Genomic DNA, 57,671 nt, shown 5'->3' on the forward strand with positions numbered 1-57,671 from the left:
CTGATTGATAAGTCACTACAAAATTATTGTCTTTAAATTGGATACTCTTGTTATCAAAAGAACCTTTTCCAAAAATTAATAAATATTTGGGCGATAAACTTGAATTCCCTCCTGCTCTATCATAAAACATTTTTACAAAATCTCTTATCGCGGTTGCATCTTTTTTACCTGAAGAAAATTCGTTATAAATCTGATCTGGAGTAACTATTTGATAAGAAATTCCTTGTGTTGATTTACGAAAATCGGCTAGTCTTTTAGCTTCATTTATAAAATTGTTTGGGCTAATAACTAATAAATCGGCAGAAGCCAAACCATGTAAATTTTGGTTACTAACTTTGCCAATAAGCTTTGGTTCTTTAAAAGATGAGGGATTAAAAGCTACAAATTCTTTTAGGAAATCGGTTTTTGTAATAAAATTAACTGTGTTAGATTGAGATAAATAAGAAGATTGATTTGGATTTTGAGCATCGGTAATATCCCAGATTCTTAAATTAGTACCGCTATTATTAATATTGAACTGACTGATATTTCCGTTTCCAACACTTTTTAAATCCCTAAATCTTAAAAACCCATTATTGATAGCTAAAGTTCTCCTATAATTAATTTCTAGATAGTCTAACCAAGCATTACTTGCAGCATTTGGTTTATTATAAGTAATACCAATTTTAATATTGTTTCCAGTAACGCTATTTAAGGATGCTGTTTGAGTAACTAAGTTTGCGAAATCCGTTTCAAAAGTTAAAGGCAAAGCCGATGATGATAAATTGTATAAATTTTGCCCATTTAAAGTGATAGCTGCTGATGTACTTATATTTGAACGTATAGCCATATTGGCTTTTACAAATGTTGGCGAATTATTAACCAATCCAATTAAATCAAAATCAAAAGATTGGTTTGGCGTAAACTCAAAATTTTCTCCGTACCAGTTTCTTCCGGATTTTATGGTAGAAGTAATTAGCGAATAAGTGTCTTTTTCATAAAGTTGATGATCATTAAAACTATTGCTTAAATAATTCGGAACATCTGTTAAATTATTAATATTGATTCTTTTTCCTGCACCTAAATCAACATTTATATAATAGTAAGAACTATCAGTATAAACATTATTTTGATGTTCGAAATATTGATTTGCATTGTTCGCTTTCCATGTTGTATTTCCTGGAGCATAAAACAAAACGTAATCACTATTGTCAAATTTATTATCGACTTCGCCAAAAACCTCAATAGCATTTTCTTGTAAGTCATCAATTCTATTTAAAGCATTTGGCTGAGGCAACATAGCTCCTCCATTACCATAAACTCTTATGTTTTTTGGATTTATGGTATTAACATCGATACCAAGGCTTTTTAAAAAATCAGAGCTAATTCTATAAATTCCTTCGTCTTTTACCCCTATTTTATACCAGTTTCCTGAAGCTAAAACCGAATTGGCTTTATAATTTCTTAATACTTTTGGGGTAATTGCATTTTCTTTAACAGGATTTATTTCTAATTGGTAGGTGTTAATTTTCTTCAATCCATCATTCGTTTTAATAATTGGTAAAAAGCTAATTAATACAAATAATTGGTTATTTTCTTTGACCGTATAATATTCTAATTGAATATTTTCTTTAATTTTTTCATTGATATTTGATGAAACCGGGAAAATTGCCGCTGAAAGTGAATTAATTTTTATGTTAACGTTATTATTTTTTGAAGCGACAGGAACTTTTAAATAAACTGTTGGGAGGTTACCGAATTTTTCAGGATTATAGCGTGGAAAATCAATTTGAGCGATATGGATAGGTAAATTTTGTTTTAAAACCGTATCAGAAACCCAATCAATATTTTTTATTTCTATACTATTTTGTGCAAAAAGTGGTTTACAAAAACATATATAAATTAAAGAAGTGATAAATACCTTATATACAATGCTTTTCAAAATAAAATAAATATTTATATTTAACGTAACTATTGAACGATAAAAATCGTTTTAATAACTAAATATTAAAGATATTGATAAAAGCACAATTTATATTAATCAGTTTGATTAATCATAATTAAATTATTTTTAGCTTTGAAAACACAATAAAACGCATGAGAAAATTAATTTTACCAGCACTAACGCTATTATTTGCATTTTCTGTCTTATTATCATCTTGCGGTGGTAAAGCAGGAAAAAATGCTGCTTCTGGCAAAACCAATGTTGCTTATAATGCAAAAAGACCTGGTTCTTTACAAGTCCCTAAAAAAGTAAAGCCAACCCCAGGTCCTGGATTGGTTCATATTGAAGGAGGTACTTTTGTAATGGGCGGTTCAAGTATAGATGATATCGGTTTTGATTATGCCGCACCAAAAAGAAGAGTTACTGTTGCAACTTTTTATATGGATGAAACGGAAGTTGCCAATGTTGATTGGTTAGAATATTTAAATTGGATAAATGAAGTGCCACAAGATCCAAGATGGTACTACGAAGCTTTGCCAGACACTTTAGTATGGAGAAGCCCTTTAGCTTATAACGAACCTTACGTAAATAATTATTTAAGACATCCTGCTTATCAGGATTATCCTGTTGTTGGTGTTACTTGGGAACAAGCTGTTGCTTATAGTGACTGGAGAACAAATGTTGTTAACGAGAACATTTTGAGAAACAAAGGCATTATGAGTGATTGGAAAACTTACACAACTGCCAAATCTGGCGGAACAGGTAAAGGTGCTCCAAAACAAGGAACCGGCGTTGAAACAAGTACAGAACCTTTTTCTTTAGATTTATATTTGAACGGACAATACCAAGATAAAGGTAAAGGTGCTGAAAAAGTGAACAACGGAACTGCTGCTCCTGGTGGCGCAAAAGGCAAAGCGGGTACAGAAAAAAGATTTGCAAAAATTGAAGATGGTGTTTTTACTCCAGGTAGATATCGTTTGCCAACGGAAGCCGAATGGGAATATGCTGCAATGGCTTTAATTGGAACTGGCGGAAATAATATTATAAATAATAGTAAAGTATATCCTTGGTACGGTTTAGGAATAAGATCTCCAAAGAAAAGTACTCGTGGTTTAATTTACGCCAATTTTAAAAGAGGTGCTGGAGATAATATGGGTGTAGCTGGATACTTAAATGATGGCGCCGATATTACTGCTTCAGTTAAAGCTTATATGCCAAATGATTTTGGATTATATAATATGGCTGGCAATGTTAGTGAATGGGTTTTAGATACTTACAGACAATTATCTTTTGATAAAGTAGAAGATTTTAGTCCTTTTAGAGGTAATGATTTCGAAAATAATGAATACGATACTAGCGGTAAAATTCTTACTTTAGGTAAAAGCAATGTTCCAAAGAAAGTAAACGCTACATCTGGTAAAAAGGATTCTTATGAAAAACAAGCTAATAAATATGGCAATGTTAAAGAATTAAGTCCTAGTACGCCTGATGAAATTGATACCACAAAAATGCCTATGTTAAAACCAACCTTTGAAGCAGATCAAAGGGGAGCTTTAGATAAACAGAACCTAGATTTATATGGTAAAATAACATTAGTTAACGATAGATCTAAAGTTTATAAAGGAGGTTCCTGGAATGATAGGGCTTATTGGTTAAATCCTGGTACAAGAAGATATCAAGACGAAGGTCAATCTTCTTCTGAAATTGGTTTTAGATGTGCAATGAGTAGCGTTGGTGATCCTCAAATTAATAAGAAAAGTACTCCACAATTTAAACAACCAAAATCTAGGGTTGGATTCAAGAAATAATAATAATAATATTCTAAAATAAAAAAACCCAGATTGGAAATTTCAATCTGGGTTTTTTTAGGATTTATTATTTTGAATTAATAATTATCATAAATATTCTTTAAAATTCTTTCTACCTCACCTTTTATTTCTTTAGAAGGGCTTACAAAACCATTATTCATAAAAGAGAAAATATACTTTTTACCAGACTTACCAATTAAATATCCGCTTAAGTTGTAATTGTTAGATAAACTACCAGATTTAGCATAAACGTAGGGTAAATCGCTATCTAAAAACATGTTTTTGAGTGTTCCTCTTTTTCCACCAGCAGGTAATAAATTAAATAAACGCTCGTCATTATTTAATTTATCTTTTATCTTTTGCAGCACCAAAACCATATCATTTGGAGTAAAAAGATTCAACCTTGATAACCCTGAACCATCTACCCATTGAATCCTTTCAGGCATATCATTAAATAAAGTTTTAGACGCTCTAGCAATAATACTATCAGTATTCATAACCATTTTATTTGCTGCTGCACAATTCAACAATAATTCTTCTGCCATAAAATTATCACTTTGCTGTAATAGCTGTTTGTATAAACTATCGGACAATGTATTATAAGTAATCAAGGCACTTTTTGGAACTTTTCTCCAATTTAAAGTAGTTACAGGTTTGATAACAGAACCGGTTGCTAATAATGTGTCAGATAATAAATTTTCTATTAAATTTTTATTTAAAACCAAAGGCAAATTTTGCTCATAATTAGGGCTTACAGATAATGGTATAATCCAATTGTTATTATTTAGGTTTCTTTTAACTGTTTTAACTTTGTTAGAAGTAGTCAATTCATTTAGATACAAACCAGGTAAATCAGGAGAATATTTTAATTCACCTAAATTATTAGCATTTATATTTATACTATTCCCATAGATTGGCATATCGTTAATTTCAGTTTGATAATAATCATTAAAATCATCCCAACTCCATCCTTTACCATATTTTTCTCCTTGATAACGCCCATTTACTAAATAAATATTTTTTCCAGAATTTCTAATAAAGTCGAAGGATTTTTGAGTTTTAAATTTTGGATGTAAAAAAGAAGCATCGGCCATTGGCCATAAAATCAAAGAATCATTTCTAAGAATATATTCAAATGATGGGATAGAATCTCCCAACATGTTTAAAGCGGTAAAAAATGTAAAAAGTTTAGTATTTGATGCCGCGGTAAAATAAAGATTTGCATTTTTCTGATACATCATTTTATCAGAATCTGCTTCTTTTATGGCAAAACCAATATGGTGATTATTATTTATAGGAGAATTTTCAATGAGAGATGCGATATTTTGATAGGGCTTTATCACAGTTTTTTGAACTGTACATGCTGAAAAAAGAAAAAAAGAAAATGCCAATAGAAAAAAACCTTTCATAAATGTATAATTAAACTTGCAAATTAGTAAATTGTATCAAGCTATTTAGTTTAAATAATTTTAAACTTTTTAAAAAAAATATAGCTATAAACCAGCATGTTAAGCAACTTTCTAAAAATAATTATAGGATTGCTATTAGGCATCTGCACATTAATTGAGCCAGTTTTTTCTCAAAATACTTTTGAATTTATAGGGAAAAGAACTAGACAGCAAATTAGTTTTAAAGCTGTAAGAGGTTTGGTGATATTGCCTATGTATATTAATAATAAAGGACCCTATAATTTTATTTTAGATACTGGTGTAGGTATTACAGTTATTACTGATCCTTTATTAAAAGATTCTTTAAACTTAAAATACCTAAGAAAAATAGACTTAAGTGGATTAGGTGATCAGATAGAATTGACGGCTTATACAACTCCGTTTTTAAATTTTAGAATTGCATCTACAGAGGCCAAAAGTTGTGCTGCAGCTATATTAGACAAAGATATTTTGAATTTATCTAGTTACGCAGGTATGAAAATTCATGGATTAATTGGTTATGATTTTTTTAAAAGCTTTAAAATAAGGATAAATTACAGTACTCAATTATTAAAAATATACCAAAATACATTACCTAGATTAATAGCTAAAGGGAATAAAATTGATATACAGATTGAAGGGAATAAACCTTATGTCAATGTTTTAGTCAACGTTCCAAATCATCAAAAACTACCTTTAAAAATGTTAATTGATACCGGTAGTGGCAATCCTATTTCTTTAGAAACTTATCAAAAAAGTGCCTTCCCACTTCCTGATAATTTTGTGATTTCAAATCTTGGTGTAGGGTTAAGTGGTAACATTAGGGGTTTTAAGGGCAGGATTGATCAACTTAAAATTGGTAAATTTTATATGGATAGCATAATCGCGGCTTTTCCATACTATGAAGATATAGGAGCTAAAATAACCAGCGTAGAAAGAAATGGAAGTATTGGCAATACTTTATTAAAAAAATTTGATGTTCTTTTTGATTATTCAAATAGTTGTATGTACTTAAAAGAAACTACTTCATTAAAAGAGGCATTTGAATATGATATGAGTGGAATGGAAATAGCTGCTAGTGGAAAAAATTTTGATGAATTTTTTGTTACAAGAATAGAGCGTGGTTCGCCAGCAGATGAATTGGGAGTACAAATTGGCGATCAATTATTACGATTAAATTTTAGTACTGTTGATAAACTAACATTAGATGAAATTATACAATTATTATGCTCTAGAAACGGACGAACATTTTATTTAGAGATGGCAAGAAAAGAAGAAATTTATGCTGGAATTTTAACCCTAAAAAGAAGGCTATAAATCACTTGTCAAAGAAGTTAAAAATATTTTATTTTCGATTTTAGAATAGCAAACAAATTTTAGCTTTGCATTTCAAAATTATTAGCTAACTTTATACGTTATACCAATACAGTTTTTAGTCTAAATTGCCTTAAATGAGTTCAAAAATCCAATCTATAATCACAGGAACGGGAAAATATATCCCAAATAAATTGATTAAAAATTCAGATTTTATCAATCATTCTTTTTATGAAAGAGATGGCTCATTAGTAAAAAGAAACATGACTGATGTTATTCAAAAATTTCAAGCGATAACAGACATCGAAGAAAGAAGATATGCTGAAGACAACCAAAGCACATCTGAAATGGCTTATTTAGCTGCAAAAGATGCTATTGAAAGCTCCGGAGAAGACAAGGAACAATTAGATTATATTATTGTAGCGCATAATTTTGGTGATATAAAACAAGGTAGTAATCGTACTGATATGGTGCCTACTTTAGCAAGTAGGGTAAAATATAAATTAGGCATTGTAAATCCAGATTGTGTTGCTTATGATTTACCTTTTGGCTGCCCAGGATGGCTACAAGGCATGATTCAAGCAGATTATTTTATAAAATCAGGCGATGCAAAAAAGGTTTTAATAATTGGATCTGAAACCCTATCAAGAGTTATAGACCCTCACGATAAAGATAGTATGATCTACGCAGATGGAGCCGGCGCTACTATTTTAACGGCAAGTGAGATAGGTGAAGCAGGAATTATAAGTCATAAATCTCAAAGCCATACTCTAGATCAAGCTTGGTTTTTAAAAATGGAAGGTTCTAGTAATCTTGATTATGATAAAAAAGATGAACTTTATCTAAAAATGGATGGTAGAAAAGTGTATGAATATGGTTTAACTCATGTTCCGCTGGTAATGAAAACCACAGTTGAAAAAGCAGGAATTTCTCCTGATAAAATCAAGAAAGTATTGGTACATCAAGCTAATGGAAAAATGGATGATGCTATTTTGAAGCGTTTTTTTAAACTTTATGATATTGATACTCCGCCAGAAAATATAATGCCAATGACGATTGCAAAATTAGGAAATTCTTCTGTTGCTACCATCCCAACACTGTTAGATATGATATTAAAAGGCGAGATGGAGAATCATTCATTGAACAAAGGTGATATTGCCATTTTTGCCTCTGTTGGTGCAGGAATGAACATTAATTCTATGGTTTATCAGTTCTAAAGGCATAACATTTTGCAAATTCATTTCAAAAATTGAATTTATATATCTTTTTTTTTAATTACGCAAGAGCGTTAACGATTGAAGCGACATCCTTTTTTGCAATTTCAGCAAAAAAGATATAGCGCAAAGCGTGTCAAAACGCCCCAAAAATCTTTTTATTTAATAAATTTCTATCTGCATCTTTTAAAAACTTCTTACTCAAATTAATCCTTTTTAAATTTTCATTGTCATAAAAACATAAACCCGGTTTGACATGAAAGCTTTATTGAAATTTTTCTACATCCCATTAATCGCATTATCAGGATTAATCTTCTTTTCTTCTTTTTTATCTTCGAATAGTGATGCTCTAACATCTGCTTATAAAAAAGCTAGATTAACGGATAGAGAAGCTGCCCTTCATTTATTAAATAGATTTACCTATGGAGTAAGATCTCAAGATATTGACAATGCTTTAAAAATGGGTCTTAATAATTGGTTAAATGATCAGTTAAAAGGAAATTTAAACGATGATGATTTACAAAATAGATTAAAAAGTTACGATGCAATTAATCTATCTAATGCCGAAGTTGAAGAAACCTATCCAAAAGGAGCTAAAATTTTAAGAATGGCCATAAAGGATGGGTTTATAGATAAGGATTCTGTAAACAAAGGTGATAAAAAAGAATATAGGGAAAAGTTACAGGCATACATGCAACAAAAAGGGCTTAAACCTCAGCAAGAGCTTTACCGTCAGTTTATATCTCAAAAAATTTTAAGAGCAACATATAGTAATAATCAATTGAGAGAAGTTTTAACTGATTTTTGGTTTAATCATTTTAATGTATCACTCACCAAACCAGATTGCGCAATGTATATTCCTGCTTATGAACGTGATGTAATACGTCCAAATGTGTTTGGGAAGTTTGATAATTTATTAATTTCTACAACAAAATCTCCAGCTATGCTTTACTATTTGGATAATTTTAGCAGCCAAGCAAATGAGTCTGAACAGCAACAAAACATGATGGGAATGATGGAAAAGCGAGTTGGTAACGATAAAAATAAGCTTGCTGCATTAGAAAAATTAAAAAAATCAAAGAAAGCACAAGGCTTAAATGAAAATTACGCTCGTGAGGTTATGGAGTTACATACCTTAGGCGTAGATGGTGGCTATACCCAAACTGACGTAACACAAGCTGCAAGAGTTTTAACTGGTTGGACAATTAATCCTACGGATAATGATGGTTATGGTGGTGCATTTCAAAAAATTATTGATAAAGTAGGCAAAGATAAATTAGAAGAAAAAGGTTTTGTATTTGACGGAGATTTTTTATTTGCTGAAAATAGACACGATACTGGAGATAAAATAGTTTTAGGAAAAAAATTCTCAAATAACGGTTATAAAGAAGGTGTTGATTTATTAGAAATGTTGGCTCATAATCCTTCTACTGCAAAATTTATAACCACAAAAATTGCAGTGAGATTTGTAGGTGATAATCCATCAAAAACAATAATTGATAAAATGACAAAGACATTTTTATCTAAAGATGGAGACATTAAACAAATTTTATTGACGATGGTAGAAGCACCCGAGTTCTGGAGTAAAGATGCTTTAAGAGAAAAAACAAAATCGCCTTTTGAATTAGCTATCAGCTCTGTGAGAAGTTTAGATGCAGATTTAGTTCAACCCTATCAATTATATGGTTGGATAAATAAAATGGGCCAAAAAATGTATTATTATCAAGCTCCTACCGGCTTCCCAGATAGAGCGCAATATTGGATAAATACTGGAGCCTTATTAAATAGAATGAACTTTGGTTTAGCATTGGCATCACAAAAAATACAAGGTGTTAAAATCAACTTGGCAAGTTTAAATAATAATCACGAACCAGAAAGTAGTGAAGCGGCTCTTAAAACTTATGGTAAAATTATTATGCCAGACAGAAACCTAGATGAAACTGTGAAAAGATTGACTCCGTTATTAACAGATCCGGATTTGGTTAAAAAAATAGACAATGCAGCAAGTAAAAATACAGCTCCAACATCAATTAGTGAAAGTAATGAAGACATGATGATGTCTAATACGGAAACTGCTGTAAAGCCAAAAGGAAATAAAAAATACGGTAATACTGCAAACCAGAAATCTTTTGGAGACAATTCTATGCTAGCACAAGTGGTTGGGGTAATTATTGGCTCACCAGAATTTCAAAAAAGATAATTTTAATCTTCAATATATAAATATCATGACATCAAGAAGAGGGTTTTTAAAATCAGGAGGCTTAGCCTTATTTGGTATTGGATTGGGAGGTTTACCAAGCTTTGTTGCAAAAGCTGCAGCAAGCGTAAAAGCACCAGGATTATTCAAAAAAAGAAAAACATTAATTTGTATTTTTCAACGAGGAGCGATGGATGGTTTGATGGCGGTTACACCTTTTACAGATAATTATCTCAAAACTGCTCGTCCAACTTTATTTATGTCTGCAGCAAAAACAGGAAATGCAAAATCATTAATAGATTTAGATGGGAAATTTGGTTTACATCCATCAATGAAAGCTTTTGAATCTGTTTTTAAAGAAGGTAGATTAGGAATAGTGCATGGAATAGGATCTCCAAATAATACCCGTTCTCACTTTGATGCGCAAGATTATATGGAATCTGGAACTCCATTTAACAAAGGTACTTCTAGTGGTTGGTTAAACCGAGCAGTAGGTTTACTGGGTCATGATGGAGCTACTCCATTCCAGGCTGTTAGTTTAACCTCTTCTCTCCCTCGTTCATTTTATGGAGATAATCCTTCTGTGGCTATTAGTAATTTACAGGATTTTAATATTCAGATGAAAGGAAATCCAAATGGAGCAAATATGGCCTCTAAAAGTTTTGAAGACCTTTATGATCAAACTACATCAAGTTTATTAAAGGATACAGGCAAAGAGAGCTTTGATGCAATGAAAATGTTAAATAAAACAGATACTAAGAACTATAAACCAGGAAATGGCGCAAATTATCCAAACTCTTCCCTTGGAAATTCTTTAAAGCAAATTGCTCAGTTAATTAAAATGGATGTTGGTTTGGAAGTGGCTTTCGCCGAGTCTGGTGGTTGGGATACACACTTTAACCAAGGAACGGATAATGGTATCTTTGCGAGAAATGTGAATGATTTGAGCGAAAGTATGATGGCTTTTTGGACCGATATGGGAACTTTACAAGATGATGTTACCATTATGACTATGACAGAATTTGGACGAACTGTTAAACAAAACGGTACAGGTGGTACAGATCATGGACGTGGCTCTTGTAATTTTATTTTAGGTAATGATGTGGCAGGAGGAAAAGTGCATGGGAAGATGAATACATTAGCTATTGAAAATTTAGAAGATGGAAGGGATTTAGCTGTTACTACTGATTTTAGAACTGTATTTAGCGAAGTTGCTGATAGGCATCTTGGAATAAATAAAGACACCATATTGTTCCCTGATTGGAAAGGTAGCCATATAGGAATGATGAAAGGATAATATAAACCTTATAACTATTTAAAACCCTTTATCCAATGATAAAGGGTTCTTTTATTTTATCCTCCCCCAATTGCTAATTTCATTAATAACTCTTCATTGTTGATGAGTATATTTCTCTTTGTAACTGTAACGGCTTTTTCTTCTATTAATTCATTTAAAATGCGGAATAAGGTTTCATAGGTTGCACCAACATATGAAGAAACGTCCTGTTTAGATAATTCTAATTTTAAGCTGCCATCGGTTGATAAACCAAATTGGGTTTTGAAATTTAACAAAGCTTGCGCTAATCTTCCCTTTACACTCATGTGGGCAATATTTCTCATTTTAGCTTCAGAGTCTTGAAGCTCGTCTGCAAAAAACATCAACAGTTTATAAGTAAAATCTAGATTGACTTTTAAAGTACTTTGGAAAAAATCCATATCAATAAAGCAAACCACACTGTTTTCTAATGCAGTTGCAGAAATAGGATAATTTTTATTAAAACTACTTAAGCCTCTATGTCCAACTATAGAGCCGGCAGTAGCAAATCTCAATATTAATTCCTTATCTGAAGTCCATTTTTTATGAACTTTTAAAATTCCCTGATAAACAAAATAGATTCCTTCTACTGGCTGCCCTTCTTTAAAAATTATTTCCCCTTTTTTTACTTCATAAACCTTTTTATTAGCATCAATTGCTGGTTTCCATTCTGATAAACAGTTATTTGTTAGAAAACAATTAGCATTTTCATACTTTTTCTTACTAATCTTCATTAAAATTGATTTTATATTATAAAATGATAATATATAATCAAGCAATTTAAGGTGTTTAATTGAAAAAAGTAAATAATTATTAAATTTTAGACTTATTTAATCATAATTAATTATTTATATAACACTAAAACGATAATAATAACAATTTATTAAAGATTAGGAGATTTTTAATAATATAAAATTAAAAATAAAGTGAGTTATATTATTTTCCTATAATAACACATCACTATTCCAATGAAAAAGAATGTTATTAATAATATTATTATTTAAAAAGGAAGTAATAAGTATAAAATATAAATTAATTTTCTGTTAGCAGTCTAGCAAAATCTTCGGCTATTTTTTTTCTTGAAATTGATTCTATAAATTCCTGAGGTTGATTTATAAATAAGTTTTCCCCGTTTTTAAATTTTTCCCAAAGTAGTTCTAACGTATCAATAATTTGAGATTCACTTTCGCATACATAACCAGCTTTATACTTTAAAATACTTTCAGCAATATCTCCATTGTCTGAAATTGGCAATAATATAGGTCTTCTAAACATTAAGTATTCTGCTTGTTTAGAACTTATAACGTCATTTCTATTTCCGTATTTAAATTGAAGGAATATTGATGCATTATTCAAATAATTTAAAACTTGATTGTTATTTAACCTAGGAGTAATTTCAGTAATTTCTTCCAGTTTAAAATTTTTAATCATTTTAATTAAATTTGAATTTTGAGAAGATCCAATAAATTTTAAAGAGATTTGGGATAAATCTTTATTTTTTATAAACTTATTAAGAGCATGGAAAAAAATATTCTCTCTTAACTGATCATTATAAATAGTACCGACATATACAATATTGAAAGCATTTTTGGGTGTTTCATTTATCACATGGTGATTAGTATAATTACTCCCATTTGGTAAAACCAAAATTTTATTATGGAATTTAACTGGAAAAAAGTTTTTTAATGATTCTGAAACTGTTGTAATAAATTGCGCTTGTTTTATGTAACGAATCTCTTTAATTCTTCCAAAAAAATATTTTGATTTTTGTACCCATTCTTTCCCGTCTATAGCTGTATATCCATAAGTCCAAGGATCTCTATAGTCCAAAATAATATCAAATCTTAAATTTTTAGCAATTTGAGAGGCTGTACTAAAAAAACTAAAGTGGCTCCCTGATGAGAATATAAATCCTGTATTGCTTCTTTTTTGGATAGATATATTTCCTGGATAAAAAATATCGGTTTTATAAACTAATAAATGTAAGAGTTGTAATAATCTCCACTTTTTTTTTTCTCCACTTTTTAAAAATCGAAACCCTAATTTTTGTATAAAATTTAATTTAGGTTTAATATTCTCACAAAATTTATTAGAAAAGGGAGCATTACTATTATTAATTTCTAAACCTGAGAAAAAGCTTCTTTCAAGGTTATAATCAATTATTATTATTCTTAAGATAAATTGTTTATTCTCTTCAAAAGCCGCTATAAAACTTTTAAATCTTTCAGCTGATGTTGTATTAACATCTAAATATGGAAGAATGAATATGATTTCTTTTTTATCATTATTGGAAACCATGGCATTAAAAATCGGTGTATAAATTTCTAAAGGTACTTCTTATTCCTAGAGAAATAATGCCCGTATTGTTGTTAAAAACTGTATTTTTTTCTGAGCGTATTACTCCGCCTATCTCTAATCTTAAGTTATAATTGGGGTTAATTAAATATCCTATTTTACCTTCCAAAAAAGTTAGTGTTGTTCCAATTCCTTGTGCAGTGTAATTACCATAATTACTATTTCTGGTATTATAAGATTTAAAAATATCCTTTCCATAGTTATCATTAGTTCCGTCTAAACCATATTTAGCCAAGTTTAATTTACCCATTAGATCAATCCTTTTATAAGCATAATTACAGATGGTTACAAACTCCTTAAAATTTGCTCCGTATAAATGCGCTAATGGCTGGTTATAGTGCCCGTAATTCAACAATGAGTTTCTTTGAGAATAAGTATATGGACGGGCGGTATTATACTCCAATAGGTAATTTAAACTCTTTATTTTAAAAGCATCAAACCCTTTAATCCCTATTTGATAAGCAAATTTATTAGCCCAATATCCATTGCCAGCAAAAACTTCTTTAATAGTAAACTCATCAATTGCAACTTGACCATAAACAGCTAAGTTTTTAAATAATTCATACTTTACGCTAAAACCTATCAATGCGTTATCAGGAGACCCATTTTGTCCCTCTACTGGCCTTAAAAATATTAGAGGATTAACGTAGCTTAAATCAAAACCTCTCTTACCTGTACTATCAGCATCTTGCCAAATCACAGAGTCGAAGAAACCCAAGCTTAAACGGTTGGTGACATTCCAATCTAAATAATGAAAAACTCCCCACTTTTTTCGGTAGCCATTATCATAGGAGAATTGTGGAGATTTTAAATCTTGAAATTGAGCCCACATGCTCATGTATTTCACATTTCCTAAAGTTCCTGTTAATTTAAAAAAAGGATAATTAGCTGCAACATCTGATAATAAGACAGAACGATATCCATCACCAATAAAATTTTTATCCTGACCTAATGTTATGTTTACATATTTAATAGGAGTATATGAGAGAATTGCTGTTGCATAAGCCCAATCTTTTATATCTCTTCCAGGGCCAAATTTATCATTAACCTGGCTGGGAATAATCCCATTAGCGTTTACAAAGTTTTGGATATATTGAGGAAACTTAGCCTGATTTTCATAACCACTGGTATAAAAAGAAAACTTTGAACCTATAGTTCCGCCAAATTGGTAACCCCTGGTATTTGTCCAGATATTTGAACTTCTAGCTCTATCATAACCAATTTGAAAGTCGGGTAAAAAATCAGCGTAAAAAGTATAATCTTCTTTTTTAATTTCTAATAAGTGTTCATTAAATAGCTTTCTATGAACCCAACTTCTTTTTAATGTATCGGTGCCATAATTGTAAAACGAATCTACTGCAGATTTTAATAATGAATCATCCTGATAGTAAGACTTAAATGAACTATGAAAACGGGAATTTACATCATAAACTTGTCTATTTAGTTTCTGATAAAAATCAAAAGAAAAAGGTTGATAGTTATTAGGGGTTTGTGCTTTAGAAGCATAGCCTAAAATTAATATTAGACTTAATAGTAAATACTTCTTCATTAAACTGCTGCTATTTCTGCTTCTAAATTATCCAATTCTTCGTAGATGGAATTATTACTCTTATACTCGGGTACAATTTTCTTCATTAATTTAACCACTTCTTTGTCTTTATAATAACAAGCAGTATCAATCAAAGTATCTACTTTTTTAACCACCTCCTCAAAATTATAAACCATTACTTTAGCCACCATAATTTTATGATGATGAGTGGGCAGGTTGTTTTCTTGATTATTCAATAACTCTTCATATAATTTTTCACCAGGTCGGAGTCCAGTAAATTCTATCTTAATATCCTGATTTGGAATCAAGCCGGAAAGCTTAATCATTTTTTTAGCTAATTCAACAATTTTAACTGACTGACCCATGTCAAAGATAAAAATTTCGCCACCTTTACCCATAGATCCTGCTTCTAAAACCAAACGACAAGCCTCTGGAATGGTCATGAAATATCTTGTGATATCTGGATGAGTTACGGTAATAGGACCTCCTTTTTGAATTTGTTCTTTAAAACGAGGAATAACAGAACCATTAGAACCTAAAACATTTCCAAAACGAGTAGTTATAAACTTTGTATGTATAATGGATCCATTTTTGGCATTCACATTTTGTGCGTCTATATAGTTAGAAAAGGATTGGACATATATTTCCGCAATTCTCTTAGATGCTCCCATCACATTGGTTGGGTTTACTGCCTTATCTGTAGAAACCATCACAAACTTATTCACTTTGTATTTCACAGATAAATCAGAAATAATCTTTGTTCCTCCGACGTTTGTACAAATAGCTTCAGATGGATTATTTTCCATCATTGGCACATGTTTGTAAGCTGCAGCATGATACACAAAATGAGGCTTAAAAGTCTCAAACATAAATTGCATCCTTTGTTTATTTCTTACATCACCAATAAAAGCAATAAAATTATTAGAAAGGTTATTGTCTTGAAGTTCTAGCTGCAATTCATGTAAGGCGGTCTCGGCCATATCATTTAAAACAATCATTTGAGGTTCAAATTTCATCAATTGCCTTACAATTTCGCTCCCTATAGAACCGGCGGCTCCGGTTACCAATACCCTTTTACCCCTAACTTGCTCTTTAATTATATTCTCTTCAATCTCTATTGTTGCTCTTTCTAAAAGGTCCTCAATTTTAATATTCTTTATTTGTGCTGCTTTGAAAGTACCATTAACCCAAGTTCTTAACGGTGGAACATTTAAAACCTTCACTTGGTTATCTAAACACAAATCAACAGCTTTGTTTTTTCTGTCTCTAGATATTCTATGAGAGGATAAAATTAAATCATCAATGTTTTCCAACTCTATTATCTTCTGCAAATCATCGGTATGATAAATCTTTACGCTATCTACTACTTTTCCCTTTTTTCTTGGGTCATCATCCACAAAGGCAATTACACTCATGTTCACGCTTGGATTAGAGTCTAGCTGTCTTTTTGTAGCCACTCCTGTTTCCCCTGCTCCATAAATGATTACTCTTCTTTTATCCAATCTCATGTTCTTGATGTACATAAAAAAGTATTTTACCAATACACGGTAAGTAATCAATAATACAAAACTGGATAAACCTGTGATTACTACTACCACATTAGGAATGATTGGCGGCCTATTAAAAGAAAGTAAAAACAAATTGCATAACACGAAGAAAGCGTTACTTACAGAAATACTAAAAAGGATACGGAATGAATCCTGTGCACTTGTATATCTTACAATACCTGCATAGGTTTTGACATTAAAGAATACTACGCAATTTATACCTAAGAAGATGAGCGTGTTTCTACTTAATTCATTAATATCTATTTGAGAGGCCTCAAAGTTAAATCTTAAAAAATAAGAGAACCATAACGCTAATGCACAAAAAATTAAATCTATGCAGAAAATTAACCAGCGAGGTACAATGTTTATTCTTTTAAACATAGGTTTTTGTTTAATCTACCTCCAAATATACCATTTGTTTTATTTTTAATACAAAATGAAATTTTTTGTGATTTTAATATTTCACAAATAACTTTTCTTTGCCCTCTAATTTTAACCTTGTGGAAGCATAAAGAATTACTAAAGCTATAAAAATTAAGGCTATAAATAAATAATTATTTACATAAATAAGTATGATATTTAAGATCATTTGGGTGATAGCATATAATATAGATATTGTAATGTGAGACCATTTTTTATCGTTAGCTAAATATTGATAAAAATGAGATCGATGGGCATCAAATATATTCTCTTTTCTGATTATCCTGCAGAAAATTGTGGCGACGGCATCTAAGCCATATACCCCTAATAATAGTACCCATTTAAAATCATTTGTGACTAAAATTAATGTCCCAATAAAAAAGCTGATGATTAAAGCCATGGCAATACTTCCTACATCACCAGCGAAAGCTTTTGCTTTTTTACGGAGATTAAAATATCCAAATACTATTAATGAGGCTATTATTAAATAAAAAATGTTCTCATTTATTAATGGGATTGCCAAATATTTTTGAATGTAAAGACAGCTAATAAGGGCTACAAAGGAATATAAAAAAGTAATTCCGTTAATCCCATCCATAAAGTTATAAGCGTTGATGATGCCGATGATGATAATAATTGAAGCAAGAATTAAGAAGCAAGATGCAAGATTAAAGAGCAAAGAAAAAGGAATGTTTTGGTTGGTGAAGATTTGAGCGAGTAAAATCATAACTGATAATAAATGAACCCCAATCCTCAATTTGTTATTTAGGGTTAAAATATCATCTAAAAAACTGACGGTTGCAATGGAAAATACGCCTAATGCCAAATAAATTTGGGTAGGCTCATAAATTAGAATGCCAATAATTAATGCAATTGGAAAGATAACTCCTCCTCCTCTTAATGTTATCTGAGTGTGAGAACTCCTCAGGTTTGGTTTATCAATGATATTGAAGTGGTTTGCTATTTTGAAATAGGTGATTTCTAATATAAAAAAAACAATAAGCGCAAGGATAAAAATTAGCATGGCTGCAAAGATAGAAATTGTTGGGTGGTTTTTGAGTGATAGGTTGTAGGGTTTTAGGTGGTAGGTTTTAAGTAGTAGGTGTAGGTTTTTATGTAGTAGGTTTTAGGTGGTAGGTTTTGGGGTTTTAAGTAGTAGGTTGTAGGTTTTAAGTAGTAGGTTGTAGGTTATAAGTAGGGGTGAAGGAAGCTTTCCCTACGTTCATCTTACGTTGCTCTACTAGTTAAGGGTGGTTTTTTAAATAATCTTTAATAGCCTGATGATAAACTAATTTACCTTTTGGGGTGTGGGCCGCTACTTCCATTTTCTTAATTGGATCCGCAATGATAGCTTTGGCATATTCTACCGCTTTTGCAAAACGACTTTTCTCTGCCAATTGTTTCTCGCTAGGCACCACCTTACTCATATCTGGATAACGAGCAGTAAAAGTGGTATTGCCTCGAGTTTTGAAAACAATTTGTTTGTCGATGTTTCCGCTTAAACCTTGGGTAATGATGTTGTCTTTTACTATTGCCATCCGTAACTAAAATTTGAAGAAACAAGGTAAGAAATATTTAGATTTTTATGAATTGGAAGAATGAATCTATTAATTTTTATTATTGGGTTTTTTACCGAACAAAATATTATTTGATTTAATTATATTTGATTATGGAAACAGCATCAAAACCTCAGCAAATACATATTGGCAAAAAAATTAGTCGAATCCGTGAAATTAGGGGGATGAAGCAAGATCATTTGGCCATGGAATTGGGTGTTAGCCAACAAGCCATTTCTAAGATAGAGCAAAGTGAAGAAGTTGATGCAGCTATGCTAGATAAAATTGCTGATGTTTTAGGGGTGAATGCGGAAGCTATTAAAAGTTTTAGTGAAGAAGTTTTGATTTTTCATATCCAAAATATGCATGATCAGTCAACTGCTTATTCTTATAATTATCAATGTAGTTATAATCCCTTAGATAAAGTGGTTGAGCTTTATGAGCGATTGTTGGAAAGTGAAAGAGAGAAAGTTGCTTTAATGAAGGATAAAAATAATAATTAACTTGATTGTTTAAAGCCGTTAATGGTTTTGATTAATCCTTCCTTTATCCAATATCAATACTTTACATTAGCTAATGAATTCTCAACATTTGCTAATTATAAATATTTAAAGGTTTATTTTAAAGCTATCTAAAACATTTTGAGGCTGCCAGCCAAACGCTGTCCTCGCTTTAGTATCATCAAAAGTTAAGTCTGCTGTTATTTTAGAAAGTTTATAAGAATTGAATGGAGATCTTTCACCTAATAAATCTCCTATTTTAGCCAAAATTTCTGCTAGCCATTTTGGGATATTTAAAGGTTTTCGATTATTACATTGTTTAGCTAAAACATTACTTAGTTCTTTAAAACTAGGATGATAACCATCAGTTAAATTATATATACCACCCACTTTTGAAGATGGCAAAATAAAACTCGCTACATCTTCAGCCAACAACATACTCTTTCTGGCGTTGCCCCCAGCAATGTTCATATAATATCCTTTTTTAATTCCTTTAATCATAGCACCTAAATTTCCGGGAGGATTTTCGCCAACTAATAATGGGAGTCTCAAAATTGTACAAATAACATTATTTTTATCACACCAATCCTGAACTAATTTTTCTGCCTGTATTTTGCTTAAGCCGTAAGGGTCTTTTGCGTTAAGGAGGTTGTTTTCTTTTATTCCTATTCCCTTACTTAATCCGTATACCGACACTGAGCTTATAAAAACGAAAGACTTAGGTAGAAAAGGGATCTGTTCTAAACCTTTTAATAAGTTTTTTGTACCTATTACATTAACATCAAAAAAATTTTGTATTTCATCTTCTGTTTTTGGGACGGAGTGGGCTTTACCAGCTGCATGTATTACTAAATCAGATATTGGCAAATTTGGAACTTGAGTAGATAAATCAATACTAATATCAGCATTATTTCTCGATAAACATAAAATTTCTTCCTGCTGTAGTGCTTCTAAAATCTGTTTTGCTAAGAAGCCGGAACTGCCGGTTAAAAGAATCTTCATTTTATAAATTGAATTAGGCGCTTGTATAATCTATTAAACATTAATAGTTTAGGAGCTTTTAAATTATTATCCTTCCAAGCTAACAAAATCTCCTTATTGCCATCAATAATATTCATAATGGATTTATTAGTAGCTCCTCCTAAACGCATCCTTACCATTAACCTTTTCAAATATTTAGATTCGATATTAGATTTCTTAAAAATCCTAAGCATAAATTCATAATCGGCTGCTAGTTTATACTTTAAATTAAATAATCCGGATATTTGGTAAACCTCGGCTCTTAAAAACAAAGAAGGGTGGGGCGGAACATTTCCGTCTTCAAAATATTCATTATAAAATCCTAATGATTCCCATTTTCTAACAACCTTATTCGTATCATCACTATTTACATATACCAAATCCCCATAAACAATATTTACAGAAGGGTTATTAATAAAACAGTTCATAACATCGCTTATTACTTTATTATCATTGTAAATATCATCTGAGTTCAAGACACCAATAATATCTCCTGTTGCCAAGGATATACCTTTATTCATAGCATCATAAATGCCTTTATCAGGCTCAGAGACGATTTTTGAAATACGTGATCCATACCTCTCAATTATTTTTAGTGTATTATCGCTTGAGCCTCCATCAATAATGATATATTCAATATCATTATACTTTTGCGATAAAACAGATTTAATCGCAGTTTCTAAAGTTTTCTGATTATTGTAAACAACGGTAATGATTGATATTTTCATATACTTTAAACATTATCTTTGTACACTTGCAAAGTTTGTTTTGCTGTATTATGCCACGAAAATTTTGCTCTATTCGCAAATCCCTTTTCTATAAGTCTGTTAGATAAATCATTGTCATTTAAAACCATCTCAAATTTTGACGCCATTTCTTTAACATTATTTGGGTCAAAATATAATGCGCTGTCACCTCCGACTTCGGGCAATGAAGCTGCATTACTTGAAACTACTGCTACTCCTGCAGATTGAGCATCTAATAAAGGAATTCCAAAGCCTTCGTAAAATGAAGGGAATACAAATAATTTTGCATTTTTCAATAGAGGAAAAATATGCTCATCAGGCACAAAACCGGTAAACTTAACTTTATCTTCCAATTTTAAATTGATAATTTTCTCTTGTAATTCGCTATTATTATGCTGGTGGCCGACAAGAATTAAATTATACTGGGAATATTTAGCATTAAATATTGAGAATGCAGAAATTAAGCCTAAAATATTTTTGTGAGAACTAGGACTACCAAATGATATAATATATTCATTTTCAATTTCATAAATACCTTCCAAATCTAATTCTAAGCTATTATCAACATAAGAAACATCACTAGATCCCGATAAAAGAGTAACTATTATTTTATTTTTTTCTACATGAAGCTCATTGGCGATTTCCTCTTTAGAAAAATTAGATATTGTAATAATAGATTTAGAAAAAATAGACATCAATTTAACCATAGTGCCTAATAAAACCCTTTTAAAAGCACTCATACTTTCTGTATGACGCTTATAGTTTAAATCTAGTATTGAAACGATATGTTTTGCAGGGCAAAAAACAGGGCCGACGTAACCTAAAGAATGCAGTACGTCTAAATTTTGATTTAAGAGATAAAAAGGGAATAACAGCTGTTCCCAAAAATATCTAACATAAACGTAATTATTATGAAATGGCAATATTTTTTTTTTGAAATTTTCACCTATTTTAATAGGCAAGTTCTCACAATCTTTATTTAAATATATTATATAATTATTATAATTATCAAGTAATGCAAGTTCATTTACTAAGTTTATTCCATATGTAATTGAGCCTCCTGATAGCTTACGGTTCATATAAAGGAGATTGAGACCTATATTAAGTTTTTTTTTCATCTTCTGTTTTTTCATCTTCCAGCATTAACCTTATAATATTTTCAATATGCACTTTTGCGTTCCAACCCAAAATTTCTTTTGCTTTTTGAGGATTGGCAAGACCAACGGATATATCTGTTGGTCTAAGTAATAATTCATCCACCTCAACATGATCTTTCCAATTTAACCCTAGTAATTCAAAAGTTATTCTTATGAAATCTTGTAAACTTGTAGTTTTACCTGTTGCTATTACAAAATCTTGGGCTATTTCGTTTTGTAGCATTAACCACATCGCTTCAACATATTCTGGTGCCCATCCCCAATCTCGTCTAATATTTATATTGCCAAGCCGCAGTTTTATATTTTCACCTTTAAAAATCCTATAAGCAGTTGAAATAATCTTCTTAGTAACAAATCTTTCTTTTCTTAGTGGAGATTCATGATTAAATAAAATTCCTGTACAGGCGAATAAATTGTAGGCCTCTCTATAATTCGAAACCTGCCAAAAAGCAGTAGCCTTTGCAACGCCATAAGGACTTCTTGGTCTAAATGGAGTTTCTTCATCTACTGCATGGTCGGCATTTCCAAAACACTCGCTAGAACCCGCATTATAAAATTTAATTGGACGACCAGAAAATCGAATTGCTTCTAAAATATTTAAAGTACCTATAGTAATGCTCTCCATTGTTTCTACTGGTTGCTCAAATGAAAGCGCAACCGAACTTTGGCCAGCTAAATTATATATTTCGTCTGGTTCAACTTTATTGATAGTCTGTAAGACACTTCTAAAATCATTTAAGGTAATTGAAACAAGATTTATATTATCTAATATATTAAGTTTAGCCAAGTTTTGGAAAGAAACATTTTGGGCGTCTCTAGAACCTCCAAAAACTATATATCCTTTATTAAGTAGTAGCTTAGATAAGTAAGCTCCATCTTGACCAGAAACTCCACATATCAGTGCTTTTTTCTCTTTCATTTTTTATAAATATAGAATTTACTATGATTATATATTTAAGCTCTCAATACTTTGAAGAATTGTTTGCTTTATATTGTTACAAATCTCTAATTATTATTCACGATTTAAGTTTTAGTTTATTAATAAAAATTAAAATAGACATACAAATAATAAAGAAAATTAAATTTAGAGGAAAGCTAAGAGAAAATAAAAAAGCAGGAGCTAAAAAAAATAAAAATAATAATAATATAATTTGGTTTTTTGTTACTTTGTTAAAGCTATAATGTTTCAAAAGTTGACATAAAAAAAAATAGGAAGCGAATTTTAATGGGTTAAGAAAATTAAGTAAGAAAACACCTATAATACCAAAATCACCAAAATAATTTACTTGACCTCCAAATGCAGGTGTATGTGAAAGTTCTGCTGCTCCTGGCCAAAAATATTCGTTAATATATGTTACGCCATAAACAAATGGTTTATTAGGATAAAAGCCTCTTGGAACTAAATTCCAAAAATCCGTTATAAAAATCTTGCCATTATATAATGGAATTTCATTATTGAAATAAGCTTTATAATACATTGCACCATTTGGAAAATGATCAAAATAAGAAAAAAGCTCACTAAAACTTGCATCTTGCAAATTTCCAAAAAAATTAATAAGTACGAAAATTATTAAAATAGGTGTCCCTGTCCATACAAGTTGCTTAGTATATTTGTATTTTCTTAATATTAAAATTAAAAATAAAAAAATAAAAAAATCAAGAACAATTCCTTTTGAGCCTAGTAGAAAAGCAGAAATAGAAAATAAAGGAAATATTAAAAACAACTTAAATATTTTTTTATAGAAAAGGCAGCAAAGAGTCCAAGAAATGGAAAGGCAACTTATAGAGAAGACCCATAAAAACCCTACACCTTCTCTGTAATATTGGTATCCTTGCCGAGGATTTTTAATCCAATTGACAATCCCAAAAGAATGAGAGCTAAGCAAAATAAAAAATATTAGAAAAAATAAATAAAAAGCAAATGCTACCCTAAGCATTTTTACTGGATTTATAGGTGAGTTGAGTAAAGAACTAGCTAATGTATATTTTTTAGCAATTCTTGCTGCAAATAATAACAAAATAAGTTCTGCGAAAAGACCTAAATTTTGCATTAATATAGCAAAATTATAGAATTTATCAAGAATTCCTTCATCCAGTAAAATCCATGGACCTATTATAAATTTACTTATTTCAATTGGTAATTGTACAAGGAATAAAAGAACAAAAGGATTAAATATATTTTTATTTTCTAACATACCTGATAAGATTTTTAACCTAAAAATATTTATCAAAAAATATGTTATTATATTAAATATAAAAGCAAATATCATTGTTATTGTTTTGCTTAAAGCTTAAAGCCATCTTGTATGGATAACTTCAGTTTGTTTTTTTGAGTTTTATTATAATTAAAAAATTTAATTACCCTTGTTATTAAAGTAAATGAAATCGCTATTAAAAATAGTAAACCCCTATAGTTCTTTCTTATAAAATAAATTCTGTTTCTGTTTGAATAATAAACGGAAAAGGGAGACTCATTCCCTCCAGTAGAAGAGCTTACTTTATGAGATATACAAAGATTAGGCAAATATTTTATTCTATATCCATGCCTGAGTGATCTGTACAAAAAATCTGCGTCATCATAATAAACAAAATATTTTTCGTCCATAATGCCAATTTTTTCAAAAACTTTATTATTTATTAGCATGAAACATGTTGGGGCATATTCACAATAATACTCTTTATTGAAAATTTCTGAATCTATTTCTCCGTCACCTCTATGATTTATTATAGCTTTATATCTTACGAAACTTCCTCCTGCCATCCATATTTTATTGGTATCATAGTATAAAATTTTAGGTATAATAAAATTCTCTTTATCTTCCTCCGCTCTAGTAACCAAGTTAGTTAATAAATCTTTATTATTAAATTCTATATCATTATTCAATAATAATGTATAGGTAGTTTTTGATTTTAAAGATAATGATATACCTTGATTATTCCCTGTTGCTACCCCAACATTAGTATCATTTTTTACATGGGTGTAGTTAACGATTTGATATTTCTCTAATAATTCATATATTATTAATTCAGAAGACTTTGATGGAGTATTGTCAATAATATAGAGATGATAATCCTTGAAAGATTGAGACCCTAAACTTTTAAAGAAACCATTTAATACTGGCTCGCTATTAAATAAAACCGTTACTAATCCTATTTTTGCCATATAGTTTACTTCAAAAGACCTTTATTCTTCATTTCGGAAATGGATTGATCAAATTTACTTTTTTGTATTTCTTGGGTAGTAACCCAGTCTGTAAATTTTTTAATACCCCTCTTAAAATTATATTCTGGTAAAAAAGCTAATGTCTCTTTAATTTTATTGAGATCGGCATAATTATGCCTTATGTCTCCAATTCTATAATTACCAGATATGGTAATAGGTGCATTTGATTTAAAATTATCTTTTAAAGTTTCAGCAACCGTAATTACATCTATTGCTTCTCCAGATCCTACATTAAATACTTTCCCATTAGCTTGTTCCTTTTCTAAGCCTAAAATAGTTGCTCTAACCACATCATCAATAAATACAAAATCCCGACTTTCTTTTCCATCTTCAAAAATAGTAATCCCTTTATCATTTTTAATTAGGGTTGAAAATATAGACAAAATTCCAGTGTAAGGATTGCTTAGAGATTGTCCTGGGCCATATACATTCTGGTATCTGAATGCTACAGAAGCAATGCCAATTGTAGGACAAACAGTCATCACCATTTGTTCCTGGTTTTGTTTGCTTATGCCATAAACTGACGACGGATGAATTTTGGAATCTTCATCTGTAGCTACCAAATCCAGCTTATCTTCACCATCATGTTTCACTTCGAAATCTCCTTTACACATATAAGCTTCAGTTCGGTGTTTTGGATAAACAAAACCAAATTTTTCTGATTTATATTTTCCTTCCCCATAAATTGATCTAGAGGAAGCAATAATCACCTTTTTTATCCTATTTACCGAATTTGCTAAAATGTCTAAGAAAAGTGCGGTGCCTCCTATATTCACATTTATATATTTTTCTATCTCATACATTGATTGTCCGGTACCAGTTTCAGCAGCTAAATGAATTACCGCATCCTGTCCCTCCAAAGCCTTTACCCAATCTTCTTTAGATGTAACATTTCCTTTTATAAACCTCACTTTATCTTTTATAGATAAATACAAAAATGATTTTTCTTCAGCATTCTCACCGTGAATTTGAGGAGAAAGGTTGTCTAAAACCGTAATATTATATCCCTTTTCAATTAACTTAAGAGTAAGATTAGTTCCAATAAACCCTGCTCCACCTGTTATAAGTATATTTTTCATATCTGTTTGTTTAATAACTTTTTTATCATTGAGAGAAATTTTATAGGAATTTTACTGATTAAATAAGCTACTGGAAATATAGGCATTGCTGTAAAAGGAATATAAAGATCGTATTGTTTTAATAATTGTGAATTAAACCATCCTTTTTCTCTATAATTTACCAGATTTAATACTGAAAATATTTTATGTTTTTTACCATGCATTTTAATGCATTGTAATTTTGATTTTAGAGTTATTTCCAAAGGTAGTGAAAGTATAAATTCAGTCCAGTTTCTCGCAAATACCTTTAAAAATTCATTGTGCCAAGAATCTTTTTTTTGTGTTGTACGGGCGACGCTATTTTTACTATACCAGAAAACCTTTGTATCATTTGCTTTAAAATTGTCAAAACTAATCCCCATTTGTAAAAAATTAGTGTTGTAAAACTTTTTAAAATTTGCTTTAGAAATAATTGTTTTGTTATAAATATATGCTGACATTTGAGGTAAATACCAACCTAAATCTTTTATTATTTCATCTGCATCATCATATTCTCTAGTATCTATTTGATTAATCATGTTAAAAGAATTAACTAAAACTAGATCATAGTTATTATTATCTAAAATTGATAATAATGGTTCTAATTCACTCTCGATAAGACGATAAGAATCACCTAATAGCCAAGTAAATTTTGATTTTGATGCTTTTAAAGAAATCGCAAAATTTTCATCTGCCCCTAAATTTATCTCATTCTTTAAATAAGTTATAAAATTATATTCAGTTTGTAGGTTATTGACAACTTGTTCTGTATTATCTATAGATGAATTATCTGTGACAATAATTTGAAAATTATATTTGCCAATTTTAGAAATTAAATCTAATATGCCTTCCTCTAGAATTTCAGATCTATTATACGTAGGTATGCAAAAAGTTAATAAGTTGCTTTTCAAAATAAATACTCTATAAATTAAAATTCATTTAATATTTGATCTCTAATTTTGTCATTTTGAATTTCTATTGTCTTTCTTGTTAAATTATTTTGGTTTTCATATATCTTAATTTGTTTAACCCATTCGTAGCAAGTCACCATTAAAACAGCATAAAGACCAGTACGCCCCATCTTATATCCTTTATCAAAAAAATAGTTTTTAATAATTCTTTTTATAAAGAGAGCCAAAACCTTAAATAATGAAAAATTAGAATTATAAACATTCTGAATTTCCATATCAGTATACCTATTTATCGTATTTACATAAGACGATACAGTATAGTTACTAAAATGATGAATAAAATATTTTTGAGGCATTTTATAAATTCTATTTTCGGAAACAGTAGGTTTCCCCATGCCATGAATTCTATTGTTCGAGAAGTCTAATGCATGTTTTTTAAATGCTTTGAAGTTGTATGAGTGAAATAAATTACCAGCAAATAAACCATCATTATAGTTTTTTCTATCCATATTTATTATATCATATTTATTGGATGATATAACCTTAAGAAGTTCTTCTAGTGTACTTCTTTCCAGCATTTCATCTGCAAAGCCCCAATATATCCATTCGGTATTAATTATATCATAGAGTTCGTCAACTAGTTCTTGGTTTTCTACAAATACGTAATTTTTTTTTTCTTAAAAAAATTTCACAATCGTATTTATGTGCTATTTCATGAGTTTTATCCGTACTATTATTATCTGCCAAAAGAACTTTCCCATAATTCTTTAAATTTTTAATTACTCTTTCAATTCTATCTTCTTCGTTATATGTGAAAATTACGAAAGTTATCATATACGTTCTTTTAAGATGTTTTTATGGACAATAAAACCTAAGTAAAATGTAATTATTATCTGAGTTAGGATTATTGGTATTCCTATAGTATAAACATTTACTTTTTTAAGTAGATATAAAATTATGAAGGAAGTGAAAAAAATAAAAAGTCCTGTGATTGACGCTTTCATTGAAGATTTTGTTAATTTTTTAATTGTTAAATATATAGTGAGACCTCCAATAAGAAAATTTCCAGCCTCAGATAAAATTCCAAATACAATAATATAGGAATATTTAATAAATTCTGCTTTAGTCAAAATTTCAATAATTAGGTCAGATAAAAGATATCCAACACATATTACTAACAATATTGTTGCTAATGCATATTGTAAATAGGTTTTGATATATTTACCCTGTGATTTGTATAAGTTAGGCACAAATAATTGGGAATAAACAGTTGATAGAGCACTCATTCCACTCGTACCTACATTAGCTACTGTACCATATATACCAACAACTTCTACTAAACCCAAGGGAACCAAAATCATTCGATATCCCTGTAATTGAATCCAGTTTACGACGGCTCCAATAGAAATAGGATATGAAAATTTTATTACATCTCTAGCTTCAAAAATATGAATTTCAGAACTCTCATATTCATCAAATCGTTTAATTAAAATACATAATATTGACAATGTAATTAAGGAAGATAATAAAACGGCAATTAATATGATAATTGCTGAAGGATGCCAGAAATATTGTAGAGTATAAAAAATTATTGATTTCAATATAGTTTCTAATAATAATGTATAAATAGCTATTCTTCTCCTTTCTAAATTATTAGAAATTCCTCTTAATAGATTTACTACATATGTACTAAGTGCCAATATTGTAATTATAGGCAAGACATAAACGTAAGCAGGCATAATAAACAAACATAATATAACTCCAAATATTAAAATCAGCAATATTAATTTTATTACCCAAACATTAATTTTAAAAAAAGATTTTAAAGAATAGTTACTTGATTTTAAATCATACAGTTGAGATTGCTGAAAATAATCTAACGGAACTAATAAAAAAGCATTTAAAGAATACGATAGGGTAAACAAAAAGTAATATATACCAAGTTCGTATACTGAAGTATAATTTGAGTAAATTTTTAAAAACACCAATTGCAAAATGACAACAAGTATTCTCATGCCACTTACTTCAAAAAATTCAAATCTTTTCAATCAATATTTTTTAACTAACCTTGTAAATATTCCCTAATAACTTTAGCTATATAATCATAATGAGTTTCATTAAGCCCTGGCCAAACACCTAACCAAAAGGATTGATTCATAATGATGTCTGTATTTTTCAAGTCCCCCACAACACGATGCTTAACATTTGCATAAGCAGGCTGTCTTAATAAATTACCTGAAAACAGCAATCTAGTCCCTATTTTTTTCTCTTCTAAATGCTGAACTAACATATGACGATCTGCAGCATCTCCTTCTCTTAGGGTTAAGAGAAAACCAAACCAAGAAGGTTCTGAATTTGGAGTTATTTCAGGAAGTATAAAAATGTCTTCAAATTCCTTCATTCTTTCATAAAGTGCATTAAAATTTTCACGTCGCTTTTGAATAAATTGATCTAACTTTTTCAGTTGAGAAACACCAAAAGCTGCCTGCATATCAGTCACTTTTAAATTAAAACCGATATGTGAATAAGTATATTTATGATCATAACCATAAGGCAACGAGCCCAATTGTTGACCAAAACGGCATCCACATGTATTATCTTTTCCTGGCTCACAATAACAATCTCTACCCCAATCTCTAAAGCTTTCAGCTATTTTAGCTAATTCTGGATTATTCACTATTACAGCACCACCCTCTCCCATAGTCATATGGTGAGCTGGGTAAAACGAAAATGTAGACAGGTCTCCAAACGTACCTGTTTTTTGTTCATTATAAGTAGCCCCTAAAGAATCACAATCATCTTCTACCACCCAAAGATTATATTTTTTCGCCACTCTCATTACCTCATCCAAATCAAAAGGGTTGCCCAAAGAGTGTGCAATCATAATTGCTTTTGTTTTTGATGACACGGCTAATTCAATTTGATCTGCCTGCACATTATGGGTTGCAATATCAACATCTACAAATACTGGTATTGCGCCAAATTGCACAATTGGATTTACTGTTGTAGGAAAACCAGCCGCTACTGTGATTACTTCATCCCCAGGCTTAATCGCTCGATCACCTAGTTTAGGAGAAGTTAAAGTATAAAATGCGACTAAGTTTGCAGAAGAACCTGAGTTAACCAACAAAGCTTTATTTGCACCAAAGTATTTAGCAAATTCATATTCAAATTTGTTTGCAAATCTACCTGTTGTAAGCCAGCCATCTAATGCCGCTTCTACCCCAAAAAGAATATCTTCTTCATCTAAAACTTTACCAGTTACAGGAATATAATTCTCTCCAGGAATAATAGTTTGAGTTGTTTTTCTTTTAGCAATCTCTTTTAAACTGCTTAATAGGGCAGTATCATTTATATTTTGTAACATAATTTAATTTTCATTATTAGTTTTCAATTGATTCCAAACTGTTGTTCTTTTAATTGATTCTTCAAGGGTATGAGCCTCCTCAAGACTTAAAGAGTCTGTTATTTTTTTTGTATTAGGCACCAAATTGGAGATGTTTTTATAAATCGATTTAGAAGATTTATTGATAATTTCTATACTAGGATTAACAAGTAGTTGGATTTTTTTAGCCAAATCATTTAAAGAAGTAGGCTCCTTACTCCCAAGGTTATATGCTTCTCCTATTTGCCCTATCAGTAAAGTTTTCAGAAGCCATTGTGCCATGTCACTACCATACAGATAACTCCTAATAGTCAACCCGTTTCCCAGGATTTTTATTGGACCGCCAAGGATAGCATCCCTTATAAAATTATTTATTGCCCATGGTTTCTCCAAATCATGATATGGACCAACAAAAGCAAAAGGTCTAATAATTATAATAGGAAGCTTAAATTGATTTTTATAAGCAAAGCACAATGTCTCAGAGATTCTTTTAGATTCTCCGTATATATTACTAGTGTTTACTTTACCTAAAAAAGTTTCTTCTATATTCAAATCTGAATCATTTTCACCATAAACCTGATGAGAGCTGATATGTATAATTTTTTTTAATTCAGGAAGTCTGGATGCCGCATTAAGAAGAGATTGAGTACCTTTATAAAATGTCTCTAAAGTTAATAAAGGTTGAGAAACATGAATCCGATTATCTGGTGTTCCGGCAGCATGAATAATGTAATTAATATTTTTCGGCAAATCATGTAGGTTTCTTATGTCTTGTCTAACTAGACTTAGATAAGGCTTATTCGCCAAATGGGGCATTTCAACTTGAAACTTTTCAATATCTCTTGCTAACAAAATAAGGTGAATATTACTTTGTGTAATATCATTGATATAGTTAATCATTTCTGCTATCCACCTACCCATGAATCCAGTCCCTCCAGTTATGAGAATAGTTTTGTCCTTAAATTCAGAAAATGTATAGGGGTCTTTGCAGGATTTTTTGCAATCTTCAAAGACTAATGTGTTTCTTGCTATAGCCATTATTTCTTTTTTCTTACTAAGTCCATAACTACTTCAATGATAATATCTTCTTGCCCGCCCACAACTTTTCTGTTTCCTAATTCTCTGTAAACATCTCTTTGATCAACTTGGTATTCTTTTGAAATACGGGTAACATGTTTAGAGAAACCAGAAAAAACCCCCGCGAGTCCGCTTACAATACTCTCAGATTTTATTACTGGAATAACGGGCATAATCTCTCTTTCAGCAATATCTGATGCATCAAGCATTTTATAAAAATCTATCCCTGTAAAATATCCCATACGCTCTAATACAGCAATTAAAACTTCTAACTGAGTGTTTCCTGCACCAGCACCAAAACCTCTTGCAGTACCATCTAAAATTTTTGCTCCCGATTGTATTGCAGTAATGGAATTTGCGACAGCCATACCAAGATTATTATGAGCATGGAAGCCAACAGGAACCTTTAACCCGTTAACCAGAGCGGTTATTTTTTCCTCAACATCTGATGGCAAATAGGCTCCAGCGGAATCCATTATAATAATTCCCTCTGCTCCATATAATTCCATTTTTTGAGCCTCCTCTACTAAGACACTAGCAGGTGCCATGTGGCTCATCATCAATACACCGTAAGCCTCTTTTCCTCTTTCCCTAACGAATCCTAAATGCCGCTGCGTTATATCAGCTTCGGTACAATGCGATGCTACCCTTACCACATCTACTCCAATATCCAAAGCTCTAATTAAATCACGTTTAATAGTGGCAAAACCAGGAATTACATGAATCCCAAGCTTACTTTTTGATAAATGCTTTCTAGCTGTTTCCAACATAGTAACATCATCTTCTAAAGCCAATCCAACTTGCATTGAAGAGGCCCCTAAGCCATTTCCATGACCAACCTCTACTATTGGCACTCCGGCTTCATCAGCGGCAGTAGCGTAAATAGCTATCTGATTAGCAGTCAATTGATGTGCAACAGCATGATTACCATCTCTTAATGTAGGATCACTTATTAATATATGTTTAATCATTTTTGTGCTTAGTTAACATTATTTTTGACTTTAGAATATTGTTCAGCGACTGCTATAGCAGCACAATTGATAATGTCTAAATTTCCTGCATATTTAGGTAAATAGTCTCCCAAACCTTGTGCTTTTACCATTATTACAATCCGTCCATTTTCATAAATTGGCGGTACCAGCAAACTATATCCTGGGACATATTTACCTATAGATTTAACCATGAGCTCAACCTCCGCTAATAAGGTTTCCATATCTGGTTCATCAACCTGGGCAAATATAGTGGTTTGCATGTCTATACATGGATCTGCAGGATTTAGGTTAAGAATTGCTTTTGTTTTCTTTGCTTTTGAGAAAATACTCAAGCCTAATTCTGTTGTATCAATATACTCATCTAAGTTCAATCTAGTGGCAGGGCCAGCGCTTCTAGAAGCAATGCTTGATACCACTTCAATATATTCCACGTTTTTTTGAGTTTTTCCTATCACATAGGCCATTGGAATGGAAGCTTGGCCTCCACAGGTTATCATATTCACGTTCTTTTGTTTCACTGCTTCATCTAAATTAACCGCAGGTATGCATAAACCTCCAAGTTTTGCTGGAGTCATGTCAATAACTATTTTTCCTAATTTTTCTAAAATTCCCCAATGATGCTTTGCATCCTTTGCAGAAGTTGCGTCAAAGACTAAATCTATCTCATCTGAATTCTTTTCTATTGCAACTATACTTTCATCTGAAACTTTAACGCCTAAGGCAATTGCTTGGGCCATTCCAGGGGAAGAAAGATTTCTACCAACAAATAAGACACAGTTTAAAAAATCTGAACGCTGAATTTTTATTAAAAGATCAGTTCCAATATTTCCACTACCTAAAATTGCTACTTTTAATTTTTCCATGGGTTTAATTTATGTTGACATTAGCCTCAGATAACTGCTTAGCGGTTAACTCTGGAGTCATTTCATGTAATCTGTTAGATTTGAAACTTCCATTTGGCAATCTAACCGAAGTAACTGCCGGAATCATAATTACATTTTCGGGAATAATTATTTCTATCATTAAAGGCCCTTTTTTATTAATCATTTTATTAAAAACATCGCTTAAATAACCATATCTGCTCTCTTTAATAAAGGATATAGCATACGCATCTGCTAATTTCTGCCAATTAGGAAATGTAACTCCTGTTTCTTCACTAGAAGCAGCTATATGACCTTCTAAAAATGAAGCTTGGCTATTTCGGATTGATGCATACCCTTTATTATTAATTACTATAATCTTACAATTTAATTGGTAATGAGCAATAGTTTGTAATTCTTGTACATTTAGTTGCATTGAACCGTCTCCAGTTACACAAATAATATTTTTATCAGATGCAGCAAAAGCAGCACCTATAGAAGCCGGTAATGCATAACCCATTGCGCCCAATGCTCCGGAAATAATTACACGTTGATTTTCTTTGGATAAAAATGCCTGCCCAGTTATATAATATAAAGATCCTGCATCAGTGATTAATATTTCATCTCCAATTAGTGATTTACTCAATAAATTCATTAAATGATAGGTATTAATATCGTCATTATCTCTTATATGTGGTTCATTTATAATCGGAAACATTTGCTTCCAATTTTTTAGTTTTGAAACCCATTCTGGAGAGATTACAGAATTTATATTTTCAAACATATAATCTAATACAGTGCTTACATCTGCCTTAATTTGAATTTGACTTATACTTTCATTTTTCTTAAGTATCGAAGAATCCAAGTCAATTACAATCTTCGTGGCATTCGGAGCGAATTCATCTTGTTCATAACCAGTTGTTGTAATATGGAGACTGGTGCCGATAGTAATGATTAAATCAGCACTTTGAACCGCAAAATTACCTGCCCTGTCCCCTCTTAATCCAACTCTACCTATATAAAGTTCGTGATTATATGGCATTAAATCATTTGCTAACTGTGTGGTTACCACAGGAATATTAAGCTTTTGAACTAATTCTCTAAACTCTTTTACTTTATTAGCCACTCTAACACCATGTCCACCAATAATCAGCGGTCTCTTATGATTTTCAAGTTCTTTTGTTAAAATATCTAACTTTAGAAGTTCTTGTTCAAAATGAGGTATAATAAAATGTTCTAATTTTTCTTCATCTACTAAAGCTCCTTGAATATCTAATGGAACATCTAATAACACTGGGCCAGGTCGCCCTGATGAAGCTAAGTAAAATGCCTTTTCAAGATGATATAAAACATCGTTAGGCTCATCTAAAAAAACAGCGTATTTCGTTATAGGCTTTACTATTTCTACAATGTTGACTTCGAAGTTACCTAGCATTCTCAATTCTTTTATTCCTGAGCCCATTACAGTAAGCGAAGTACGGCTTTGACCCGTTAAATACATTACTGGAGTAGAATCTAACCATGCCCCGGCTATACCAGTTATTGTATTTGTAGCTCCAGGCCCGCTAGTTGCATAACAAACACCTATTTCATTTTTAACTCTTGCATAAGCTTCTGCAGCTATAGATGCAGCTTGTTCATGATGGTTACATACGTATTTTATACTCTTAGATTTACTAACAGAGTCTAAAAGATTCATCATCATTCCACCAGACAAAAGGAAAATATGTTCAACTTTTTTTTCTTCAAAAAACTTGACAATTAAATCTGATATTTTAATAAGCTTTGCCATTATTTATAAGATAAAGTATTGTTGAGTTCGCTAATAAAAGCTTTCTTAATTTGGTAGCCATCGATAGTATGAACAAAGCTTTTCACGCCCTTGTGTTTATATTTTTTATAGCTTTCAGGATTGTTAATCATTAAAGAAACCATCTTATTTGAAATAATCGATTTTTCTATAATTAAGTTAACAGCTTCTTGAAGAGATGGGTTATCCATCTCACCTATACAATTGAGTTGTGCAGATAAATCATAAACACCAATATAAATCATAGTTATGTTTGTAAGAGCGAGAATCTTATCTAGTTCTTTTATAGCATTTAAAGTTTCAATTATTACTATGCAAGAGATATTATTGTCGTTAATTTTTTTAAACCCATATTCGCCAGAAGGAACGAAAGGATTAAATCCTCGAATTCCATAAGGGGCATATTTCAGCATTTTTGTAGCTAAATGAAAATCCTCGAAACTATCTAATTGAGGAAATACAATACCATCAGCACCTAAATCTAGACAACGTTGCACTTCTACTTTATCTAATCCTGAAACTCTAACATAGGCTAAACACTTTTGAAAGTGGCAAGATCTAATATCTTCTAACAAAGTTTGAAAGTCATATGAACCATGCTCGCAATCTAATATTTGGAAATCAAATCCACTCTGTCCGATTATTTCAGTAATAGCTGGAGAAGGAATGATTCTCCATATACCATGCAACTCTTCATCAATATTTCGAACCATAGTTTAATTTATTAAACATTATTGTTTTATTTAGGCTTGCATCAATAGTTGTGTATATATCTAATCCTAAGCCTTTTATTGCTTTATTAACATTTGGCACATACCTCAATGGTAAGTTGCCAGATATTGGTATTTTAACAAAAATTTTACTTTTGTTTTCTAAATCTATTTTTAAGATTTTTTCCGCTAATTCTTGTATTGAAATGGACTCAGGTGAACCCACATTATAAGGTTCATTATTTTTACCTGAGAATAAAATTGTCCACAACCAAACAGTTAAGTCTGCTGCATACATGTAAGATCTGTAAGGAGTTCCGTCGCCTTCGATAATAATATCTTCACCTTCAATAATATTTTTGATAAAATTACCAACAGCAAAATGAGAATCTAAAGGTAAATAAGGTCCGACAAAAGCATAACATCTTGCAATTTTAACTGGCAATTTGTATTGATGATAATAAGTACTAAAAAGAACTTCAGACATTCTCTTGCTCTCCCCGTACATTGATGATTTTTCTGATGGCATTGGTGCGCCTAAATAATCTTCAGATAGATTCTCAATTTCTGAAGGTTGTTTTCCATAAACGGCTCCAGAGCTCGTTAATAATATTGATTCGACATTTTTTGCTTTTGCTAAATCAAGAACTCTTTTGGTGCCATTAATAATTGTATTAAACATTATTAATGGTTTTTCAATATTTAATTTAACGCTAGCTTCTGTAGCTGCATGTATAATAAAATCAATGGCTATTTCAGGAAATTGAAAATCTTTAATATCTCCTTCAATAAAGGTAATTTCTTGGTAATCATTAACCCAAGAGTATTTATTCAAAAATTTAAACTTATCTCTGGTTAAAAGAATAATATTAGAATTAAGTTTAAGAGTCCTGTTAGCATATAGATAACTCATTAATAACCATATTCCAAAAAAACCTGTTCCACCAGTAATAAAAATAGTTTTATCAACTAGTTTATGCCAGCAATTTTTTGTATTACTGAGCACCATTTTTAAATCATCCTCAAAATAACTCAGCATTTCATCTTTTTAAAAATTCTTCAATTTGAATCAGAGTTGTTCTGTCAATATTTTCTGGGTTCAGTTGGAAATCTTTATACCACTCTATAGTCATCTTTACTGCCTGTTCTGCATTTAATTTAGGAGTCCAATTTAAATGTTTAATTGCTTTGCTAATGTCTAATTTTAATAGGCCGGCCTCATGTGGTTGGTTTATCACTTCTTTAACTTTATAGCTACCAAATCCCCAGGACGCAATTGCCAATTTGAGCATTTCAGAAACTGGAAGTGCATCAGTAGCTAACGGACCAAAATTGTAGGCTTGGCTATATTTTAATGGCTCAGCATAAAGTTTTGCACCTAATATTAAATATCCTATAACCGGCTCTAGCACATGTTGCCATGGACGTACAGATTTTGGATTTCTTACCATAATTTCTTCGTTATTTGACAATGCTTTAGCTATGTCGGGAATTAATCTGTCTTTAGACCAATCGCCACCACCAATAACATTACCTGCTCTACCAATTGCAATGCCTTTTTTGTGATTTTCATACTTATCTATATGGAAAAAAGAATTTTTATATGAATCAATGACCAATTCTGTACAAGCTTTACTTGCGCTATAAGGGTCGTATCCCCCTAATCGGTCATTTTCTCTATAAGGATAATCCCATTCATTATTGTGGTAAACTTTATCGGTTGTGATTAAAACAATAGAACATTTTTTATCTATTAATCTAACTGCATCTAAGAGATTAGCAGTCCCTATAGCATTTATTTCAAATGTTTCTGAAGGAATTTCATACGATAATCTAACCAAAGGTTGTGCTGCTAAATGAAATACGAAATCTGGCTGAAATTCATTAATTGCTTTTTTTAAAGTATTTCTGCTCCTTAAGTCAGCTATAATTGAATCACATAATTGATCACCTTTAATTAAATTGAAAAGGTCATCTTTTGTTTTCGGAGCTAAAGCATAACCCTTAATTTCTGCACCTAACAGCTCTAACACTTTTAACATCCAGGCACCTTTAAAACCGGTATGCCCAGTTAAAAAAACTTTTTTTCCTTGATACTTTTCCTTTAATTCTTTGAACATAACTACCAAATTTTCCATTTTGCTTGACCACTACTCCAAAGTTCTTCCAATTCAATTCTGTCTCTTAATGCATCCATTGGTTTCCAAAAACCGCAATGCTTGAAGGCAGCTAATTGACCATCATTTGCAATCTCTTTTAAGGGTATGTTTTCCCACTGCACATCATCCATATCATTTTCCAGATACTTAAAAACTCCAGGTTCAAGGACAAAAAAACCTCCGTTTATCCACATTCCATCACCTTGTGGCTTTTCTACAAAATGATTAACAGTGCCATCTTCATTCATTTCAATATTACCAAAACGACCAGGCATTTGAATACTCGTTAGGGTAGCTAATTTTCCATGGCTCTTGTGAAAGTCAACTAATTCAGTTATATTAATGTTTGCTACACCATCACCATAGGTTAACATGAAAGGTTGATCCTTAACATATTTTTGAATTTTTTTAATTCTACCAGCAGTATTTGTATTCAAGCCTGTATCTACTAATGTTACTTTGAATGACTCAGAATTTGAAAAATGTACATCAACTTTATTTTTTTCAATATCTATAGATACGTCAGAATTATATAAATAATAATTTAGAAAGTATTCTTTAATTGATTGTGCCTTATATCCTAGACATAAAATAAAATCGTTATATCCATAAGTTTCATATATTTTCATGATATGCCAAAGAATAGGTTTACCACCTATTTCAACCATGGGTTTAGGCCTTGCTTCTGTTTCTTCCATTAAGCGAGTACCTAAGCCTCCTGCTAATATTACAACTTTCATATTTATGATTATATTTCTATATAAACTTCATTATTTAAAGGATGACTACAACATAATAAAAATTCATCTTTAGAAAGATCATTCCTGATATCTTTTAAACCAATCATTCTCATTAATCCATCCTTTAATTTCCCTTTACAAGTATTGCAATTCCCAGTCTGACAGGAATAAGGTAATTCCAATCCAGCATCTAAACCTACTTCTAAAATGCTTTTTCCTTTTGGTATTTCAAGTTTATGCTCAAATCCGTTAAAAAATAAATTTATATTTCTTGTTTCAATATCTTCAAAATCTTTTGGATCTTTCACTAATTCAAAGTCTTCATAAAAGATATTTTCCGGTTCAATGCTATATAAAAGTAATATTTCTTTTACGGATTCTTTAAGACCAGTAGGTCCGCAAATAAAATGGATGCTATTGTTAAGAGAGTTCTGATCTATAATTTCTAGAACTTTTTCAGGATTTATTCTCCCTTGGACTATATTAGGTAATTGTTCTTTTACACTCAGTTGAGTATAAAAGTGGTAAGGCTTAAAAGTTGTAAATTTTTCCTGTAGAACATTAATGTCGCGTTTAAATATAGTATTCTCCTTATTCCTGTTTCCATAAATTAAATTGACATTAATATCGGGATTAGATGACAATGAAGATTTCGCAATTGACATTAAAGGGGTGATACCACTACCTGCTCCCCAAAGAAATATAGTTTTATAATCCTTATTATCAGGGATTATAAAGTTACCCATTGGAGACATTGTTTCTATTGAGTCATCGACTTTTACAATATCATGTATATGATTAGATACAATTCCGTTAGGCACTTTTTTAATTGTTACTTCTAAATGTTTATCAACATTTGGTGCCGAAGAAAAAGAATATGGTCTTATGTATCGACGACCATTTATTCTAAAAATTAAAGTAAGGTATTGCCCTGCTAAATATCTTACTTTTTTTAATCCAGGCTGTTTGAAACATAATGTTATGGTATCACTCGTTTCTTTCCTAATCTCGACTATTTTTAAGGTAAATATCTGCATTTCAATTCGCCATTAAACCTTTAAATATCTTACGTGATAATAAAAAGAAAATTGTCAAGAATCCAAATATTATTCCACCTAAAATAATTCCTTTTGCTTTCCCTAACTTTTCCATTTTCAGAGGAAAAACTGGTTCATCGATAATCTGTATCAATGGCTTCTCATTTCTTAGAGAAATTTTTGCCATTTCTAAATTCTTCACAATTTCTTGATAAATAGCCCCACTTGCTTGTACATCAACCTGCTTACGTTGTGACGCTACTCTTAAAGTTTGGAAAGCTGGATTTAAGTTTGGATTGGCATCTACTGCTGCTGCAACCCCTCCAATACTAGAATTTAAAACTCGTCTCACACTATCGGATTGATTTTGTAATATTGCCAGGTTTTCAGAAGACTTTTTAGTTTTCGTATTTATATAAAATGTGTTTACTTTACTCACAATATTATTAGCAAGGGATTTTGCGAAAAGCTCATCTCCATATCTTACTGAAACAGAGATGATTGATAATTTCTTATCAGGTTTAGTTACTTCTAAAATACCACTATTTAAGGTTTCGACCAATTTGCCAATTACAGAATCTTGCGTTCTGTTAAAGTTATTTAGATTATCGAAATGAATATCCTTAAGATTTGGTTTTTCATTCCATCCGTCTCTCATTTTATTAAATTCAATGTATCTCTCTATCAAAGATTGTTGCTTACCATTAAATGTGTCAACGGCTAATAACGTTTCTTGGATCATTCGGCGAGATTTATAAAGTTCTAAAATATTATCGCCTTTAAATATTCCTCCACCACCGCCACCTAAATCAACACCCATCATGGAGGCGATACCTGCATATTGCCCTAAACCTCCGCCGCTTTCGCCTTCTTCTAATACGAAAGTTGTTTGTGCCGTGTAAACTGGTTTTTTTGACCAAGCATAAACAAAACCCAAAGCGCCACCTATTATACCAGCCATTAGAATGATTATCCATTTACTCAAAATGTATTTCCACCATTCTTGCAATTTTAAGATGAGCTCCTTCAAAGAAATCTCATCATTTTGTATGTTGGCAGGGTTATCATCAGAATATTTTTCTGTGAATTTTGCTTTTTTAGTGTGTTTGGCTATTTGGTCTTTGTCTTGCGACATGTTATAAGTTTAAATAGATTATTTTAATAAGTTTAAAACTCCTAAAAGTATGGCACCAAATGAAGCAATTCCAGAAGTAATTCCTACAATCTCTCCAGCTGTTAATTTTCTTTTATCTAAGTTTTTGGGAACAAAAATTTCTGATCCTGTTTTTACAATAGGATAATTATTAAATAAAAAGAATTTTTTAGTGCTCCTAACAGAACCATTCGCATAAATGATATATGACCTTCTTTTGAGCGCATTCACACTAAAACCCCCAGCATTATCAACATAAGATTTAAAAGTTTTATTTTTATTGTAAATAACCGTATTTGGGGACAATATTTCTCCACTTACTTTTACCGTTTGAAGCTCTATAGGTACATTTATAATATCTCCGTCCTGCAAAAATAAATCTTCTTTTAAACCTGGTTTATCTAATATTTTAGTTAAATTAACTCCTACAAAGTTATTCCTAGCTGCTAAATTTTCGCCGTTTTGTGAAATAGAATCCTTTGCAATTTTTTGTGTTTGTTGAAATCTTTGAATTTTCAAAGTTTCCTTTTCTTTATCGATTTCGGTGCTAATATCACCAGCTCTTTTTAAAGAAGCACCATCTGTATATGCCAACGCTGTTAACCCACCAGCTCTTTTTATAATATCAGATATACGTTCGTCTTTTTTAGTAATGGTATAAGTACCTGGATATAAAACCTCTCCATCTATCCTTATGTTTCTTTGTATTTGATAACCTGGAGCAGATCTTACCGTAACAATATCAAAAGGCTGCAGTACAAATTTAGCAGCTTCTATATTTAAGTTTTTATCAATGCTCATTATAAAAACTTCGGCAGATAAAGCTGATTTGGAAGTTGCATCTGAGTTTTTCACTCTTCTTGATATTTCTATTCTTTGTGGTGTTGCTGCTTCTTTAAAACCCCCAGATTTAATAATCAGCTCTTCCAAGCTCATGTTTTCAGAAAATGGAAATTCTCCTGGCAACCTCACTTCTCCATTTATGGTAACTTTGTATTCTTCTCTTAAATCAAAAATAGAGGAAATACTAATCACATCTTCCCTTTTTAAAGGGATGTCCGCTACTTCCCCACTTAATAATTTCGCCACGTTGAAGGAAATGAGTTCTGTATTTAAATCATCTGTCAAGCGTGTAATGTAAGCTCTATACTTAAAAGCATCTTCTTTCAATCCTTCAGCCTTTTGAATTAAAGATTTCACCGTTGATGTGGAATCCAATTCGTATTGACCTGGTCTAAATACCGCACCTTCTATTGTTACTCTATTTGTAAAGCGATCTAAAATCTCATTTACAAAATATATATCTCCACTTTTTAGTTGATATAATGAAAAATCATCAGCTACAACATCTGCAATCTTTTGTTCTGTATCTGTATTTCTTAATACTTTTATACGAGCTTTATAAGCCCTTTCGGTAAAGCCTCCTGCGAAATCTAACAAGTCGTTAAAGTTTTCATTTTCCTTCATTTCAAAGATGGCAGGACGTTTTATTTCACCAACAATCTCTACACGTTTTAAATAGACCGGTACTCTAATGATATCTTGATCTTGCAAACGAATGTTGTTCTTTAAATCTCCACGCAACAAAAAGTCATATACGTCTAAAGAGGCGACTTTCCTCCCATTTCTAATGACTTCAATATTTCTAAATGATCCATTATCTGTCGGTCCACCTGAGGAATATAAAGCATTAAATAGGGTTGCTAATGATGGCAAAGTGTAAGTTCCAGGTTTCATCACCTCACCTGTTAAAATCACTTTTATACTTCTGATATTTCCGATGGTAACGCTTAACTTAGTATTACCAGAGCTAAGTCCGCTATAAATTCCAGACAATTTATTCTTAATTCTTGAAGTTGCTGCCTCTACAGTTAGACCTCCAACTTGCACAATTCCTGCATATGGAACATTAATAGTTCCTTCTGGACTTACGGTTAGATTATAGCTTACTTCTGAATAACCATAGATATCTATCAATAATTGGTCGCTAGTTCCAATAATATAATTTAGGGGTGTAGCTAAACGTAAATTTGGTTCAAACGTAGTTGACGCGTTAGAAAATAATTCTTTTCCAAAAATTTTCGACTTTAAACTTTGTAATGCAACATCTGCTGCATATTCTGTTTTTTTATCATCACTACTAGCTATGTTTTCTACCTCACCTTCAAAACTTCTTGATTTACTCCCATCTTTTCCTTTAACCGTAGCATCAGTAGCTCCTGTAGCAGAACTTTTTGCATTAACTGCTTCAACTCTTGCTCTTAATTTTGCTATTTCAGATGGTTGCATTCCCCTAGAGGCCGCAATTTGTTCTAATTGAGATTCTGGGAGGCCAGATGATTGTATTTGTTTAATTATTTGACGAATCTGTTCATCGGTTAAATCATCAACCCTAACATTACTAAAGTTTTGTTGATTGATAGTTTGAGCTTGTAAATTGTTGCTTAGAAGGGCAAAACAAAATATTAAGCTAAAAAATAATAGGTATTTTTTGATGTTCATTTAATCAATTGTAATGTTTTAAATAGAGAGTTAAATTAAATTTCCCTATCTATACTCTATTTGATAGTCTATAATTTTGAGTTCAATAAAAAATTGAATATTTCCCAAAGGTACTCTTTTGAGTACGATTTCATTTGGGATTTTGGTACAGTTTTTATTTTATTGTGCCTTTTAATAATGAGATTTCTCCTATCGTCGAAATGACGGAAGAGGTTTATTCAAAATAATTCATAGTTTGATAACCACCATCTTTTAAATATTGATCTTTTTTGGTTAAATGTAGATCAGAAAGGATCATATCTTTTACTAACGCAGGTAAATCATATTTTAGTTTCCATCCTAGTTTTTCTTTTGATTTTGTTGGATCGCCTAGTAAAAGTTCTACTTCTGTTGGACGGAAATATTTAGGATCTACCTTAACCACAGTTTGGCCTAGTTTTAATGATTCTATATTTAAGCCTAATTCTTTTGCTTTATCCTGATCAACGTCAATAATTACTCCTTTTTCATTATCATCCTTTCCAGAAAACTCAACTGTAATTCCTAACTCTTCAAAGCTCATTCTCACAAATTCTCTAACAGTAGTTGTAACTCCGGTTGCAATAACGAAATCTTCTGGCTTTTCTTGTTGTAAGATTAACCACATGGCTTCAATATAATCTTTTGCATGTCCCCAATCTCTTTGAGAAGAAAGGTTTCCGAGATAAATAGTTGATTGTAAACCCATAGCAATTTTTGCTGCTGCTCTTGTTATTTTACGGGTAACAAAAGTTTCCCCTCTAATCGGACTTTCGTGATTAAATAAAATTCCGTTACAAGCGAACATATCATATGCCTCCCTGTAATTTACCGTAATCCAATAAGCATACATTTTTGCTACTGCGTAAGGAGAACGCGGATAAAAAGGTGTAGTTTCTGATTGTGGTACCGCCTGAACCAATCCGTAAAGTTCTGATGTAGATGCTTGATAAATTCTGGTTTTTTTTGTTAAACCTAATAACCTTACTGCTTCTAAAATCCTTAAAGTTCCTATTCCATCTGCGTTTGCGGTATATTCTGGTGTATCAAAACTTACCTTTACATGGCTCATTGCAGCCAAATTGTAAATCTCATCTGGCTGGATTTCCTGGATTAAACGAATCAGATTGGTAGAATCTGTTAAATCGCCGTAATGCAAAGTTAATTTTACCCCCGCTTCATGTTGATCTTGGTACAAATGATCAATTCTATCTGTGTTAAAAAGAGAAGATCTTCTTTTTAAACCATGAACTTCGTATCCTTTTTTTAATAAAAACTCTGCAAGATAAGCTCCATCTTGCCCTGTTATACCTGTGATTAATGCAATTTTAGACATGCTTTATTAATTTTGAATGAGAGAAGGAATGAATGATTTAATTTCCTTTCCCTGTGTTTTTTAATTTTGAATTATTGAAGGGAAGAATGCTTGAATAATCTTTCCATCTTTAAAATTATAGTTTTTACAAGATTTTACCATCTGCAATATCTATTAAATACTTTCCGTATCCACTTTTTATTAAAGGCTCCCCCAATTTGCGTAATTGATTCTTATCTATAAAATTCATACGAAACGCAATTTCTTCTATACAACCAATCTTTAAACCTTGGCGATCTTCTATTACCTGAACAAAAGTTCCAGCTTGCATTAAAGATTCAAATGTCCCAGTATCTAACCAAGCTGTTCCTCTACTTAATAAACCAACTTTTAATAATCCTTTTTCAAGATAAACTCTGTTTATATCTGTAATCTCTAACTCCCCGCGAGGTGATGGTTTGATGTTTTTTGCTATATCAACTACGGTGTTATCATAAAAATAAAGTCCGGGAACAGCATAATTTGATTTTGGGTTTTCTGGCTTTTCCTCTATAGAAATTGCTTTTTTATTTTCATCAAATTCAACTACGCCATATCTTTCAGGATCATGAACCGGATATGCAAAAACTACTCCTCCTGTTGGATTGTTATTAGCTTGCATCAATCTAGCCATCCCATCGCCAAAGAAAATATTATCACCTAAAACTAATGCAACTGCATCATCACCAATAAAATCTGCTCCAATAATAAACGCTTGTGCTAAACCATCTGGCGAAGGTTGTTCTGCATAAGAAAATTTACAGCCCATACTCGTTCCATCGCCTAATAAAGTTTTGAAACCCGGTAAATCATGAGGGGTTGAAATAATTAAAACTTCATATATTCCCGCTAACATTAAAGTAGCTAAGGGATAATAAATCATCGGCTTATCGTAAACCGGCATCATTTGTTTGCTAACTGCTAATGTTAGAGGATGTAATCTTGAACCTGTTCCTCCTGCTAAAATGATTCCTTTCACTATGTAATTTTATTGATAGGTTGCAAATGTAAAAAATTTATGCCTGATTTAAAGCATCAATGTTTAACTCTAATTCTTTATACCACTCTTCTCCATATTTTCTGATCAGTGGCTCTTTTAAGAATTGATAAACTTTCACTTTGTGTTCATCACCAAAAGCACAAGCTGGACTACAAATACTCCATATATCGTAATGTAACATATCAAAATCTGGATACTGGGTTAATCTGATCGGGTACAAATGGCAAGAAATTGGCTTTTTCCAATCCACAATTCCTTGCTCATAAGCTTTTTCAATGGCACATTTGGTAATGCCATTTTCCCAGGTAACGTAAGCACATTCTTTATTTCCATCCACACAGGTTGTAGTATAATCCCCATCTAAATCTTTTACAAAAGTGCCTTGCGCTTCTATTGCCTCAATTCCTTTTTGAGTCATCAGGTGCTTTACTTTAGGATAAAGTTCATCCAAAATTTGCAATTCAGCTTCATTTAAAGGTGCTCCCGAATCTCCTTCCACACAACAAGCTCCTTTGCATTTATCTAAATTGCAGATAAAATTTTCTTTAGTGAGTTCATCAGAAACCAAATGCCCTCCCACTTCTATCATTATTCTTTCTTCTTGCATGGTAAATGATTTAATTATTATTAGATAGAAAATAAATATGATTTGTTGAATAATAGCTTTTCAAAAAATTATTTGTGCGTTTTATCCGCCAGCTGGCGGACCACTTTATCTTTTTTGCGGAAAAAGCAAAAAAGGATGCCGTTCCTATCGTTAACGCCCTATCAAACGGAAACGGAATCATTACTTTAAATTTATATTTCCTTCTTTATCAACTATTCCCTTTTTGATAGCAGGATTCCCATAACAAAGTTCAAAATCTCTTACAGTCTTAGTAATAACGCTGCCAGCTCCTATTAAAGCATATTTACCGATTTTATTTCCACAAATAATGGTTGCGTTTGCACCTATTGATGCTCCTTTTTCAATAACGGTTTTTTTGAATTCCATTTTACGATTGATAAAAGCCCGAGGATTCAAGATATTGGTAAAGACAACTGAAGGTCCAATAAAAACATCATCTTCTATTTCCACACCTTCAAAAACTGAAACATTATTTTGGATTTTGACTCCGTTACCAATCTTTACGTTTTTGCCTATAAAAACATTTTGCCCAAAAGAGCAATTTTCTCCAATGGTTACATCTTCAGAAACATGGCAAAAATGCCAAATTTTTGTCCCATTGCCAATTGTTACATTTTCATCAATAATGGAAGTAGGATGGACAAAAATATCAGTTTTAGGCATTAAAAAATTGTTTGATGGAATTGCAAATATAAGTTATCTCTTCTTCTTTTAACAAAGGATGAATTGGTAAAGACAATACTGAAAAACATAATTTTTCAGCAATTGGTGCATTTGATTGAAAATTGGAATAGGCATTTTGTTTAGCCAAGGGCATTGGATAATAAACCATGGCATCTATTCCTTTTTCTTTTAAATAGGATTTTAAACTATCCCGTTGACCATTTTTTACCTTAATGGTATATTGATGCCATGTATGATTTGCATTTTCATGAATAAAAGGCAATTCTATTTGTGCAACATCTCTTAATTGATAATGATAAAAACCCGCTAATTTCTTTTTGATTGATAGATTATCATCTAAATTTTTTAGCTTTTCTGATAATATTACTGCTTGTAAAGTGTCTAAACGAGAGTTGACACCAACTATTTGATGATTGTATTTCTCTAATTGTCCATGATTGGCGATCATCCTGATTTTCTTTGCCAACTCATCATCATTGGTGAAAACTGCACCACCATCGCCAAAGCAAGAAAGATTTTTTGTTGGGAAAAAAGAGGTACAACCAATTTTTCCTAAACCACCTAAAAACACTTCTTTATTAATTAATAAATAGTTTCCGCCTGAAGCCTGTGCTGTATCTTCAATAATAGAAATTTGATGCCTTTCGGCGATATCTAGCAAGGTCTTCATATCTCCGCATTGCCCAAAAAGATGAACAGGAATTATGGCTTTGGTTTTGGTGGTTATAGCTTCTTCTACTAAGTTGTTATTCAGTTGGAAATACTTTTCATCAACATCTACAAAAACTGGTGTTGCACCTAATAGACAAACAACTTCCGCAACTGCGATGTAAGAAAAAGCAGGAATAATGACTTCGTCTCCAGCTTTAATATCAATTGCCATTAAGGCAATTTGAAGCGCATCAGTTCCGTTTCCGCAAGAAATAACATGTTTAATTCCCAAATAATTGGCAAGTTCTTTTTCAAAAAGTTTAACTTCTAAACCTTGAATATAATTTCCGTTCTCTAAAACTTGGTTAATTTTTGGCAGTAAAATGGGTTGCAAAAGTTTGTACTCGGCAGCCAAATCAATCATTTGGATTTTATGGCTCATAATCTGGCATCCACTAAATTTCTATCGATAACTGATTTTGTATCGAAAATAACTCCGTTGTTATTTTTTACTATTTGATAGTCTAAACCTAAAAATTGCTGATGAGCAACCGTAATTACTATCGCCTGGTAATTATTTAAATCAATTTTATCAATCAATTTTATATGATATTCATTTTCAACTTCTTTAGCATCTGCCCAAGGATCATAAATATCTACAGAAAGATCAAACTGAATTAATTCTTTATAAATATCAATTACCCTTGTATTTCTAATATCTGGGCAGTTTTCTTTAAAAGTAAAACCTAAAATAAGCACTTTGCTTTGTATCATTTTATGCTCTTTTTTGAGCATTAGTTTGATTAGCTTGTTAGCGACAAACATTCCCATATTATCATTTACACGCCTTCCAGATAAAATAACTTGAGGATGATAACCTAGAGATTCTGCCTTGTGAGCCAAATAATAGGGATCAACACCAATACAATGTCCGCCGACTAAACCAGGTTTAAATTTTAAGAAATTCCATTTTGTGGCAGCTGCATCTAGCACATCGTTTGTATCAATTTTTAAACGATCACAGATTAAAGCCAACTCGTTCACAAAAGAAATATTTACATCTCTTTGTGCATTTTCTATAGCTTTTGAAGCTTCTGCAACCTTTATAGAGGGCGCTAGATAAGTTCCTGCTTTAATGATGGTCTTATAAAGTGAATCTACTTTTAGTGCTGTTTCTGGATTTGAACCAGACGTTACTTTACAAATAGTTGTCAGCGTATTTATTTTATCTCCAGGATTGATACGCTCTGGAGAATATCCAACAAAAAAATCTTGATTATATAGTAAATTACTTACCTTTTCTAGCAGCGGAACACAATCTTCTTCGGTGCAACCCGGATAAACCGTTGATTCATAAATTACCAAATCATCTTTTTTAATTAGGCTACCAATCATTGAAGTTGCTTTTAAAAGGAAGCTTAAATCTGGAGCTTTGTATTGATTAATTGGTGTTGGTACGGTAATAATGAAGATATTACAGCTTGCAATGTCATTTATTTCATTTGAAAAAGAAAGATGATGACTATCTTTTATTTCGGATAATTCTAATTGTTTGGTTAAATCAATTCCGTTTTCTAATTGGTTTACCCTTTCTATATCAATATCAAAACCTACTGTTTCATAAATATTGCCGAAAGCCGCTGCCAACGGCAAACCCACATATCCTAAACCAATAACGGCGATTTTATTTTCTGATGATAACATTTTAGGTTTTAGGTTTTAATATAATGATGTTTTTTGCGTTAACGATAGAAGCGGCATCCTTTTTTTATTTTCAAAAAAAGATAAAGCGGATAGCGTGTTAAAACGCCCTAAAAAATCAACCATCAATTTTAAAATCAATTATTTACAATTTACATTTTTACCAACTTATTATCCTTTAAAACTGGGATGCTTTTAACGATATTAAGGTTTAAACAAAACTTGATATCTTCTTCAATTCCTAATTTCTTCAACCTTTCACTATGAGATGTTTTTGCAGTATAAGCTTCCAAATCATCTTCCGCAATTTGGTATAAATCATCTGCTGCAATACTGGCATCATCTAAAAAATAATCATCTGCTTTAAGCTGATTTACCACTGCTCCTGCAAACAAGGTGTCTTCTAAATTGAATTTATTTTTCCAGCCTGCACATAAAAGAAAAACATCTTTATCCTGACTTTTTAGGTAATTACAAACTGCATCCAAATTTAAAAATGAACCAATAATTACTTGATAGGCTGTTTTTTTAGATTCATCGATGGCATGTGTGCCATTTGTAGTAGTTAAAACAATGGTTTTTCCGTTTACTTTATCCTCGGCGTAAGCAAAGGGAGAATTGCCAAAATCAAAACCTGCAACTACTTTTCCGTCCCTTTCTGCAGCTAATAAATAGCCTTCTTTTTCAAAACTTATACATTCTTCTACACTTGCAACTGGAATAATTCCCAATGCTCCATTTTCAATTCCGTAACAGATAGAGCTTGTTGCCCTAAAAATATCTATTACAACTACAATCGAATTTTTTATATCGTATAATGGAAGCAATGCTGGTGTGTAACAAACTTCCAGTTTTCTTTTTTGCATATTCTATTTTTGATTTTGATTTCTTGAACGCTCAAAGATTTATATTAATCCTTGAAATTCATTCAATACTAGTCAGTTTTTTGAATGATGTTCTCATAATAGCTGAGATTAATAAAAAGCTTAAGCCAACTAATAGACGATATTCGTGTAAAACTTTAATATGAAATAAATCTGTTAGTGCAGCAATCAACATCATTAAACTAAAACACCAAATTATCGATAAAGTAATTAATAGAACTCTTTTCATCCTTAATTTTATTATTTAACGAAATAGTTTTCCATTTTGAAATGGCTTCTTGCTTGTGTGATGTCTCGTATCCTCGACATGACGCATGTTTTATTTGAAATAAGAATTTGAAATCACACTATTTTTTATAAAAAGGGAACTTTACCACTTTAGCTTTGATCTTGTTATCCCTAATCTTGATAAAAATTTCTTGTCCTTCTTTTGCTAAATTTGCTTGTAAATATCCCATACCAATGGCCTTTTGTAAAGATGGAGATTGTGTACCAGAGGTTACTTTGCCAACATTGTTTCCATCAGCATCTACAATTTCATAATCATGACGAGGAATTCCTCTATCAATCATTTCAAAACCTATTAATTTTTTTGAAACGCCTTGTTGTTTTTGATTTTGCAAGGCTTCTGAATTGGTAAAATTTTTGGTGAATTTTGTAACCCAACCTAAGCCTGCTTCAATTGGGGAAGTGGTATCGTCAATATCATTTCCGTAAAGACAAAAACCCATTTCTAAACGCAAAGTATCTCTTGCAGCCAAACCAATAGGTTTAATCCCAAATTCTTCTCCTGCTTTAAATATGGCATCCCAAATTTCATCGGCGTGAGCATTATCAAAATAAAGTTCGAAACCGCCAGCGCCAGTATAACCTGTAGCAGAGATAATTACATTGTCAAAACCTGCAAATTTGCCTCTTTTAAATGTATAATATTCCATGCTGCTTAAATCAACATCAGTTAAAGATTGTAAAGCTTCGGCTGCTTTTGGACCTTGAACTGCTAGAAGCGAGGTACGATCAGAAATATTTTTCATCTCTACTCCTTCTGTGTTTAAAGAAGAAATCCAATCCCAATCCTTTTCAATATTTGAGGCATTAACAACCAACATATAGGTTTTATCGTCCATTTTGTAAACTAATAAATCGTCTACAATTCCTCCAGCTGCATTTGGCAAACAAGCGTATTGAATTTTGCCGTCAAATAATTTTGAAGCATCGTTTGAAGAAACTTTTTGAATTAAATCTAATGCTTTATCACCTTTTAAAATGAATTCGCCCATGTGGCTTACATCAAAAACACCAACTCCATTTCTTACCGTTTCATGTTCGATATTGATTCCAGCGTATTGTACAGGCATATTATATCCTGCAAAAGGAACCATTTTTGCGCCTAATGAGATGTGTTTATCTGTTAAAGCTGTTGTTTTCATTTTTTGTTGAGTATTGGGGATTGAGATTTGAGTATTGAGTATTTTAAGCGAAATTAAACAATTTTTAAATTGGCTTCGCCGATAAATCCTGATATATTTTTATGAGTGACAAACCCATTTTAGCCTGGTCATGATTTTTTTCTACTAATTTTTTTGCTCCTTCACCAATACGATGGATGAGGCTTTTTTCGGTGAAACATCTTAATATTTGTTTATAAAAATCATCGGATTTATCTGCAATTAAAATATCCCTATCATGCTGATAATTTATTCCTTCTGCAGCTATAGATGTGGCAATAATACATTTACCTAATGCCATTGCCTCGATAATTTTTACACGCATCCCACTGCCAGAAAGCAATGGAACAACCAGAACATGTTGTCTGCTTATAAATTCTAAGGCATTATCCACTTTGCCTTCCATAATAAAAGACTCATTGCTCATGATTTCAAACTGCTTAGGGATATTTTTGCCTGCCAAATGAAAAGTAATTCCCGAGCCTAATTGCAATATATTGGGCCAAACTTGTTCTAAAAACCAATCTACTCCTTCAATATTTGGTCGCCAATCCATAGAGCCAATATAGCCAACACTTTTATTAGGACTTAATTTGTATTCATTATCATATTTTTTGAGATTTAATGCAACAGATAAAGTATAAACCGGCACACTTTGAACCAAGCTTTCAAAAAAATGCTGATCTACAAAACTGATGGCAATTATCGTATCAAACTTGCTTAGTATATTAAACTCAAAACGTTTTAAACGCTTACTTAAAATCCCTAAATAAATTTTACGAGCTATGAAACTTTCTTGTTGGGTAAGTCTTTTCCAGATTTGATATTCAATGTTATGAGCTCGATATATCAATTTAGCATCAGAATTTGCTTTTATGATGTCTAGATATGGCGTAACCTGCAAACCTTCAAATTGGATGATATCAAATTGATTATTCTTTAATAAATGAACTAATCGGTTGGCGCAACCCGTATGAAAAAATCGGCTGATGTTATAAGATTGACTGCTAAAAAGATTTAAAAAAGCATCTTTTATTTTAATTCGGTTATCAATTTTATATTGATAGAATTTTATTTTAGGAAAAATCGGATCATCAATATCTCTTGTATCTATATAATGTTTGGTGGTATTTAAACTAAAGAGATGTACTTCGTAACCTTGGTTCAATAATGCTTCTATTGTGTTATGAACTACAATTGCGTAACCACCATCGGCAGGAAAAGGGACACGATTGGTTAGCATCAATATTCGCATAGAAGGCAAATTAATTAAAAAATAGATAATTGTGGATTTGTTACCCTAAATGTTTTACGATGGTAAGGACTAAATCCAATTTCGATTACTGTTTGCCTATGATGTTGTGTGGGATAACCTTTATTTTTTTTCCATTGGTAGACAGGAAACTCTTCATCAATTTGATGCATAAAATCATCACGATAAGTTTTTGCCAGGATTGATGCGGCAGCTATAGAAAAATATTTACCGTCTCCTTTTACAATGCACTCGTGATTAATATTTGGATAGGTTTTAAAACGATTACCATCGATGATTAAAAATTGAGGCTGAACTTTTAGCTTTTCTACTGCCCGGTGCATCGCCAAAAAAGAAGCGTTTAAGATATTTATTTTGTCAATTTCTTGATGATCTACCATCGCAACGGCAAATGCAATCGCATTTTTTTCTATTTCTACTCTTAATTTAAACCGGTCGCTTTCTTTAATCTGCTTAGAATCATTTAATAAAGGATGATGAAAATCTTGAGGCAAAATAACTGCAGCCGCAAAAACTGGACCCGCCAAACAACCTCTCCCGGCTTCATCGCAACCTGCTTCTATTAATTGATTTTGAAAATATGAAAGTAGCATGATTGCTAATTTAGGTTTATTTTATAAAATGCGATGTCCATTTCTATATTCACAAATCTATACTTCTGGATAATATACAATCTAAAATTTAACAAACTTTAGCTTTTAAAATGGTTTCCCAAAGTAAATCGGCTGTTTTATCCCAATTATATTCCTCGGCAACAGCCAAACCTTTTACAATTTTTTCGTTTTTAATTTCTTTATTTTCGATAGTGAAAATCATTTTTTCAGTTAATTCATCAACACTTAATGGCTCAAATAGGAAAGCCGCACCTTTTGAAATTTCTTCCATGGAAGTTCCTTTACTAGTAATTATTGGTGTGCCACAAGCAAAGGATTCTATAACTGGTAGACCAAAACCTTCAAACAAAGAAGTATAAATACTGGCTGTTGCAGATGCCAGAATTTTAGAAAGTTTGCTATCATCTAAAAATCCTTTAAATAAAATATCTTTTTTAAAACTCATGGATTTTAGATAATCCTCAATCTCTGAATTTTTCCAAGCCATTCTACCAACAAAAATTAATTGATGAGGATATTGAGGATTTTCAGTTTTAAACTTCTCAAAAGCTTTTAATAAGGTAATGATATTTTTGCGAGGATGAATACTTCCTAAACAGATAAAATAAGGATTTCCATTTGCTTCCTGTTCTATGATTTCGATTTTTTCTTTTTCACTTATGGGTTTAAAAACTGATGAAACTCCATTGTAAATCACGTCTATTTTTTGATGATCAATTCCATAAGTTTTTATCAAATCGTTTTTAGTGAAATTTGAAACAGTTGCAATTTTACTTGCTTGTTGAACAAATTTGGGAAAGAAATATTTATAATATTTCTGGGTTAGCCAATTTACTCCGTTAGGAAAATGTTCAAAGGCTATATCATGGATGACTGCAACTGTTTTGATATTTGTATTTAAAGGAAGAAATCCATCTGGAGAGAGAAATAAATCGATTTTTTCTTTTTTTAAGATTGCTGGTAAAAGCAATTGAAACCAAATGTAATATAGAAAAGGATGTCTTGCTTTTGGCGAAATAATGATAGGTTTTACATTAGTGGCAAATATAAAATCAGCATCATAATCTCTATCAAAACAAAAAATAAAGTCGATTTCGGGATGGTTTAAAACAATTCTTTTTAAATTTTCATAACTAAACCTACCAATGCCTTCTAGTTTGTTTTTTTGTAATAAACGAGTATTGACAGCTATCCGCAAGGTTTTAATTTTTGTTTAATGGCTAATATAAATCATTTAAAATATATTAGAACGGGCTATTTGATTTATTTCTTTACTTTGGAAATTAAATATGGTTGCTAAAAAATTTGCTGTTCAGGTAAGCTTACTTATTATAGTAAATTTAATAGTTAAGCTGGTTTGGATTTTTTTTATCGAACGTAAAATTCAATTACTGGTTGGCTTTGAAAATTACGGATTATACTACAGCATTTTTAATTTTACATTAATACTAGGCTTCATCAACGATCCTGGATTAACCAATTATCTCATCAGATTTCTCGCATCAAAAAATGAAAATTCATTTCAAATAGCCAATCTATTTTCATTGAAAATTTTACTTTCTATATCTTATTTGTTGCTCACATTATTATTCAGTTTTATAAGTGGTTATTCAAATTTTCAACTCATTTTTATTTTAATTGGATATCAAATATTATGGTCGTTTTTAATTTATTTAAGGGGATTTTTAAAGGGATATCAGTTTTTAAATGCTGAGGTTTTCTTCTCTATTTTAGATAAATTTTTATTAATTATTACGCTTGTTCCTTTATTTTATCTCAACAAAAACATTAACTGGACAATCAATTTATACGCTTTAAGTCAGTTGATAGCAGTTCTCATCAGTATTATTTTATGTTATTGGATATTAATAAGGCATAAAATCAATCTCTTTTTCAATATCAGTTTTAAGCTTAATTTTTCCGTTTTAAAACCATTAATGCCTTTTGCCATATTTGCCTTTTTGGTTTTGGCTTACAATAAAATTGATGTTGTTCTACTACAAAAACTATTGCCAAATGGTTCCTTAGCAACAGGCAATTATGCCGCTGCTTATCGCTTTTTAGATGCAAGTAATATGTTGCCTATTTTATTTGCTTCCTTATTTTATCCGGTGGTGAGTAAAAACATCATTGAAAAAAAACACATCGGTAATTTTATAAAACCAGGATTAAGCTTTTTAATTGCAATTTCATTAATCGTTTGTTTTGGAAGTTGGTTTTATAGAGAAAACTTAATGTCTCTCTTTTATGGAGCAAAAAGTTCTAAAGAATTGGCGAATATTTTTGGTTTCTTAATGTTTAGCGCTCCTTTGATTGTTATATATTATGTTTATAGTACGGTTCTAACTGCAAACAATAATCTCAAAATTTTAAATATCATATCTGCCATTGGTTTGGTTTTCAATATTTTATTAAATATTATTTTGATTCCCAATTACGGAGCTTTAGGCACTGCAATCACTTCTTTTTTTACTTTTCTTCTCATAGGTTTAACCGAGATCTATTTTTATTATCGATATTTTAAACAGCAAAATCATCTAAAAATTTGGCTTAAAGTTTTGTTATTTGGATTTCTGTTAATGTTATTGGGGAACTTTGTAAGTTATCTAAATATTGCTTGGATCATGGAATTCTCTGCTTTCGTAGTTATAGCCATAATTATTGCTTTAGTTTTAAAACTTTTTGATTATAAAGTTTTAAAAGGAATATTAAATGTAAACGGTTAAAATCATCATAAATCAAATAAATAACTAAATTCACGTCCTAAATTAAATAATGGAGGAACAAGAAAAAGCTTTAAACTTTATTGAAGTCGCAAAAGCTGGTATTCGCTACCGAAAGCATATTTTATTGATTACCCTAATTGGTGCCGCTATTGGTGTTGCCGTTAGTTTTATAATCAAACCAAAATACGAAGCTTATACCATTTTTTATACTCCGGCAAATACCTCTATTTCAAAATCGCTTTTAGCAGAGAATAACCTCGAGAATTTCATGAGCTATGGCGATGAAGATCAAATTGACCAAGTTTTAGAAATGCTGAGTTCTGATAATTTAAAAGATAAAGTAATCAGTAAATTTAACTTGAGCCAGCATTATAATATTGATACGGCCTCAAAATATCCAAAAACAAAAACAAGGAAACAGTTTGAGAGTAATACAGAGTTTAAGCGGACAGATAATCTTGCCATTAAAATTTCGGTAAAGGATGAAGATCCCGTTTTAGCAGCTGAAATGGCTAATTATATTTCGCTTTCGCTCGATAGTATTCGCACAAATATCCAACAAGGCAGGGCAAAACAAGCTTATCAAATTATTAAAAATCAATATCAAAAAAAGCAAATTGAAGTTGATTCTATTTTAATGCAATTAAGTGCAATAAGACAAACCGGAGTTTATGATTATGTGGAGCAATCTCGGGTTTTAAGTGAAGCGATTGTAAATGCAGAAACTTCTGTTGCGGCAGAAGAAGCAAGGGTAAAAGTTTATCAAAATTACGAGTCAAAATTGCCTGATACCACTATGATAAAGGCCAAAGGAAGATTAGCTGCTGCAAAGGCAACTTATCAATCCTTAAAACCAACGGTTAATAATTTTGGTAAACAAAGCGGTAAATATTTAGAGTTGGAAGCAGTTTATGAAAAGGAAAAAGAGTCTTTAGCAAACTTACAGATAAGATTAGAAAGTGCTGAAGTCGATTTTAAAGCCGCC

51 protein-coding genes (2 of these 51 cut by a window edge) are annotated in these 57,671 nt (G+C 31.2%); 8 read left to right on the forward strand and 43 right to left on the reverse strand.

The window, feature by feature from the left end:
* Positions 1–1,921, reverse strand: partial view of a type IX secretion system sortase PorU gene (gene porU / locus A5893_RS12530; protein ID WP_068822926.1) — the 5' portion only. Its footprint begins 1,916 nt before the window's first position; the window shows 1,921 of its 3,837 coding nt (coding positions 1–1,921); the start codon lies at positions 1,919–1,921; its stop codon lies beyond the left edge, outside the window.
* A gap of 155 nt (positions 1,922–2,076) precedes the next feature.
* On the opposite strand from porU, the gene A5893_RS12535 reads away from it, so the two are divergent.
* On the forward strand, positions 2,077–3,732 hold the full coding sequence (locus tag A5893_RS12535) for an SUMF1/EgtB/PvdO family nonheme iron enzyme (protein WP_068822927.1): 1,656 nt from the start codon (positions 2,077–2,079) through the stop codon (positions 3,730–3,732).
* A gap of 77 nt (positions 3,733–3,809) precedes the next feature.
* On the opposite strand, the gene A5893_RS12540 is transcribed toward A5893_RS12535, so the two are convergent.
* A complete protein-coding gene (locus A5893_RS12540) occupies positions 3,810–5,141 on the reverse strand; it encodes a D-alanyl-D-alanine carboxypeptidase/D-alanyl-D-alanine-endopeptidase (protein WP_068822928.1) in 1,332 nt (443 codons plus the stop codon).
* Positions 5,142–5,237: 96 nt separating this feature from the next.
* On the opposite strand from A5893_RS12540, the gene A5893_RS12545 reads away from it, so the two are divergent.
* The 4 genes from A5893_RS12545 to A5893_RS12560 all read left to right on the forward strand — a co-directional run bounded on the left by A5893_RS12545 (position 5,238) and on the right by A5893_RS12560 (position 11,181).
* The gene (locus A5893_RS12545; protein WP_068822929.1) at positions 5,238–6,476 is read left to right on the forward strand and encodes an aspartyl protease family protein; all 1,239 of its coding nucleotides are present in this window, start codon (positions 5,238–5,240) and stop codon (positions 6,474–6,476) included.
* A 134-nt stretch (positions 6,477–6,610) separates the two neighbouring features.
* A complete protein-coding gene (locus A5893_RS12550; protein WP_068822930.1) occupies positions 6,611–7,690 on the forward strand; it encodes a 3-oxoacyl-ACP synthase III family protein in 1,080 nt (359 codons plus the stop codon).
* 253 nt (positions 7,691–7,943) lie between these two features.
* Positions 7,944–9,887 carry a DUF1800 domain-containing protein gene (locus tag A5893_RS12555; RefSeq protein ID WP_068822931.1) on the forward strand — a complete coding sequence of 648 codons (1,944 nt, stop codon included), beginning with the start codon at positions 7,944–7,946 and terminating at the stop codon, positions 9,885–9,887.
* Positions 9,888–9,912: 25 nt separating this feature from the next.
* The gene (locus A5893_RS12560; RefSeq protein ID WP_068822932.1) at positions 9,913–11,181 is read left to right on the forward strand and encodes a DUF1501 domain-containing protein; all 1,269 of its coding nucleotides are present in this window, start codon (positions 9,913–9,915) and stop codon (positions 11,179–11,181) included.
* A 56-nt stretch (positions 11,182–11,237) separates the two neighbouring features.
* On the opposite strand, the gene A5893_RS12565 is transcribed toward A5893_RS12560, so the two are convergent.
* From A5893_RS12565 to A5893_RS12590, 6 genes are all read right to left on the reverse strand, one after another.
* Entirely contained in the window at positions 11,238–11,933 is a 696-nt protein-coding gene (locus tag A5893_RS12565) for a Crp/Fnr family transcriptional regulator (protein WP_068822933.1), read from the reverse strand.
* Between the two features lie 298 nt (positions 11,934–12,231).
* On the reverse strand, positions 12,232–13,497 hold the full coding sequence (locus A5893_RS12570; RefSeq protein ID WP_068822934.1) for a glycosyltransferase family protein: 1,266 nt from the start codon (positions 13,495–13,497) through the stop codon (positions 12,232–12,234).
* A 4-nt stretch (positions 13,498–13,501) separates the two neighbouring features.
* Complete coding sequence (locus A5893_RS12575) at positions 13,502–15,103, reverse strand: gliding motility protein RemB (protein ID WP_068822935.1); 1,602 nt, start codon at positions 15,101–15,103, stop codon at positions 13,502–13,504.
* Positions 15,103–17,031 (reverse strand): nucleoside-diphosphate sugar epimerase/dehydratase, encoded by a 1,929-nt coding sequence (locus tag A5893_RS12580; protein WP_068822936.1) that lies wholly within the window; start codon positions 17,029–17,031, stop codon positions 15,103–15,105. Before A5893_RS12580 ends, A5893_RS12575 begins: the two co-directional genes overlap by 1 nt.
* A gap of 73 nt (positions 17,032–17,104) precedes the next feature.
* On the reverse strand, positions 17,105–18,094 hold the full coding sequence (locus A5893_RS12585; protein WP_068822937.1) for an MraY family glycosyltransferase: 990 nt from the start codon (positions 18,092–18,094) through the stop codon (positions 17,105–17,107).
* Positions 18,095–18,314: 220 nt separating this feature from the next.
* Complete coding sequence (locus A5893_RS12590; protein ID WP_068822938.1) at positions 18,315–18,608, reverse strand: hypothetical protein; 294 nt, start codon at positions 18,606–18,608, stop codon at positions 18,315–18,317.
* A gap of 131 nt (positions 18,609–18,739) precedes the next feature.
* On the opposite strand from A5893_RS12590, the gene A5893_RS12595 reads away from it, so the two are divergent.
* Positions 18,740–19,129, forward strand: coding sequence for a helix-turn-helix domain-containing protein (locus A5893_RS12595; protein ID WP_068822939.1), 390 nt, complete (start codon positions 18,740–18,742; stop codon positions 19,127–19,129).
* Between the two features lie 105 nt (positions 19,130–19,234).
* Here the strand turns inward: A5893_RS12595 and A5893_RS12600 are convergent, their stop codons facing one another.
* The 35 genes from A5893_RS12600 to A5893_RS12765 form a co-directional block, all read right to left on the reverse strand.
* The gene (locus A5893_RS12600; protein WP_068822940.1) at positions 19,235–20,128 is read right to left on the reverse strand and encodes an NAD-dependent epimerase/dehydratase family protein; all 894 of its coding nucleotides are present in this window, start codon (positions 20,126–20,128) and stop codon (positions 19,235–19,237) included.
* Positions 20,125–20,874, reverse strand: a complete 750-nt coding sequence (locus tag A5893_RS12605; protein WP_068822941.1) for a glycosyltransferase family 2 protein — start codon at positions 20,872–20,874, stop codon at positions 20,125–20,127. Before A5893_RS12605 ends, A5893_RS12600 begins: the two co-directional genes overlap by 4 nt.
* A 5-nt stretch (positions 20,875–20,879) precedes the next feature.
* Positions 20,880–22,010, reverse strand: a complete 1,131-nt coding sequence (locus tag A5893_RS12610; protein WP_198342324.1) for a glycosyltransferase family 4 protein — start codon at positions 22,008–22,010, stop codon at positions 20,880–20,882.
* Positions 21,994–22,968, reverse strand: coding sequence for a GDP-mannose 4,6-dehydratase (locus tag A5893_RS12615; protein ID WP_068822943.1), 975 nt, complete (start codon positions 22,966–22,968; stop codon positions 21,994–21,996). Before A5893_RS12615 ends, A5893_RS12610 begins: the two co-directional genes overlap by 17 nt.
* 97 nt (positions 22,969–23,065) lie before the next feature.
* Positions 23,066–24,244 (reverse strand): hypothetical protein, encoded by a 1,179-nt coding sequence (locus tag A5893_RS12620; protein ID WP_157687554.1) that lies wholly within the window; start codon positions 24,242–24,244, stop codon positions 23,066–23,068.
* A gap of 89 nt (positions 24,245–24,333) precedes the next feature.
* Positions 24,334–25,212: a glycosyltransferase family 2 protein gene (locus A5893_RS12625; protein WP_068822945.1), complete on the reverse strand. Its 879-nt coding sequence runs from the start codon at positions 25,210–25,212 to the stop codon at positions 24,334–24,336.
* Positions 25,213–25,217: 5 nt separating this feature from the next.
* A complete protein-coding gene (locus A5893_RS12630; protein WP_068822946.1) occupies positions 25,218–26,351 on the reverse strand; it encodes an NAD-dependent epimerase/dehydratase family protein in 1,134 nt (377 codons plus the stop codon).
* Positions 26,348–27,280, reverse strand: coding sequence for a glycosyltransferase family 2 protein (locus A5893_RS12635; RefSeq protein WP_068822947.1), 933 nt, complete (start codon positions 27,278–27,280; stop codon positions 26,348–26,350). The genes A5893_RS12630 and A5893_RS12635 overlap by 4 nt, the downstream gene beginning before the upstream one ends.
* Before the next feature lie 17 nt (positions 27,281–27,297).
* The gene (locus A5893_RS12640) at positions 27,298–27,789 is read right to left on the reverse strand and encodes a glycosyltransferase family protein (protein ID WP_157687555.1); all 492 of its coding nucleotides are present in this window, start codon (positions 27,787–27,789) and stop codon (positions 27,298–27,300) included.
* Positions 27,790–27,913: 124 nt separating this feature from the next.
* Positions 27,914–28,114 carry a glycosyltransferase gene (locus A5893_RS12645; protein WP_068822949.1) on the reverse strand — a complete coding sequence of 67 codons (201 nt, stop codon included), beginning with the start codon at positions 28,112–28,114 and terminating at the stop codon, positions 27,914–27,916.
* Positions 28,111–29,328, reverse strand: coding sequence for an MATE family efflux transporter (locus A5893_RS12650; RefSeq protein ID WP_068822950.1), 1,218 nt, complete (start codon positions 29,326–29,328; stop codon positions 28,111–28,113). The genes A5893_RS12645 and A5893_RS12650 overlap by 4 nt, the downstream gene beginning before the upstream one ends.
* A 14-nt stretch (positions 29,329–29,342) precedes the next feature.
* On the reverse strand, positions 29,343–30,647 hold the full coding sequence (gene rfbH, locus A5893_RS12655; protein WP_068822951.1) for a lipopolysaccharide biosynthesis protein RfbH: 1,305 nt from the start codon (positions 30,645–30,647) through the stop codon (positions 29,343–29,345).
* A 3-nt stretch (positions 30,648–30,650) separates the two neighbouring features.
* Positions 30,651–31,703 (reverse strand): NAD-dependent epimerase/dehydratase family protein, encoded by a 1,053-nt coding sequence (locus tag A5893_RS12660; RefSeq protein ID WP_068822952.1) that lies wholly within the window; start codon positions 31,701–31,703, stop codon positions 30,651–30,653.
* A complete protein-coding gene (gene dmpG / locus A5893_RS12665; protein ID WP_068822953.1) occupies positions 31,703–32,713 on the reverse strand; it encodes a 4-hydroxy-2-oxovalerate aldolase in 1,011 nt (336 codons plus the stop codon). The genes A5893_RS12660 and dmpG overlap by 1 nt, the downstream gene beginning before the upstream one ends.
* Positions 32,714–32,721: 8 nt before the next feature.
* A complete protein-coding gene (locus tag A5893_RS12670; protein ID WP_068822954.1) occupies positions 32,722–33,597 on the reverse strand; it encodes an acetaldehyde dehydrogenase (acetylating) in 876 nt (291 codons plus the stop codon).
* 4 nt (positions 33,598–33,601) lie between these two features.
* Entirely contained in the window at positions 33,602–35,386 is a 1,785-nt protein-coding gene (locus A5893_RS12675; protein ID WP_068822955.1) for a thiamine pyrophosphate-binding protein, read from the reverse strand.
* Complete coding sequence (locus A5893_RS12680; protein ID WP_068822956.1) at positions 35,386–36,117, reverse strand: HpcH/HpaI aldolase family protein; 732 nt, start codon at positions 36,115–36,117, stop codon at positions 35,386–35,388. Before A5893_RS12680 ends, A5893_RS12675 begins: the two co-directional genes overlap by 1 nt.
* The gene (locus A5893_RS12685; protein WP_068822957.1) at positions 36,101–37,153 is read right to left on the reverse strand and encodes an NAD-dependent epimerase/dehydratase family protein; all 1,053 of its coding nucleotides are present in this window, start codon (positions 37,151–37,153) and stop codon (positions 36,101–36,103) included. The genes A5893_RS12680 and A5893_RS12685 overlap by 17 nt, the downstream gene beginning before the upstream one ends.
* Position 37,154: 1 nt before the next feature.
* On the reverse strand, positions 37,155–38,252 hold the full coding sequence (gene rfbG, locus A5893_RS12690) for a CDP-glucose 4,6-dehydratase (protein WP_198342325.1): 1,098 nt from the start codon (positions 38,250–38,252) through the stop codon (positions 37,155–37,157).
* Complete coding sequence (gene rfbF / locus A5893_RS12695; RefSeq protein WP_068822958.1) at positions 38,237–39,013, reverse strand: glucose-1-phosphate cytidylyltransferase; 777 nt, start codon at positions 39,011–39,013, stop codon at positions 38,237–38,239. The genes rfbG and rfbF overlap by 16 nt, the downstream gene beginning before the upstream one ends.
* An 8-nt stretch (positions 39,014–39,021) precedes the next feature.
* Positions 39,022–40,050: a ferredoxin--NADP reductase gene (locus A5893_RS12700; protein WP_068822959.1), complete on the reverse strand. Its 1,029-nt coding sequence runs from the start codon at positions 40,048–40,050 to the stop codon at positions 39,022–39,024.
* Between the two features lies 1 nt (position 40,051).
* Positions 40,052–41,185 (reverse strand): GumC domain-containing protein, encoded by a 1,134-nt coding sequence (locus tag A5893_RS12705; protein ID WP_082911435.1) that lies wholly within the window; start codon positions 41,183–41,185, stop codon positions 40,052–40,054.
* Positions 41,186–41,203: 18 nt separating this feature from the next.
* Entirely contained in the window at positions 41,204–43,705 is a 2,502-nt protein-coding gene (locus A5893_RS12710) for an SLBB domain-containing protein (RefSeq protein WP_068822960.1), read from the reverse strand.
* A gap of 214 nt (positions 43,706–43,919) precedes the next feature.
* On the reverse strand, positions 43,920–45,059 hold the full coding sequence (gene gmd, locus A5893_RS12715; RefSeq protein ID WP_068822961.1) for a GDP-mannose 4,6-dehydratase: 1,140 nt from the start codon (positions 45,057–45,059) through the stop codon (positions 43,920–43,922).
* A gap of 124 nt (positions 45,060–45,183) precedes the next feature.
* Positions 45,184–46,056 carry a glucose-1-phosphate thymidylyltransferase RfbA gene (gene rfbA / locus A5893_RS12720; RefSeq protein WP_068822962.1) on the reverse strand — a complete coding sequence of 291 codons (873 nt, stop codon included), beginning with the start codon at positions 46,054–46,056 and terminating at the stop codon, positions 45,184–45,186.
* 37 nt (positions 46,057–46,093) lie between these two features.
* Positions 46,094–46,666 carry a DUF3109 family protein gene (locus A5893_RS12725; protein ID WP_068823141.1) on the reverse strand — a complete coding sequence of 191 codons (573 nt, stop codon included), beginning with the start codon at positions 46,664–46,666 and terminating at the stop codon, positions 46,094–46,096.
* Positions 46,667–46,864: 198 nt separating this feature from the next.
* Positions 46,865–47,368 carry an acyltransferase gene (locus A5893_RS12730; RefSeq protein ID WP_068822963.1) on the reverse strand — a complete coding sequence of 168 codons (504 nt, stop codon included), beginning with the start codon at positions 47,366–47,368 and terminating at the stop codon, positions 46,865–46,867.
* Positions 47,361–48,482 carry a DegT/DnrJ/EryC1/StrS family aminotransferase gene (locus A5893_RS12735; protein ID WP_198342326.1) on the reverse strand — a complete coding sequence of 374 codons (1,122 nt, stop codon included), beginning with the start codon at positions 48,480–48,482 and terminating at the stop codon, positions 47,361–47,363. Before A5893_RS12735 ends, A5893_RS12730 begins: the two co-directional genes overlap by 8 nt.
* Positions 48,479–49,744 (reverse strand): nucleotide sugar dehydrogenase, encoded by a 1,266-nt coding sequence (locus A5893_RS12740; protein ID WP_068822964.1) that lies wholly within the window; start codon positions 49,742–49,744, stop codon positions 48,479–48,481. The genes A5893_RS12735 and A5893_RS12740 overlap by 4 nt, the downstream gene beginning before the upstream one ends.
* A gap of 149 nt (positions 49,745–49,893) precedes the next feature.
* Positions 49,894–50,607, reverse strand: a complete 714-nt coding sequence (locus A5893_RS12745) for a 2-phosphosulfolactate phosphatase (RefSeq protein WP_068822965.1) — start codon at positions 50,605–50,607, stop codon at positions 49,894–49,896.
* Between the two features lie 58 nt (positions 50,608–50,665).
* Positions 50,666–50,854, reverse strand: a complete 189-nt coding sequence (locus A5893_RS17710) for a hypothetical protein (protein ID WP_157687556.1) — start codon at positions 50,852–50,854, stop codon at positions 50,666–50,668.
* Between the two features lie 118 nt (positions 50,855–50,972).
* Positions 50,973–52,055, reverse strand: coding sequence for a glycine cleavage system aminomethyltransferase GcvT (gene gcvT, locus A5893_RS12750; protein WP_068822966.1), 1,083 nt, complete (start codon positions 52,053–52,055; stop codon positions 50,973–50,975).
* Between the two features lie 64 nt (positions 52,056–52,119).
* The gene (locus A5893_RS12755; protein WP_232456859.1) at positions 52,120–53,316 is read right to left on the reverse strand and encodes a glycosyltransferase family 4 protein; all 1,197 of its coding nucleotides are present in this window, start codon (positions 53,314–53,316) and stop codon (positions 52,120–52,122) included.
* Between the two features lie 26 nt (positions 53,317–53,342).
* Positions 53,343–53,939 carry a ribonuclease HII gene (locus A5893_RS12760; RefSeq protein WP_068822968.1) on the reverse strand — a complete coding sequence of 199 codons (597 nt, stop codon included), beginning with the start codon at positions 53,937–53,939 and terminating at the stop codon, positions 53,343–53,345.
* Between the two features lie 88 nt (positions 53,940–54,027).
* Positions 54,028–55,158 (reverse strand): glycosyltransferase family 4 protein, encoded by a 1,131-nt coding sequence (locus A5893_RS12765; RefSeq protein ID WP_068822969.1) that lies wholly within the window; start codon positions 55,156–55,158, stop codon positions 54,028–54,030.
* A gap of 91 nt (positions 55,159–55,249) precedes the next feature.
* Between A5893_RS12765 and A5893_RS12770 the strand changes: the two genes are divergently transcribed.
* Positions 55,250–56,686, forward strand: a complete 1,437-nt coding sequence (locus A5893_RS12770; RefSeq protein WP_068822970.1) for an oligosaccharide flippase family protein — start codon at positions 55,250–55,252, stop codon at positions 56,684–56,686.
* 49 nt (positions 56,687–56,735) lie between these two features.
* Positions 56,736–57,671, forward strand: partial view of a Wzz/FepE/Etk N-terminal domain-containing protein gene (locus A5893_RS12775; RefSeq protein ID WP_068822971.1) — the 5' portion only. It continues 156 nt past the right edge of the window; only the first 936 of its 1,092 coding nucleotides appear in the window; it begins with the start codon at positions 56,736–56,738; its stop codon lies beyond the right edge, outside the window.

The organism is Pedobacter psychrophilus (assembly GCF_001652725.1).
Lineage (GTDB): Bacteria > Bacteroidota > Bacteroidia > Sphingobacteriales > Sphingobacteriaceae > Pseudopedobacter > Pseudopedobacter psychrophilus.

Excerpts from the sequence above, each read along its gene's own strand:
- A5893_RS12540 (WP_068822928.1), bottom strand. The coding sequence starts at position 5,141 with ATGAAAGGTTTTTTTCTATTGGCATTTTCTTTTTTTCTTTTTTCAGCA.
- A5893_RS12570 (WP_068822934.1), bottom strand. The coding sequence starts at position 13,497 with ATGGTTTCCAATAATGATAAAAAAGAAATCATATTCATTCTTCCATAT.
- A5893_RS12585 (WP_068822937.1), bottom strand. The coding sequence starts at position 18,094 with ATGCTAATTTTTATCCTTGCGCTTATTGTTTTTTTTATATTAGAAATC.
- A5893_RS12565 (WP_068822933.1), bottom strand. The coding sequence starts at position 11,933 with ATGAAGATTAGTAAGAAAAAGTATGAAAATGCTAATTGTTTTCTAACA.
- A5893_RS12640 (WP_157687555.1), bottom strand. The coding sequence starts at position 27,789 with ATGGATAGAAAAAACTATAATGATGGTTTATTTGCTGGTAATTTATTT.
- A5893_RS12660 (WP_068822952.1), bottom strand. The coding sequence starts at position 31,703 with ATGGCTATAGCAAGAAACACATTAGTCTTTGAAGATTGCAAAAAATCC.
- A5893_RS12740 (WP_068822964.1), bottom strand. The coding sequence starts at position 49,744 with ATGTTATCATCAGAAAATAAAATCGCCGTTATTGGTTTAGGATATGTG.
- A5893_RS12685 (WP_068822957.1), bottom strand. The coding sequence starts at position 37,153 with ATGCTGAGTTATTTTGAGGATGATTTAAAAATGGTGCTCAGTAATACA.
- A5893_RS12770 (WP_068822970.1), top strand. The coding sequence starts at position 55,250 with ATGGTTGCTAAAAAATTTGCTGTTCAGGTAAGCTTACTTATTATAGTA.
- A5893_RS12670 (WP_068822954.1), bottom strand. The coding sequence starts at position 33,597 with ATGGAAAAATTAAAAGTAGCAATTTTAGGTAGTGGAAATATTGGAACT.
- A5893_RS12680 (WP_068822956.1), bottom strand. The coding sequence starts at position 36,117 with ATGGTTCGAAATATTGATGAAGAGTTGCATGGTATATGGAGAATCATT.
- A5893_RS12735 (WP_198342326.1), bottom strand. The coding sequence starts at position 48,482 with ATGAGCCATAAAATCCAAATGATTGATTTGGCTGCCGAGTACAAACTT.
- A5893_RS12675 (WP_068822955.1), bottom strand. The coding sequence starts at position 35,386 with ATGGCAAAGCTTATTAAAATATCAGATTTAATTGTCAAGTTTTTTGAA.
- A5893_RS12610 (WP_198342324.1), bottom strand. The coding sequence starts at position 22,010 with ATGAAAAAAAAACTTAATATAGGTCTCAATCTCCTTTATATGAACCGT.
- A5893_RS12705 (WP_082911435.1), bottom strand. The coding sequence starts at position 41,185 with ATGTCGCAAGACAAAGACCAAATAGCCAAACACACTAAAAAAGCAAAA.
- dmpG (WP_068822953.1), bottom strand. The coding sequence starts at position 32,713 with ATGATTAAACATATATTAATAAGTGATCCTACATTAAGAGATGGTAAT.
- A5893_RS12615 (WP_068822943.1), bottom strand. The coding sequence starts at position 22,968 with ATGAAAGAGAAAAAAGCACTGATATGTGGAGTTTCTGGTCAAGATGGA.
- A5893_RS12630 (WP_068822946.1), bottom strand. The coding sequence starts at position 26,351 with ATGAAAAATATACTTATAACAGGTGGAGCAGGGTTTATTGGAACTAAT.
- A5893_RS12535 (WP_068822927.1), top strand. The coding sequence starts at position 2,077 with ATGAGAAAATTAATTTTACCAGCACTAACGCTATTATTTGCATTTTCT.
- A5893_RS12555 (WP_068822931.1), top strand. The coding sequence starts at position 7,944 with ATGAAAGCTTTATTGAAATTTTTCTACATCCCATTAATCGCATTATCA.
- A5893_RS12550 (WP_068822930.1), top strand. The coding sequence starts at position 6,611 with ATGAGTTCAAAAATCCAATCTATAATCACAGGAACGGGAAAATATATC.
- A5893_RS12605 (WP_068822941.1), bottom strand. The coding sequence starts at position 20,874 with ATGAAAATATCAATCATTACCGTTGTTTACAATAATCAGAAAACTTTA.
- rfbF (WP_068822958.1), bottom strand. The coding sequence starts at position 39,013 with ATGAAAGTTGTAATATTAGCAGGAGGCTTAGGTACTCGCTTAATGGAA.
- A5893_RS12545 (WP_068822929.1), top strand. The coding sequence starts at position 5,238 with ATGTTAAGCAACTTTCTAAAAATAATTATAGGATTGCTATTAGGCATC.
- rfbG (WP_198342325.1), bottom strand. The coding sequence starts at position 38,252 with ATGGAAAATTTGGTAGTTATGTTCAAAGAATTAAAGGAAAAGTATCAA.
- A5893_RS12710 (WP_068822960.1), bottom strand. The coding sequence starts at position 43,705 with ATGAACATCAAAAAATACCTATTATTTTTTAGCTTAATATTTTGTTTT.
- A5893_RS12645 (WP_068822949.1), bottom strand. The coding sequence starts at position 28,114 with ATGATAACTTTCGTAATTTTCACATATAACGAAGAAGATAGAATTGAA.
- A5893_RS12600 (WP_068822940.1), bottom strand. The coding sequence starts at position 20,128 with ATGAAGATTCTTTTAACCGGCAGTTCCGGCTTCTTAGCAAAACAGATT.
- A5893_RS12560 (WP_068822932.1), top strand. The coding sequence starts at position 9,913 with ATGACATCAAGAAGAGGGTTTTTAAAATCAGGAGGCTTAGCCTTATTT.
- gcvT (WP_068822966.1), bottom strand. The coding sequence starts at position 52,055 with ATGAAAACAACAGCTTTAACAGATAAACACATCTCATTAGGCGCAAAA.
- A5893_RS12745 (WP_068822965.1), bottom strand. The coding sequence starts at position 50,607 with ATGCAAAAAAGAAAACTGGAAGTTTGTTACACACCAGCATTGCTTCCA.
- A5893_RS12575 (WP_068822935.1), bottom strand. The coding sequence starts at position 15,103 with ATGAAGAAGTATTTACTATTAAGTCTAATATTAATTTTAGGCTATGCT.
- A5893_RS12755 (WP_232456859.1), bottom strand. The coding sequence starts at position 53,316 with ATGCTAACCAATCGTGTCCCTTTTCCTGCCGATGGTGGTTACGCAATT.
- A5893_RS12760 (WP_068822968.1), bottom strand. The coding sequence starts at position 53,939 with ATGCTACTTTCATATTTTCAAAATCAATTAATAGAAGCAGGTTGCGAT.
- A5893_RS12730 (WP_068822963.1), bottom strand. The coding sequence starts at position 47,368 with ATGCCTAAAACTGATATTTTTGTCCATCCTACTTCCATTATTGATGAA.
- A5893_RS12590 (WP_068822938.1), bottom strand. The coding sequence starts at position 18,608 with ATGGCAATAGTAAAAGACAACATCATTACCCAAGGTTTAAGCGGAAAC.
- gmd (WP_068822961.1), bottom strand. The coding sequence starts at position 45,059 with ATGTCTAAAATTGCATTAATCACAGGTATAACAGGGCAAGATGGAGCT.
- A5893_RS12595 (WP_068822939.1), top strand. The coding sequence starts at position 18,740 with ATGGAAACAGCATCAAAACCTCAGCAAATACATATTGGCAAAAAAATT.
- A5893_RS12580 (WP_068822936.1), bottom strand. The coding sequence starts at position 17,031 with ATGTTTAAAAGAATAAACATTGTACCTCGCTGGTTAATTTTCTGCATA.
- A5893_RS12620 (WP_157687554.1), bottom strand. The coding sequence starts at position 24,244 with ATGTTAGAAAATAAAAATATATTTAATCCTTTTGTTCTTTTATTCCTT.
- rfbH (WP_068822951.1), bottom strand. The coding sequence starts at position 30,647 with ATGTTACAAAATATAAATGATACTGCCCTATTAAGCAGTTTAAAAGAG.
- A5893_RS12625 (WP_068822945.1), bottom strand. The coding sequence starts at position 25,212 with ATGGCAAAAATAGGATTAGTAACGGTTTTATTTAATAGCGAGCCAGTA.
- A5893_RS17710 (WP_157687556.1), bottom strand. The coding sequence starts at position 50,854 with ATGAAAAGAGTTCTATTAATTACTTTATCGATAATTTGGTGTTTTAGT.
- A5893_RS12700 (WP_068822959.1), bottom strand. The coding sequence starts at position 40,050 with ATGCAGATATTTACCTTAAAAATAGTCGAGATTAGGAAAGAAACGAGT.
- A5893_RS12725 (WP_068823141.1), bottom strand. The coding sequence starts at position 46,666 with ATGATAGAAGTGGGAGGGCATTTGGTTTCTGATGAACTCACTAAAGAA.